The organism is Psychromonas ossibalaenae ATCC BAA-1528, from assembly GCF_000381745.1.
Taxonomy (GTDB): domain Bacteria; phylum Pseudomonadota; class Gammaproteobacteria; order Enterobacterales; family Psychromonadaceae; genus Psychromonas; species Psychromonas ossibalaenae.
The window spans coordinates 56,617-114,287 of record NZ_KB906973.1 but is presented as its reverse complement, the minus strand read 5'-3'; the positions used below and the strand labels follow the sequence as shown (position 1 = coordinate 114,287).

42 protein-coding genes (1 of these 42 running past the window's edge) are annotated in these 57,671 nt (G+C 40.9%); 20 read left to right on the top strand and 22 right to left on the bottom strand.

Going from position 1 to position 57,671, the window contains the following annotated elements:
• Window positions 1-8: 8 nt before the first annotated feature.
• Window positions 9-323 carry a ComEA family DNA-binding protein gene (locus G327_RS0105500; RefSeq protein ID WP_019613760.1) on the bottom strand — a complete coding sequence of 105 codons (315 nt, stop codon included), beginning with the start codon at window positions 321-323 and terminating at the stop codon, window positions 9-11.
• Window positions 324-557: 234 nt separating this feature from the next.
• A complete protein-coding gene (locus G327_RS0105495; RefSeq protein WP_019613759.1) occupies window positions 558-971 on the bottom strand; it encodes a flagellar basal body-associated protein FliL in 414 nt (137 codons plus the stop codon).
• A gap of 114 nt (window positions 972-1,085) precedes the next feature.
• On the opposite strand from G327_RS0105495, the gene G327_RS0105490 reads away from it, so the two are divergent.
• Both G327_RS0105490 and ubiA read left to right on the top strand, forming a co-directional pair.
• On the top strand, window positions 1,086-1,646 hold the full coding sequence (locus G327_RS0105490) for a chorismate--pyruvate lyase family protein (RefSeq protein WP_019613758.1): 561 nt from the start codon (window positions 1,086-1,088) through the stop codon (window positions 1,644-1,646).
• A complete protein-coding gene (gene ubiA, locus G327_RS0105485) occupies window positions 1,643-2,506 on the top strand; it encodes a 4-hydroxybenzoate octaprenyltransferase (RefSeq protein WP_019613757.1) in 864 nt (287 codons plus the stop codon). Before G327_RS0105490 ends, ubiA begins: the two co-directional genes overlap by 4 nt.
• Window positions 2,507-2,527: 21 nt before the next feature.
• Here ubiA and G327_RS0105480 read toward each other — a convergent pair whose 3' ends face one another.
• From G327_RS0105480 to rep, 3 genes are all read right to left on the bottom strand, one after another.
• A complete protein-coding gene (locus G327_RS0105480; protein WP_019613756.1) occupies window positions 2,528-3,979 on the bottom strand; it encodes a dihydrolipoyl dehydrogenase in 1,452 nt (483 codons plus the stop codon).
• A gap of 119 nt (window positions 3,980-4,098) precedes the next feature.
• Complete coding sequence (locus tag G327_RS0105475; RefSeq protein ID WP_019613755.1) at window positions 4,099-4,830, bottom strand: glutathione peroxidase; 732 nt, start codon at window positions 4,828-4,830, stop codon at window positions 4,099-4,101.
• Window positions 4,831-5,102: 272 nt separating this feature from the next.
• A complete protein-coding gene (gene rep / locus G327_RS0105470) occupies window positions 5,103-7,112 on the bottom strand; it encodes a DNA helicase Rep (protein WP_019613754.1) in 2,010 nt (669 codons plus the stop codon).
• Window positions 7,113-7,296: 184 nt separating this feature from the next.
• Here rep and G327_RS0105465 point away from each other — a divergent pair, with 184 nt between their 5' ends.
• The 4 genes from G327_RS0105465 to G327_RS0105450 all read left to right on the top strand — a co-directional run bounded on the left by G327_RS0105465 (window position 7,297) and on the right by G327_RS0105450 (window position 12,750).
• Window positions 7,297-7,872: a TetR/AcrR family transcriptional regulator gene (locus tag G327_RS0105465; protein ID WP_019613753.1), complete on the top strand. Its 576-nt coding sequence runs from the start codon at window positions 7,297-7,299 to the stop codon at window positions 7,870-7,872.
• A 23-nt stretch (window positions 7,873-7,895) separates the two neighbouring features.
• Window positions 7,896-9,017: an efflux RND transporter periplasmic adaptor subunit gene (locus G327_RS0105460; RefSeq protein WP_019613752.1), complete on the top strand. Its 1,122-nt coding sequence runs from the start codon at window positions 7,896-7,898 to the stop codon at window positions 9,015-9,017.
• A gap of 8 nt (window positions 9,018-9,025) precedes the next feature.
• A complete protein-coding gene (locus tag G327_RS0105455) occupies window positions 9,026-12,112 on the top strand; it encodes a multidrug efflux RND transporter permease subunit (protein ID WP_019613751.1) in 3,087 nt (1,028 codons plus the stop codon).
• A gap of 200 nt (window positions 12,113-12,312) precedes the next feature.
• Window positions 12,313-12,750 (top strand): hypothetical protein, encoded by a 438-nt coding sequence (locus tag G327_RS0105450; protein ID WP_019613750.1) that lies wholly within the window; start codon window positions 12,313-12,315, stop codon window positions 12,748-12,750.
• A 197-nt stretch (window positions 12,751-12,947) separates the two neighbouring features.
• Here G327_RS0105450 and G327_RS0105445 read toward each other — a convergent pair whose 3' ends face one another.
• The 6 genes from G327_RS0105445 to G327_RS0105420 all read right to left on the bottom strand — a co-directional run bounded on the left by G327_RS0105445 (window position 12,948) and on the right by G327_RS0105420 (window position 21,740).
• Entirely contained in the window at window positions 12,948-14,348 is a 1,401-nt protein-coding gene (locus G327_RS0105445; protein WP_026339195.1) for an undecaprenyl-phosphate glucose phosphotransferase, read from the bottom strand.
• A 168-nt stretch (window positions 14,349-14,516) separates the two neighbouring features.
• Window positions 14,517-16,076 (bottom strand): hypothetical protein, encoded by a 1,560-nt coding sequence (locus G327_RS0105440; protein WP_019613748.1) that lies wholly within the window; start codon window positions 16,074-16,076, stop codon window positions 14,517-14,519.
• Between the two features lie 688 nt (window positions 16,077-16,764).
• Complete coding sequence (locus G327_RS0105435; protein WP_019613747.1) at window positions 16,765-17,901, bottom strand: glycosyltransferase family 4 protein; 1,137 nt, start codon at window positions 17,899-17,901, stop codon at window positions 16,765-16,767.
• Window positions 17,901-19,040 (bottom strand): glycosyltransferase family 4 protein, encoded by a 1,140-nt coding sequence (locus tag G327_RS0105430; RefSeq protein WP_019613746.1) that lies wholly within the window; start codon window positions 19,038-19,040, stop codon window positions 17,901-17,903. The genes G327_RS0105435 and G327_RS0105430 overlap by 1 nt, the downstream gene beginning before the upstream one ends.
• 82 nt (window positions 19,041-19,122) lie before the next feature.
• Window positions 19,123-20,028, bottom strand: a complete 906-nt coding sequence (locus G327_RS0105425; RefSeq protein WP_245542676.1) for a polysaccharide deacetylase family protein — start codon at window positions 20,026-20,028, stop codon at window positions 19,123-19,125.
• A 299-nt stretch (window positions 20,029-20,327) separates the two neighbouring features.
• Window positions 20,328-21,740 (bottom strand): O-antigen ligase family protein, encoded by a 1,413-nt coding sequence (locus G327_RS0105420; RefSeq protein ID WP_019613744.1) that lies wholly within the window; start codon window positions 21,738-21,740, stop codon window positions 20,328-20,330.
• 370 nt (window positions 21,741-22,110) lie between these two features.
• Here G327_RS0105420 and G327_RS0105415 point away from each other — a divergent pair, with 370 nt between their 5' ends.
• Window positions 22,111-23,859, top strand: coding sequence for a right-handed parallel beta-helix repeat-containing protein (locus G327_RS0105415; protein WP_157601002.1), 1,749 nt, complete (start codon window positions 22,111-22,113; stop codon window positions 23,857-23,859).
• A 194-nt stretch (window positions 23,860-24,053) separates the two neighbouring features.
• Here G327_RS0105415 and G327_RS0105405 read toward each other — a convergent pair whose 3' ends face one another.
• The 6 genes from G327_RS0105405 to G327_RS0105380 all read right to left on the bottom strand — a co-directional run bounded on the left by G327_RS0105405 (window position 24,054) and on the right by G327_RS0105380 (window position 31,471).
• Window positions 24,054-25,454, bottom strand: a complete 1,401-nt coding sequence (locus tag G327_RS0105405) for a phenylacetate--CoA ligase family protein (protein ID WP_019613741.1) — start codon at window positions 25,452-25,454, stop codon at window positions 24,054-24,056.
• A gap of 1 nt (window position 25,455) precedes the next feature.
• Entirely contained in the window at window positions 25,456-26,667 is a 1,212-nt protein-coding gene (locus tag G327_RS0105400) for a glycosyltransferase family 4 protein (RefSeq protein ID WP_019613740.1), read from the bottom strand.
• Window positions 26,668-26,681: 14 nt separating this feature from the next.
• A complete protein-coding gene (locus G327_RS0105395) occupies window positions 26,682-27,902 on the bottom strand; it encodes a hypothetical protein (RefSeq protein ID WP_019613739.1) in 1,221 nt (406 codons plus the stop codon).
• A gap of 21 nt (window positions 27,903-27,923) precedes the next feature.
• Entirely contained in the window at window positions 27,924-29,465 is a 1,542-nt protein-coding gene (locus G327_RS0105390; RefSeq protein WP_019613738.1) for an oligosaccharide flippase family protein, read from the bottom strand.
• Complete coding sequence (locus G327_RS0105385) at window positions 29,462-30,460, bottom strand: sulfotransferase (RefSeq protein WP_019613737.1); 999 nt, start codon at window positions 30,458-30,460, stop codon at window positions 29,462-29,464. The genes G327_RS0105390 and G327_RS0105385 overlap by 4 nt, the downstream gene beginning before the upstream one ends.
• 204 nt (window positions 30,461-30,664) lie before the next feature.
• The gene (locus G327_RS0105380) at window positions 30,665-31,471 is read right to left on the bottom strand and encodes a WecB/TagA/CpsF family glycosyltransferase (protein ID WP_019613736.1); all 807 of its coding nucleotides are present in this window, start codon (window positions 31,469-31,471) and stop codon (window positions 30,665-30,667) included.
• Between the two features lie 558 nt (window positions 31,472-32,029).
• On the opposite strand from G327_RS0105380, the gene G327_RS0105375 reads away from it, so the two are divergent.
• On the top strand, window positions 32,030-33,520 hold the full coding sequence (locus G327_RS0105375; protein WP_019613735.1) for an exosortase C-terminal domain/associated protein EpsI: 1,491 nt from the start codon (window positions 32,030-32,032) through the stop codon (window positions 33,518-33,520).
• Window positions 33,521-33,529: 9 nt separating this feature from the next.
• Entirely contained in the window at window positions 33,530-35,533 is a 2,004-nt protein-coding gene (locus tag G327_RS0105370; protein WP_019613734.1) for an alginate lyase family protein, read from the top strand.
• On the opposite strand, the gene G327_RS0105365 is transcribed toward G327_RS0105370, so the two are convergent.
• Window positions 35,534-36,670 (bottom strand): GNAT family N-acetyltransferase, encoded by a 1,137-nt coding sequence (locus G327_RS0105365; RefSeq protein ID WP_019613733.1) that lies wholly within the window; start codon window positions 36,668-36,670, stop codon window positions 35,534-35,536.
• 121 nt (window positions 36,671-36,791) lie between these two features.
• Between G327_RS0105365 and G327_RS0105360 the strand changes: the two genes are divergently transcribed.
• From G327_RS0105360 to G327_RS0105310, 11 genes are all read left to right on the top strand, one after another.
• Window positions 36,792-37,211 carry a fibronectin type III domain-containing protein gene (locus tag G327_RS0105360; protein ID WP_019613732.1) on the top strand — a complete coding sequence of 140 codons (420 nt, stop codon included), beginning with the start codon at window positions 36,792-36,794 and terminating at the stop codon, window positions 37,209-37,211.
• 335 nt (window positions 37,212-37,546) lie between these two features.
• A complete protein-coding gene (gene wecC, locus G327_RS0105355) occupies window positions 37,547-38,800 on the top strand; it encodes a UDP-N-acetyl-D-mannosamine dehydrogenase (protein ID WP_019613731.1) in 1,254 nt (417 codons plus the stop codon).
• 90 nt (window positions 38,801-38,890) lie between these two features.
• Window positions 38,891-40,966, top strand: a complete 2,076-nt coding sequence (gene prsK / locus G327_RS0105350) for an XrtA/PEP-CTERM system histidine kinase PrsK (RefSeq protein ID WP_019613730.1) — start codon at window positions 38,891-38,893, stop codon at window positions 40,964-40,966.
• Between the two features lie 138 nt (window positions 40,967-41,104).
• Window positions 41,105-41,701 (top strand): XrtA/PEP-CTERM system exopolysaccharide export protein, encoded by a 597-nt coding sequence (locus tag G327_RS0105345; protein WP_019613729.1) that lies wholly within the window; start codon window positions 41,105-41,107, stop codon window positions 41,699-41,701.
• Window positions 41,702-41,703: 2 nt separating this feature from the next.
• Window positions 41,704-43,245, top strand: coding sequence for an XrtA system polysaccharide chain length determinant (locus G327_RS0105340; RefSeq protein WP_019613728.1), 1,542 nt, complete (start codon window positions 41,704-41,706; stop codon window positions 43,243-43,245).
• Window positions 43,246-43,248: 3 nt separating this feature from the next.
• Window positions 43,249-44,010: a CpsD/CapB family tyrosine-protein kinase gene (locus G327_RS0105335; protein ID WP_019613727.1), complete on the top strand. Its 762-nt coding sequence runs from the start codon at window positions 43,249-43,251 to the stop codon at window positions 44,008-44,010.
• Between the two features lie 10 nt (window positions 44,011-44,020).
• Window positions 44,021-45,310: a TonB-dependent receptor gene (locus tag G327_RS0105330; protein WP_019613726.1), complete on the top strand. Its 1,290-nt coding sequence runs from the start codon at window positions 44,021-44,023 to the stop codon at window positions 45,308-45,310.
• A 26-nt stretch (window positions 45,311-45,336) separates the two neighbouring features.
• Window positions 45,337-46,689: a PEP-CTERM-box response regulator transcription factor gene (gene prsR / locus G327_RS0105325; protein ID WP_019613725.1), complete on the top strand. Its 1,353-nt coding sequence runs from the start codon at window positions 45,337-45,339 to the stop codon at window positions 46,687-46,689.
• A 58-nt stretch (window positions 46,690-46,747) separates the two neighbouring features.
• Window positions 46,748-49,396, top strand: coding sequence for a tetratricopeptide repeat protein (locus G327_RS0105320; RefSeq protein WP_019613724.1), 2,649 nt, complete (start codon window positions 46,748-46,750; stop codon window positions 49,394-49,396).
• 500 nt (window positions 49,397-49,896) lie between these two features.
• Window positions 49,897-50,418, top strand: a complete 522-nt coding sequence (locus tag G327_RS0105315; protein ID WP_019613723.1) for a PEP-CTERM sorting domain-containing protein — start codon at window positions 49,897-49,899, stop codon at window positions 50,416-50,418.
• Window positions 50,419-50,611: 193 nt separating this feature from the next.
• Window positions 50,612-51,649, top strand: a complete 1,038-nt coding sequence (locus G327_RS0105310; protein WP_019613722.1) for a polysaccharide deacetylase family protein — start codon at window positions 50,612-50,614, stop codon at window positions 51,647-51,649.
• Between the two features lie 54 nt (window positions 51,650-51,703).
• Here G327_RS0105310 and pyrE read toward each other — a convergent pair whose 3' ends face one another.
• The 4 genes from pyrE to G327_RS0105290 form a co-directional block, all read right to left on the bottom strand.
• Complete coding sequence (pyrE, locus tag G327_RS0105305) at window positions 51,704-52,345, bottom strand: orotate phosphoribosyltransferase (RefSeq protein ID WP_019613721.1); 642 nt, start codon at window positions 52,343-52,345, stop codon at window positions 51,704-51,706.
• A 5-nt stretch (window positions 52,346-52,350) separates the two neighbouring features.
• Window positions 52,351-53,070 (bottom strand): ribonuclease PH, encoded by a 720-nt coding sequence (gene rph, locus G327_RS0105300; RefSeq protein WP_019613720.1) that lies wholly within the window; start codon window positions 53,068-53,070, stop codon window positions 52,351-52,353.
• A gap of 129 nt (window positions 53,071-53,199) precedes the next feature.
• Window positions 53,200-55,410: a transporter substrate-binding domain-containing diguanylate cyclase gene (locus G327_RS0105295; RefSeq protein ID WP_019613719.1), complete on the bottom strand. Its 2,211-nt coding sequence runs from the start codon at window positions 55,408-55,410 to the stop codon at window positions 53,200-53,202.
• A gap of 114 nt (window positions 55,411-55,524) precedes the next feature.
• On the bottom strand, window positions 55,525-57,671 hold the 3' portion of the coding sequence (locus G327_RS0105290) for an insulinase family protein (RefSeq protein WP_245542675.1). Its footprint extends 640 nt past the window's final position; only the last 2,147 of its 2,787 coding nucleotides appear in the window; the start codon falls outside the window, past its right edge; its stop codon occupies window positions 55,525-55,527.

Sequence of the window (57,671 nt, the reverse complement as noted above, 5' to 3'; positions counted from 1 at the left end):
TTTTGAGACTACAAAGTTACAAAAGGTGTGATTTTTTTCAGGGTACTTTGACCAATACCTTTAACGTTAATTAACTCATCAATATTCAAAAAATTGCCGTTATTTTCGCGATAATCCACAATAGCCTGAGCTTTTTTATTTCCAATACCGTTGACTACTGAAAGCTGTTCAGCATTCGCACTGTTAATATTTATTTTTTCCGACAGTTCAACAGATGAAATAAGCGCTTCTGCGCTCTTATCAACAGCATAAACCAGCTGACCGGCGGATAAAACAAACAATGATGCAACAAGTAACAAACGGCAGGTTAATTTTTTAAGCATCGGGTATTCCTCCATAAATGACCAAACGCACCATTCAAATTAGACCATATTTTGACTTTATCAACAAAACTTAAGTGATATAGATAAAAACTACCCGGGCGGGTAGGTTAGCATTAAAGTCTGGGGACAATTCTATTCCTAAAAAGGAAAGCTAAATCCCCCTGTTGACAATTCAGGCAGGTAAAATACAGAAGTGCATAGACCCATTTACAAATGGGTCGACTAAGCAGTCACTTACTGATACAAATATTTAGTAAACAGAAGGTCTTCAACTGGCTTCTTACCAGTTTCAGTATGCAATAGCGCATTAACTTCATCTAAGCAGCGTGCGCGAATATTTTCCCGCTCCGCAATTGATTTAACTTTAACTTCAGTCTGTTCTCCAAAGATAGTAATTATTTTATCTCGGATAAGCGGTTCATGATTTTCCAACAGAGCATAGCTGCTCTTTGAGTTCACCATTAATTCAATAGTCATACGCACAAAACCAACACGTTTACCTGGTTTTATATAATTGGTGATGATATCCGGCTCAATTAAAAAATACTGATAATCATTTTTCACTTCTTCAACTGCCCCCTCTTCTGCAAATGCAATAGAAGAGAACAGTGAAAAACAAAGCACGCAGACTAGCGCTCTTTTAAACATGGTAATTTCCTTTAACAAAGATGAACCTTATATATTTGAATGATACAATAGCAAACTATTTCCCGTTTTACCTCTTTTGAGAGTTAAACAAAGGCACAACAGTCAAAGGCTTATATGCACAATCACTTACTTCCTATCGGGCCGACAGCATACTGGTCAGCACAACAAAAACCACTGCACTGCCCCGATAAAGTGCTTGCCTGGCTTTATGATCACAGCTCATTAACACAAAAACTGGAAGGTTTATGCAAAACATTCCGTGTGCAGATAAAACAGCAGATAACCACAAACTCAAGAAACAGCACTCTTTCTGATTATTTTAGCAGCGAATCGCAAGTATTAGTACGTGAAGTTTACTTATATTGTGATGATATTGCAGTGATATTTGCGCAAACTGAAATTCCTTTTTCAACATTAAGTGAAGAACAGGGAAAATTAGCCCAAATAGGCGAGCAGTCACTCGGTAAGTTTCTTTTCCAAGATCCTACCATGGTGCGCGGGAGTATTGAAACTGCCGAGTTTTGCAAAAATTCCGCGGTGCATCAGTTATCTGACTCACTAGAGCAAAGCTGCGGACACTCTCTATGGGCAAGGCGCTCTTTATTTTATGTAAAAAACAAGCCGTTATTAGTGAGTGAAGTGTTTTTACCCGCTTCTGGAATATATTCAACATGAGTTCTTTTTCTAAACAAAAATTCCAGGCATATACGCAGCTGATGCGTGTTGATAAACCGATCGGTACCCTTTTATTACTTTGGCCTACACTTTGGGCACTGTGGATTGCAGCACAGGGCTTTCCTGATTTCAGTGTACTGATTGTTTTCTCACTTGGCGTATTTTTAATGCGTAGTGCAGGTTGTGTTATCAACGACTTTGCAGATCGTAAAATCGATGGGTTTGTTGAACGCACCAAAAATCGCCCTCTGCCGTCCGGACGCGCAACCAGCGCAGAAGCTGTCTTGCTGTTTTTAATACTTGCTATTATTTCTTTCTTCTTAGTATTAACACAGAATAACTTAACTATTCAGCTGTCAGTTGTCGGGGCATTGTTAGCCTTCACTTACCCTTTTATGAAACGTTTCACACACCTGCCTCAGCTTGTTTTAGGCCTGGCCTTCAGCTGGGCAATCCCAATGGCGTACGCGGCACAGGCTGATGCTCTTCCAACGGTAGTATGGATTTTATTTACGGTTAACATTTTATGGACCATAGCTTACGATACTTTATATGCCATGGTAGACCGTGATGATGATTTAAAGATCGGCGTAAAATCAACAGCTATTTTATTTGCCGATAATGACAAACTAATTGTCGGACTACTGCAGCTGAGCAGTCTGATTTTATTAGTTATTGTCGGCTGGATAGAAGCTTTAAACTGGATCTATTATGCGGGTTTATTAATAGTATCGGCTTTATTTATTAAGCAGCAGATAGAGATAAAAACACGTGATAAAAAGGCCTGCTTTAAAGCCTTTTTAGATAATAACTATGTAGGGCTGGTTATCTTTCTCGCGCTATTTTTAAATTACCTATGATTAATAAGTGGAGCCGTATTATTAACAACCCGGCCCACATTCCATACACTGATTGATCATCGCGGAGCCGAGTTTCAACTTAGCATTCAGGTCTCGTAATGCAGTACGTACACCTTCTTCTATTACCGGGTGATAAAAAGGCATATCCAGCATCTGTGAAATCGTCATTCGATTCTGATGCGCCCATGCTAACAGGTGCGCTAAGTGCTCAGCCTGTGGACCAATCATTTCAGCACCTAAAAATCGTCCCGTACCATGCTCTCCATAAAGGTTTAACAAACCTTTATTTTTTAACATCACACGGCTTCGGCCTTGATCTTCAAAGGAAACACTGCCGGTTTCAAAACAGTTACAGCCGGTATACTTTTCACTGACCTGTTTATAAGTCAGCCCTACCATTGCCAGCTGCGGATCCGTAAATACCGCGGCAATTGCAGAACGCCGCAGCCCGGCACGAATATTCGGATAAACTCCGGCATTACTGCCGGCTATTTTTCCTTGATCGGCAGCTTCATGAAGTAACGGGATCTGGTTACTGGCATCACCGGCAATAAAAATTGAGGGAATTGAAGTCTGCATAGTAAAGGGATCGGCAATTGGCACACCACGAGTATCATTTTCAATACTGATATTTTCTAAGCCTAAGTTATCCACATTAGGTCGACGTCCCGTAGCTGCTAATACATACTCAACCTCAGCTACCTGCTCAATACCCTCTTTGTCCGTATAGGTAATTTCAACATGATCTCCTTTGCGCACCATATTTTTTACGTTTGCATCTGCATCTAAATAAAATTCATTTGAAAATGTTTTCTGCGCATAATCCATCACCTGAGGATCAGTAAAGGGACCGACTTGTCCACCCATACCAAACATCAGCACCTCAACACCTAAACGATGCAGGGACTGGCCAAGCTCTAAACCAATAACACCGGGGCCGAATACAGCAATTGATTTTGGTAAATCGGTCCAGTTAAACAAATCATCATTGATAATAAGCTTATCGCCTAACTCATTCCAAACTCCCGGATAGCTTGGACGAGAACCGGTAGCAATAACAACTCTCTCTGCATCTACAAGTGTGTGCTCATCAATCTGCAGCTGTGTTGCGGACACAAAAGCCGCTTTTCCAATTAATTTATCCTGCTCTGTAATGCTGTCAACGGCTTCCACTACAAAGCCGACAAATCGGTCTCTTTCATCACGAATACGCTGCATCACTTTTTGCCCGTCAACACGTATATCACCATCAACAAACACACCAAACGGACTGGTATGCGCAGTACTATGGGCAGCTTCAGCGGCTGCAATTAATAATTTGCTCGGCATGCAGCCAACACGCGCACAAGTTGTGCCAAATTCAGCGCCTTCAATCAGAACGACTGAATCCGTTTTTTCTTTAGCAGCTCGGTATGCCGCTAGCCCTGCAGTACCGCCACCAATAACTGCAACTTCGACTTTAATATGTCTCATAAATACTCCAGGAAACTAATATATTAATGATTTAATGAAATTTTGGGTAAAAAAAAGCGCCCCCTTCAATACTGAAAGTGCGCTTTTGCAATACTTAGTAAAAAGTTTTTTTAGCCCTATTAACCTTTCACGTAAGCAATCACCGCATCACTGTCGCCGATGTGTTTTCCATCAACAAATAACTGCGGTACTGTCGTTTCACCAGTAACAGCTTTTAGGCTTACGCTTGTTGCATCTGTGCCTAAAACAATCTCTTCAAAGGCGATGTTATTATCTTTTAACGATGTTTTCGCTTTTGCACAGAAAGGACAACCAGGTTTAGTAAACAATGTTACTGCTGATGGTGCTTTAGCTCTCGGGTTGATGTAATTAAGCATAGTATCTGCATCAGACACTTCAAACGGGTCGCCCGGCTGGTTCGGCTCGATAAACATTTTTTCGATAACGCCGTCTTTAACCAGCATGCTGTAACGCCAGCTGCGCTTGCCGAAACCAATATCGCTTTTATCAACTAACATGCCCATACCGTCAGTGAATGTGCCGCTACCGTCCGGTACAACGGTAATATTTTCAGCTTCCTGATCTGCCAGCCATGCGTTCATTACAAAAGTATCATTAACACTTAAACATACTATTTCATCAACACCGTTTTCTTTTAATACACCCGCTAATTCATTGTAACGAGGCAGATGCGTTGAAGAACAAGTTGGAGTGAAAGCACCCGGTAATGCAAATACAACCACTGTCTTTCCAGCAAATAACTGTTCAGTTGTTACGTTTACCCATTCGTCACCCTGGCGAGTTGGAAAAGTAACGCTTGGAATTTTTTGACCTTCGATATTATCTAACATGTGTAACTCCTAAATATGATAAAAATGAGATAAGTAAAAATTTTAGTTTCATTTTGAACAAGTGCTTAACTTGTTTCGATGGAGTAATTATGGACAAAACAAATAAATAGGTAAAATCGTTTGTTTTTATACAATTAATAGAAAATTGCTATCAAAATACAGATTGACCTATTAAGGCTCTAAAATAACAGACTTTTTACTTTTATACCCGTTACACTTCACGATGCAAAATCAGAGTTTTGAGGCCTAACGGGTATAATTACCAAAAATATTTAGTCAAACAATGAGCGTAAATTAGCAATACCTTTATCAGCCAGCTGCTTTTTCTGTTGATCGGTCTTTTTACGAGGACCGCTCTCCCAGTCAAGATCATCTTGAGGCAGTTCAGATAAAAAACGGCTTGGCGTGGGTTTAATCAACTCACCATACTGATTACGTTCTTTGGCTAAAGTAAAGGTTAACTCTTTCTGTGCACGGGTAATGCCCACATAAGCAAGACGGCGCTCCTCTTCCACATTATCTTCATCAATACTCACCTGGTGCGGTAGAATTCCCTCTTCCATACCAATCATATATACAAAGGGAAACTCCAGGCCTTTTGATGCATGCAGAGTCATCAGCTGTACCTGATCTAGTTCTTCCTCTTCCTCATTACGGGAAAGCATATCGCGCAGTGTTAAACGCGCAACCACCTGCTCAAGTGTCATCTCTTCATCAAGATCATCACCTTTAAGCATCTCGGTAACCCATTTAAATAGCATAGATACGTTTTTCATCTGCATTTCTGCGGCTTTCGGACTTGGGCTGCTTTCATATAACCAGTCTTCGTAACCGATATCACGAATAAGATCCCGCACCACATCAATCGCATCTTCGCGTTTCAAACGATCATTCAATTCAACTAGCCAGCGGCTGAAAGCCTGCAGTGACTGCAGACCTTTACCCGTTAATGTCTGCTCTAAACCCATTTCAAAACTGGCTGCAAACATACTAATCTGCCGTAAATTAGCATAATTCCCCAGTTTCTCACGGGTTGTCGCCCCTATGCCGCGCGCGGGTTTATTAACAACCCGTATAAACGCATTCTCATCATCGTGATTTACCAGAAGCTTTAAATACGCCATGATATCTTTGACTTCACTGCGGGCAAAAAAGGAGGTACCGCCGCTAATACGATAGGGAATACGATTTTCCATCATCACTTTTTCTAATAATCGACTCTGATGATTACCACGATAAAGTACTGCATAATCACTAAATGAAGCGCCATTCATAAATTTATGTCCAGATAACTCCATCACGACACGCTCAGCTTCATGCTGCTCATTTTTTGCAAACAGCACTTTAATGGACTCGCCGTAAGCCAGCTCACTAAACAGGCGCTTATCAAACTCATGCGGATTATTAGCAATCAATATATTAGCGGCTTTTAATACACGCTGACTGGAGCGGTAATTCTGCTCAAGTTTGACAACTTTTAACTGCGGAAAATCGTTCTGCAGCAGCACGAGGTTTTCAGGACGAGCTCCGCGCCATGAGTAGATAGACTGATCATCATCCCCCACCACGGTAAACCTTGCACGCTCGCCAACTAAAGCCTTAATTAATTCATACTGACTAGTATTAGTATCCTGGTACTCATCCACCAGCAGGTAGCGGATCTTCTTCTGCCAGCGTAAACGCACTTCTTCTTTTAAAGTCAGCAGCAACGTAGGCATAACGATTAAATCATCAAAATCCAGCGCGTTATAGGCTTTTAACTGACGTTGATAGAGATCATAACAATGCGCAAAGATAACTTCACGCTCACCTTTGGCATGCTTGACTGCCTGCGGAGGTAAAATTAGCGCATTTTTCCAGTTGGAGATCTGCGTAACTAATGCTTTAAGCAGGTCCATATCTTCCTGCAGCTGTTTTTCAGTAAGCTCTTTTAATAAAGCCAGGGTATCTTGATCATCAAACAGGGTAAAACCAGCTTTCATGCCTAACGTTTTATATTCACGTTTAATAATGTCTAAACCTAAAGAGTGAAAAGTTGAAACCATCAAACCGCGTGCTTCTTTTCGCCCCAATGTCTGACTGACACGCTCCTTCATTTCCCGCGCGGCTTTATTAGTGAAGGTTACCGCAGCAATGTTTTTGGCTAAATAATCACAATTCTGCACTAAATGCGCAATTTTGTTGGTGATCACACGGGTTTTTCCACTGCCTGCCCCCGCTAAAACAAGACAAGGTCCAGAGATCATTTTTACTGCGGCATCTTGTCCAGGGTTAAGCTTCATGGTCTATCCTAAATACTTAAAAATACGAAACAGCAGATTTTACGTTAGTTTAACTTTAATAGAAAACATTCTATAAGTCGGAAAACAGCCAAATAATCAAAAAGACTCAACAAATGTCCATTCTAACATTGCATATTCAAATAATTTGACGATAATGAACGTTCATTCACTTGGTCGTATGATTATGGACAAAAAAGAAAAAATATTTCTCGTAGCAGAGAAACTACTTGCAGAACATGGGGTCTATGGTCTGTCAATGAAACTATTAGCCGATACAGCAGGTATAGCTGCTGGTACAATTTATCGATATTTTGAAAACAAAGAAGCGCTGCTTCATGAGTTACATCAACATATTTGTAAACAGTCCTCTTTAATTATTTTTAAAGGGTGGTCAGATGTTCAGGAACCAAAATTGAAATATGACCGCTTATGGAGCAACGCTTTTCATGCGGTTTTAAATAACCCGAAGCGGGTGGCTGTTATAGAAATGCTGAATTTTGTTGTACCGCCTTGTCAGGCGGAAAGTGCGGCAATTGAGGAAAATACCTTTTTCCCATTAATCGATTTTTATCAGCAGGGCATAAACGAAGGTCGTTTTCACGACTGGCATATATGCGCATTAATCACGCTAAGTTTTGATACATCGATAAATCTCGCTAAAAAAATATCACGTAGACACATAGAAATAGATGAAATGCTGCTTAATCAAGTTAGAGATGCTTCATGGTTGAGTATTCAGAAAGTTAACTCAGCAAACTAAATTTTAATTATTAAGGTAATACAATGAAAAAATGGATCGCTTCGGCAATATTATTAGCAATATTGGTATTCGGTAGTGTCATTGGTTTTAACATGTTTAAGGCTTCAAAAATTAAAGAGTTCCTTGCTAACCGTCCTGTTCCTGAATTTTCGGTGACCAGTGCGACGATTCAGCTTGAAGACTGGACGCCTCACCTGCGCGCAATTGGTTTTATCGAACCAATTCAAGGGGTAACCGTTGCCAATGAAGTTGCCGGTAAAGTAGTAAAAATAAATTTTGAATCAGGTCAGAAGCTGAAAGCTGGCGATGCACTGATTTATCTTGATTCTGAAGTTGAAAAAGCTAATCTGAAAGCATCTCAAGGGCGTATGCCGGCTGTTGAACGCAACCTTAAGCGCATGAATTCATTATTTAAAAACGGTTCAGTATCACAGGGAAAAGTTGATGAAGCTGAAGCTGAATTTTTAGCCTTACAAGGTCAGATAGAAAGTTATCAGGCAACAATCAGCCGCCGCATTATTCGCGCACCATTTGACGGCATTGCCGGCCTGCGTAATGTATTTATGGGCGAATACTTAAAAGACGGCAGCGATATTGTGCGTTTAGAAGATGTCAGCCGCATGCGCATGCGCTTCACTGTGCCGCAGAATGATCTTAATCAAATTCACATCGGCCAGAAGATGGATATATTTGTTGATGCAGAGCCGGAAATCCCATTCACAGGAACAATTTCAGCCATTGAACCCGCAGTAAACTACCAGAGCGGTGTTATTCAGGTGCAGGCTGATATCCCGAATGAAGCACAAAAATTACGTTCAGGCATGTTCGCTAAGGCAAATATTATTTTACCGACGGAAAGCTCTCAGATCATCATTTCTGAAACAGCGATTAACTACACGCTTTACGGCGAAACAGTTTATCTATTAACAGAAAAAACCAATGAAGACGGCAGCACCTATATTCAGGCCGATCAGCAGATCGTTAAATTAGGCAAGAGTAAAGACGGATCAGTACATGTTCTTGACGGCCTGAAAAAAGGTGATGTTATTGCGACCAGCGGCCAGGTTCGTTTAAGTAACGGTGCTCGAGTTAAAATTGTTGAATCTGATATTTTAAACAAACCCGCTGAAATTCCAGCGCTGTAGGGGCTCCGATGAAATTTACAGATACCTTTATACGCCGACCGATACTGGCGATATCCATCAGTCTGCTGATCGTTTTATTAGGTCTGCAGGCGTTAGGAAAAATGCAGGTACGAGAGTACCCGACCATGACCAATACGGTTGTGAGCGTTTCAACTAGCTATTACGGTGCAAATGCCGACCTTATTCAAGGCTTTATCACCCAGCCGCTTGAGCAGGCCATTGCACAGGCAGATAATATTGACTTTATCACCTCGCAAAGCTTTATGGGCAGTTCCAGCATTTCGGTATATATGAAGTTAAATACCGATCCTAATGGGGCTGTAGCGGATATTCTTGCCAAGGTGAACAGTGTCAGTTCGCAGCTGCCAAGCGAAGCTGAAGATCCTACTATTGATATGAGTACTGGTTCAAGTACATCAGTTATCTACCTGTCATTTTCAAGTGACGAACTTAATTCAAGTCAGATCACCGATTACCTTGAACGAGTAATTAAACCGCAGCTGTTTAGTATTAACGGTGTTGCTAAAGTAAACTTATACGGCGGAACCAATTTCGCCCTGCGTATCTGGTTAGATCCTGAGCGTATGGCTGGTTTTGGTTTAACAACAACAGATGTAGTACAGATTTTACAAGCAAATAATATTCAGTCGGCTACAGGCCAGGCTAACAGTTACTTCACTCTTATTAACGGTAATACCGAAACACAGATTAAAAATGCAGATGAACTGGAAAATCTGGTCATTGCCACCCGTGAAAACAGTAAAGTCATTCGTCTGCAGGATATCGCCCGCGTTTCATTAGAAAAAAGCCATGATGTTTATCGTGCAATGGCTAATGGCGATGAAGCTGTTGTAGTCGCAATCGATGCAGCACCAACAGCAAACCCGCTGGATATTACTGCAGGTGTGCGCGAAATGCTGCCGGATCTTGAGAAAAACAATCCAAGTTCGATTGATATGAAGGTGTTATATGACTCAACGATTGCAATTGAAGAGTCTATTTCAGAAGTAATTAAAACCATTGCTGAAGCAGGTATTATTGTACTAGTTGTGATGCTTCTGTTTTTAGGTTCATGGCGTGCAACATTGATCCCTATCATCACCATTCCATTGTCACTGGTCGGTGTACTCGTGGTGATGCAGATGTTTGGCTTTACCATTAACTTAATGACGCTGCTGGCAATGGTACTCGCTATCGGTCTGGTAGTTGATGATGCGATTGTTGTCGTAGAGAATATTGACCGGCATATTAAAGCTGGTGAAGATCCGTTCCGCGCCGCCATTATTGGTACACGAGAAATAGCCGTACCGGTTATTTCAATGACCATAACCCTGGCAGCCGTTTATGCACCGATTGCATTAATGGGCGGTATCACCGGGTCACTGTTTACTGAATTTGCTTTAACACTTGCAGGCTCTGTTTTTGTATCAGGTATTGTCGCATTAACATTATCACCAATGATGTGTAGTGTGATGCTTAAAAGCAATCACCAGCCAAACCGCTTTGAACAGGGTGTCGAAAACGTTTTATCTGGTATTACAGACAGTTACGCACGCATGCTGGATAAGGTAATGACACGCCGCCCTGCTGTTATTGTTTTTGCTGTACTGGTATTCATCTCTTTACCTTTATTGTTTACAGGCATACCGTCAGAGCTGGCCCCCAAAGAAGATAAAGGTGCCTTAATGATGATGTCTAAAGCACCGTCAAATGCCAACCTTGATTACATCGAAAACAGCATGCGGACAGTAACAGGCATGCTGTCAGAGCAGCCGGAAGTAGAAAGTAGTCTAGCGATGTCCGGCATACCGAATGCAAATCAGGCATTCGGTATTGCAATTATGAAGCCTTGGAGCCAGCGCGAGAAAACCCCTAAAGAACTTGCAACCACGTTAGCTCCGGACTTTAACAGTGTCGCTTCTGTTGCTACAACTGCATTCCAGATGCCGGAATTACCGGGTTCATCAGGTGGTTTACCTGTGCAGTTTGTTATCAGCACAGCTAATCCGTTCCAAAGCCTGGGAAGTATCGCATCGGATGTATTAGCAGCTACGCAGGCTAACCCAAATTTTGTTTATTCAGAGCTGGATTTAGCATTTGATTCTGCAACGATGAACATCAAAATTGACCGGGACAAAGCCGGCGCTTACGGTGTTACAATGCAGGACATAGGCATGACTTTAGGCACGTTATTAAGTGATGGTATTTTAAACCGTATCGATCTTAACGGCCGTAGTTATGAAGTTATTGCTCAGGTTGAACGACAATATCGTTTATCTCCTGACAAACTAGGCAGTTTTTTTGTACGAGCAAAAAATGAAGATATGATACCGCTAAGTGAGCTGATCGATATTAAGGTAGTCGCAGAGCCGCGTTCTCTACCGCATTTTAATCAGCTTAACAGCGCAACAATCGGTGCTGTATTAGCCCCGGGTTTTGCAATGGGGGATGCGATTAATTTCTTTGAAGATCTGTCAACAACAAAACTGCCGCAAGGTTATACCCATGATTACCTCGGAGAAGCACGTCAGTTTGTATCCGAAGGTAATGCACTGTACATGACCTTTGTATTAGCCGTTTTAATTATATTCTTAGTATTAGCCAGTCAGTTCGAAAGTATTCGTGACCCGCTGGTTATTATGATGACAGTTCCTCTTGCTATCAGCGGTGCCTTAATTGCACTTGCCTGGGGTGCCGCCAGCATGAATATTTATACTCAGGTTGGATTAATAACCTTAGTCGGCTTAATCACTAAGCACGGTATCTTAATTGCGGAAGTGGCTAAAGAAGAACAGCTCCATCACGGAATGAGCCGTACAGATGCAGTTAAAAAAGCGGCAACAATACGTCTGCGTCCGATTTTAATGACTACAGGCTCTATGGTAGCGGGTTTAACGCCGCTGCTATTTGCTACTGGCGCAGGTGCGGTAAGCCGTTTCGGTATTGGTATTGTAATCGTAGCCGGTCTGTCGATTGGAACACTGTTTACCTTATTTATTTTACCGGTGATTTATTCTCTTATAGCAAGTAAACATACTCCGATTCAAGAGTTTGATGAAAGCATAGAGCATAAAGTAAAAGAACAAGTAAACTAAAATAATTAGTTATAACACTTGAACAAAAGGCGCTGCAGTTAAACTGCAGCGCCTTTTTTTATGACCTGTCTTGCAGATCTGAAAATAAAAACAAAATGATGCTAGTGTTAAGTAACCTATGAAAGCAAGAAGTAAAAACAATTATCTAAACGACAATGAACTTCACTAACAAAATAAATCAATCGTCACAGGATAAAATCATGCTGCCCGATAAAAGTGAAAATTCTGAAAGTAATGAGCAGCTCAAAAGAGATGCCGAGCTCAGCCTGTTTTTAAAGCGTATGCCTGAAACGGTTAGAGACAGCTTTAGCCATAAACAGCTAAGCAGTATGAAAAGCGCCATAAATTCTCAAAACCGCGGAAATCATACTATTGATATTCGCCATACGATTAAATTTTTCCATTACCATTATTATTATGTATTTATTGCAGGAAGAGATCTACGCGAGCTCACTCGGCGGGAAAAACATATCAGCTTACTAATGAAAACAGCATTCACAACTATCTTTTTAAGCTTATGCGCCCTGCTGGGGATATTGGTGCTGTACCTGATAAAATCTGCAATGGGCATTAACATTTTTCCAAACTATTCATTTGGCGTCTGGGACTGGTTTAAAGGCGTTTTCTTACACTCTTAATTTTCGTTTAACTGCACAATAGAATTGCTATACTGAAAAAGCGGATTTAAGACAACAGTAATGAGCAGACACGCAGCCTGCACAATTTCATTACGTCTATGCTGTTCAGGTAATGGTGTCAGCTCACCTTCATAAAGGTACGCAGAAAGCAGGTAAATTATCGTATTATCTGCTTTCTATATTTATAACCCTATTAGTTAATAAGCATTTGGGTTAGTGAACCCTTTAATAATGGTTAGGAATATAATTTTTATATCCAGCCATACCGACCAGTTTTTTATATAATGCAGATCAAATTCAACCCGATTTTTCATTTTATCAAGAGTATCAGTTTCCCCTCGCCAGCCGTTGATCTGCGCCCAGCCGGTCACTCCCGGTTTAACCTTATGGCGGAGCATATAATAACGCACCTGTCCGCGATACTGCTCATTGTGAGCAACTGCATGCGGCCTTGGCCCGACTATCGACATACTGCCGGCCAGTACATTAAAAAACTGTGGAAATTCATCTAGTGAAGTGCGCCGCAGAAAACTACCAAATCGGGTGACACGAGGATCTCCCTTTGTTGCTTGAGTCACAATATCACTGTTTTCCATTACACTCATGGATCTGAATTTCCATACCACAATTTCTTCGCCGCGCAGTCCATAACGGCGCTGCTTAAACAAGATAGGGCCTGGAGATGTCAGCTTGATTCCAACTGCAATCATGATTAACGGGATAGAGATCAGACACAATATAATACTGCTGATAATGATATCTTCTGTACGTTTAACCCACTCTTTTGTGCCAAGATAAGGAGACTCAAAAACACTTAAAGTATCAATATCACCGACGTTGGCAAAACGTGAGCGGATCAGGGTTGAGACTAAAAAATCAGGAATGTAATGTACATCAACGGTCGTATCTCCCAAACGCAGTAATATATCTGCAATACGTTTTTCAGCTTTTAACGGCAGGGCAATAAATAACATTTCAACCTGCCCATTACGTGCAAGTTTAATTACTTGCTCTATTTTACCCTCCACATCCATATTTAAATCATCAGTAACCCGACGAGGATGACGATCTTCATAAACACCAACAACTTTGTAGCCTAATTCATCACGTTTTCGTATTTCGGTCAACAGCTCACGCCCCGAATTTGTTGCACCAATAATCGCAACACGCTTAATATTGAACCCAGCTCTATGACGGGCCCGGATATATTGCCGCTGTATAACCCGCCACAAAAAACTAAAAATAAAACTAAGAGCAAACCAAAGAACAACTGTTACTCGAGAAAACTCTTCTGACTGTTTGAGTAAAAAGGCAATCATAACCGCAATAAAAAAAGCAACGCTGAGACAGGCCCAGACACTCAAAAGCATTTCTGAAAAATGGCCAACCCGCCATGAACGATACAAAGCAAATGATTCTGCTATATATAAAAAAGCAACGGACACAATCAAAGAAGCGATGATATATTCCAGCTCTATTGTTAAGCCGTATAACCAGGCTGCAATTGGTAACGAGCCAAGCAGTACACATAAATCAAGCAGACGATATATAAACGAATAGGTATTAGAGCCAAAAGTAAAAACTTTACGTGATGCCACAATCTGAACCCCCCTGTTATGCTGACCATAAAAAGCAATGCACTGAGTTAACGTATTATCGCTTTTCAAAACAACATTAGATCAAACCGGTATACGACGACTGCAGAAAAAAGAGTATTTTTCTACAGTCGTTTTGTTATTTATTACGGAGAACTATTAATACAGTCATTATTCCAGCGTCAGACCCGCAAAAGAAATATAACTATACCCACCTAATTTACCAACGGGCCTGAGCTCAACGTGAACACTTCCTTCAAACTCAATATCCGCTTTAAGGTAAAACCACCTATATCCCTTGATTAGCTCAACAGGTGAAACTTCCCCGTTTACTGTTAATTCGAGCATTGCAGGATCATTAGTCCAGGCGCCAGCTTTGAAGTACAAGGAAGCTAAGTTAGCCTGATCATCCGCACTTTTTAAATCAATCAGCACTGCATTAGTTTCCTTCCAGGACATACCGGTATAACCGCTCGCAACCACTGTTCCATTATTTACAAACTCATAAGTGCTGTCCCTGTATTTAGGCGAACCGGAATAATCAATTGAAGTAACTTCTGCTCCGCTAAAATCAACATTTCCAGACTGCCCGTCAGATGCGACATATTTGACATTACTTACGTCGATTTCGCCTCCAGTTTCAACACTAACCCCATGCACCAACCCATAACTAGGTTTACTTTCTTCATCAGGTATTATTTCGTCATTAGCGATATTTAGTAAAAGACCTGCAACTTTAATTCCGCTATAACCGCCGTGTGTGCCTGCAGGGGTCACGGTAACCACTGTAGACTGCTCAAATTCAATATCGATTTTCACATAATGCCATGTATATGACGTCGGCAGCGTAATAAGCTCCGTTGTATCACCCGCATTAATTATCAATCCGGCAAGGTCCGAACTCCAGGCGCCAAGTGATAGATACAAGGTCGCGACCTGCGTATTTCCGCTGCCTAATAAAGAGAAATTAAAACTGTTAAGCTCATTATAATTCATCACTACATAGCCGTTTTCCAACTCTTCGCCCTGTTCCTGAAAGATGAAAATAGATGAATCGTGTGATGATAGACTTCCGTTACCAATCGAGAAATCAACATCTGTGATTTCATCTACGCTGAACTCATCGTTGTAATTATAATCACTTTTAAAACCATAAAACTCCCGACCGTTAAGCTCAATCACCCCTGGTTTTTCAATGAATGTAGAAACAATAGAAACATTTCCCGGTATAACCGGCTCATCAGGGTCCGGCAACGGCTCTACCGGGTCATCTGGATCCGGCAATGGTAGTGGTTCCGGAAGCGGCTCCGTTGTATCTTCCAATGGAATATCGATACAATAATCTTCTGAATAAGCGGTACCGGCTTGATTATAAGATCCAATTCGATAACAGGAGGTGCTGCCGGGAATGCTTGCATAATCAACGTAAGAAGTTGAGTCGGCATTTAGAGTAGCAATGATGACATACTCACCATCGGTTTTACGCTCGACGACATAACCATCTTCGTCCGTGGCATTATCCATCCATGAGATAACCGTTTGGGTACCTGTTCCGCCAGCAGTAGGAAAAGTCTGAACCATCTTATTAATTTGATAGATCCGATATTCCTGCCAGCTTTTATAGCCGATCAGAACGATCAGTGAAATAACGATTGCAGAAAATAGAATTGTCCCTGGAGTCATCACCTTAGTGGTAAAGTTTGCTGTGGAAATTCCTCGTAGTTTAAACATAATCAATCCCCTTGCTACACTCTTTAAGGTGACAATTGATAACTTTGCAATCTCTACGGGACCTCACTTAAATATTCAGCAGTCCTTTGCGAGAGAAGTGTGATAAAAGTCACTTAATAGTCAAAAATATTAATTGCGTAAAAAGCAATTATATTATTAACAGTATGCCAGTATCCTGGCAAACACAAATCACCAGAGAGGACAAAACGGCCCGATATTGCCAGGTAATTCATTAGGAAAAAATTCTTTTTATCGTGTAATTAAATTTAGTGAATTGAAACAATAAAATAGATTAGAGGCTGGCGACTTTCTAAATTTAAATAAAAAGAATTCAGCTTGAAATTTTTTTTAAATAAATACAAATTTTTCTCTAGAGACTAAGAAATATCTGTCAATATAAGCTCTGAAAACATTCTTGAGTGACCGTAATAACATGCCTGAACAGCGGAAAATAACGCCAATAAAGCAAAAAAAAATCACTACAACTAAATCTGACGTGTTCTTTTCAACAGCCAGAAACTCAACAGCGTTTAACAGTATTAAGTTTCACAAATGAGGTTACTACATCAGTAGAAACCCGACTTTAATATGCTGAAAATCAGCCTTTTTAAGCGTAATACACTCGTTTAAAGTCCTGCCACAATGGTTTTTTAACTAGTATTTTTAAGCAGAGACTTTGGAGGCAGATCTAATTATCAAGCAGATCCTGATAAACGGCATATGTCCGTCGAGCGACATTCTCTGAATGATACAAATCTAAAGCTAACTCTTTCGCTTTTTTCCCCATAGCCAGGCTTAAATTATCATCATCTAAAATTCGTCGGAATTTATCAGCAATGTTATTTTCATCAAACGGATTTATTAAATACCCTGTTTCATTGTTTCTAACCATATACGGCATACCGCAGCGGTTAGAGGTCACAACAGGGATCCCCGCGGCCATTGCTTCTTCAATGCCCATAGGTGAATTTTCTTCAAATGAAGCTAAGGCATAAACAGCGGCAGACTGCAGCTCCTCCATAACTCTCTGTGTTGATATTCTGCCGAGTAATTTGATATGTTTGACCAGATCATGCTCAACAATCCACTCATTCATTTCCTGCGCATAATGCTGATCGCTCACACTGCCGGCCACCCTAAGTTCAACATCGTAACCAGCCTTAACCAGCAGTGCGACCGCTTTAACTAAAATTAACGTATTCTTACGCGGACAAATAACTGCTGAAGTAAAAATTGTTCCTTTTTTCTCTTTACGCTCCAAGGTGAAAAAGTGATCAGAGATAGGATTATCAATATCATAAACAGCAGCCGGCGAAAACAAAGAAACCCTCTCCCTCACATACGGGCTAATTGAAATAATATTCGGCTGCTTAGCCCAGCTGCTTTTTTCAACATGTTCCCATAGTTTTGATCTTAACCATTTGAAACGGCCGTTGGAAAATAAAGTATCGCCATAAATAAAACCGTGTACAGTAAAAACTTTAGGTATAGATAAGCTGTTTACCATAATTCCATAGGTATCATGAGCATGAATAATGTCTGGTTTTAACTTATGCAGATAATCACAAATAAGCACTTTACTCTTACTTAACGCATTAAGTAATTCGCTGCCCTTAGGTTTCGGCAGGCGATGAATCGTTGTATTATTCCAGCTTTCCAGAGTGGTTTCTGCTGTGCCCGCACACAAGGTAATTACTTGTATATCCAGTTCCGGATAAGCAGCTAAAGAACGAACTAAATTAAGACTGACAGCTTCTACACCACCTAATGGAAGATTTGTATCGGCAGGAAACTGGGTAACAAATGCTAATTTAATCTTTTTCATCAACGCCTTCCTTTTTTATCTGCAAGCAAATGAATAAAAATCGTTTCAAACTGTTCCATAGCCTGATCCACTGCATGATTTCTTTGATAATAGCCTCTTGCATTCGCTGAATATTCTTCCCACTGCTCACGGTTCGAACATAAGCAGCGCAAAGCAGAAACCAGATCGTCTTTATCTGTTACGCTGACACCTAATTTTTTATCTTTTATCAAATCATCCGGATCGAAAGTAGAAATTACCGGCAGCCCCTGGCTCCAGGCCTCTAAAAATGTATTAGGGAAACCTTCATATTCTGAAGAACAACAAAAGATCGTGCTGGATCTATACAGCGCCGGCATATCACTACGAGCAACCATCCCCAGAGAGGATACGTTATCTAAGCTATCCATTTGGGCCTGCAGTTCTTGTGAATAAGTATCATCATTGCTAGGACTTCCTGCAACTAAGAAATTGTATTCAGGTATATCAGCAGCGGCTTCGAGAAATAACTCAAGACGTTTACACTTATGAAAACGAGCAGCCCAGAGAACGGTTGGTTTATCAGCGGGAAAATTTAAAGGGGCATACTCGCTCTGCTTGGGTCCGTAACAGGGCATAGGTAAAACAATAGACTCCAGATTAAAAGCATTTTCCAATAAAGCCATCTGAGTTTTTGTCTGCGTAATAACTTTATCGGCATGCAGCAGCCCGTACTTATACAGAACCCGTTCTCTAAGGGTATGCATCACCGGAAAACTCGGATCGGCATCGGCATCGCTAGCCAGAGAGTAAATAAATTTTTTCTTATTAAATTTACACCAGAGCGCAACCTGTCCAGTAACATATTCACCACAGTTTTGGTAATACAGGTCAGCATCGGCTCTTTTCATTGCAGCGTTCAATCCCGACCAGCGGGGATGAAAAAAACGTATTCCCGCTACCCCCGAGTCCTGACGACAAATCTTAATAACATTAATACCGGCAATAACCTCATCTTTATCCTGCCCTTCAGCCCAGGTTAATAATGAGACTTTATGGCCTTTTGCGGCTAACCATTTAGCCATAAGAGTCGTTTGTCTTTCAACACCACCAAAGGATCCCTGATTACCACCAGTAACCGCACCATAAGCGAAATGTGCAACAAGACATATACTCAGCATAATTATTTTCGACCTTGAGTTTCTGCTGGATTAATAAAAATTTCTTTGCTCTACTTTTTAGTAGACCGTTTGCCATAACGGCTCAGCTTGTAAGCAGATAAACTATTTCGAATTTTTCTCTGCCGACAGGAAAACTAAAACGTTTTAAAGTCATTAAATCATCGCCAGAGCGACACAGTCCAACATCTGTAGAAAAAGCAGCCCTGTAACCTGTTTGTTTTATCAGACTAATAGCCAGCTCATTATAACTACCGTTCGGGTAACAGAAATAACGGCATTGCGTTTCAATTTCCTGTTCAATACGATTTTTTGAATCGACTAACTGGGAAGTAATTAGCTCTTCTGAGAGACGGTCTAAACGCCAGTGGTTTACAGTATGACTGGCAATATCCAGCCTGCCGTTTTTTACACAATCACGCAACTGCGGCCATGTCGCAATAGCTGACCAGTCATCATCTTTACAAATATCACTGAGCGCTTTATTAGAACGTTTCTCCAACTCTTCACAGAGTGCACTGAATAATTTATTAATCTGATTATCATCATCAAATGTCTGCTTACAGCGGTTGCGGAAACGCTGATAACTCAGGGTTAATTTTTCACGTGAACTCCCGTCAAATTTATACACCCGTCCGTCATGCTCAAGTGATATCTGCCCGCCCATATTCTGCTGCAGCGCATAATCTAAGCGATCAAACCAAAAGGGCTGTGCTGAATCTATATGACAGGTTGAAACAAACAGAACAGGTTTAATATTAAAACGCTCACAAACGGGCAAAGCGTAGTCAATATTATTCCGGTAACCATCGTCAAAGGTTATCAGTAAACTATGCTCCTGCATCGGGATTTTTCCATCAAGCATATCAATGCACTGTTCAATGCTGATAAAATGATAATAATCAGATAGTACCCTAAGTATGCGATCTAACTCAGCAGGACAAAGCTGTGATCTTAAGGGCTCCCATATCACATTCTCATGTTTCGCCATCACACCGTGCAGCATTAATACTGTGATCTGATTTCGCTTCCTGAAATGTAAATACCGCAAAACTCCCAACATAGATAAGCTTTTAAGTATTATTTTCTTTATCAAATGCTTCATTATTTAAGACTAGTTACCTTCAATTGTTGAGCTTACAAGCAGCTTCTGCCGGCCATTTTATTCAAACATATAAAGAAACAATCTACTGCTATGGAATTAGGATCATCAAAATGTTCGCCCTGCAGTTGAGGTGCCGATACTGGGAAATGGTTCCCGAAACGGCTGTGGCTGTTAACTACAGCAGCTCAGCCTATCAACTCACTTTTGAAACCTTTTCTAAGTTTCTCTCTTTCGATATAAACACGTAACATCAAAGCAATCGCTACCCACATACCTACAGCGCCTTCTCGAGGATAAAAAGTCTGGCTTCCGGTCGATGCAAATAGAAATGCAAAAACCAGCGCAAAACAAAGCCCTCCAGTTACCACATATATATCAAACTGCTTTTCTTTAAACAGGGACCAGGAATACTTTAAAATTAAAAAATAAAATAAAAACACCGGGAGTGCACCAATAAAACCATTATCAAGAGTCCATTCCAGGTAAGCATTATGCGGGTGCGAAAATACCTCGCCTTCACCATATTCAACCATTATCTTCATTGTAATACCGGTATTCTGCATAGCCTCACGTCCGTACCCTAAAAAAGGGGACTCTGTAATATAGTGCCAGACTATGGGCCAGCCGATAACTCTTCCCGATGTTATAGTGTAGGTATCAATTCCCTCTTTTTCAAAATTTGCAGGGGCCAGCTCTTCAGTTTGCGGCGCCACTCCCTGCATTAAGCGATCGATGGTAGAAGGCGCAAAAACAAGTACCGCAGCAATTAAAAGCGGTGCTAGAAGAAGAAACTTACGCCACCTAAAAGCGCAAAGTATAAATCCTAAAACGAGCCAGGTTATATATCCCATCCGGCCTCCTGTCATCGCCATCGCCAGGAAAATTGAGACACAAGCAGGAATAATTATAAAAAGAAATTTTTTAACGCTTACCAGCTCTTTTAAACAAAATACAGCCCAGAAAGCGCCGCTCATGATCATAGATATATTGACACGATGAAAACCGACATTACCTGAAATAACCTTAATAGCCTTTCTTTGTAAAGCGTCACCAGTAATAACTAAAGAACCAAACGTCATCGCCTTTATTACCTGCAGAGCAAGAAAAACAAACATTAGACTCAGCATAATAACAGCATAATTATACTGCTGACGATTTCTACAACCGTCAAATATAATCATAGCGGGGACCACCCACTTAACGCAGTTAATTAAATATTCATTTACCGCAGTCAGCCCCTCCATACTTTTCCAGCCGTATACAGCGTGCAGATCACTGATCCCGGTCATATCATCGAAATAACGCAGCACACCGATAAAAATAAAAAAGTAATAAAAAATCAGGATGGTATTAATATGCAGAGGCATTTCCCAAGTAAGGTTCTGTTTATTTCTATTGATTAACCAGGAGAAAACCACATTTAGAAATAAAAAGTTCCAATGATTTAAACCTGGAATATCAGCAACTGATTTAGGCATATCCGGGTGCTGAAATACAGCCATTAACAGCACCAGCCAGCAGGCAGTCCGAAACCAGTCTTTCCAGGCATAAACACTTAAATATGCAATTAGAAGTGTTAATAAAGTTATCCGGATCAAAGGCTCCCCCCAATAAATACACGGGATACTTCTGCGCTTCCACAGCAGAAACCAGCAGCCCGTTGATTTAAAACGTAAATTATTTATTAATTTATCTTAGTATAAAATCTGGCTTAATATTATCAGTTAGTTATATTTGAATTAGAAACATCTGACTTATTCTAGTCTCAACATCTAAATTTTAACAACTACAACTTTACTCGACCTTTTGTTAGCCGCGAAGTAGATCGTTAACTATACTGCTAGCAAGTACGGAACAACTTTCTCGCCTAGGAGAAAGGACCTAAATGTAAAATCAATTACTTATAGTGTGTTAATGCATTTAAGCATTTAATGCATCTAATGCATTTAATGCATTTAAGGATAAATAATGAATTTATACCCAAGGAAAGCCACATACTCAATAGTCCTATTTTTTCTGCTCTTTTCGTCCCAAATCATAAGCGCATACCAGGTTCCAATAGGCATACCCGAATCCCCACTCAACTTTGAACAAACTCCTCCACCAAGACCAGAAAGCTGGACTGCTAACCCAGTATCTGAAACTAATGGTTACTACTATATAAATTTCACCACCGGCAGCGACAGCCACCAGTATGGCACACCACTCAGTCCGAGAAGAACGATCCCATTCCCTATTCCAGCCGGGAGCTATATTGAAATTGACGGCAGATACGCTAATTCACTCGGCGGCGTTATTAAGATGAATTCAGCGGGGACAGCAGATGCATGGGCAGCAGGCAGCAAAGGGCCGGTATGGATAACCAGCGCACCAGGAAAAGAGGGTTCGTTCGAGAAATATAAAGCCCTCGCTTACGGCTCAAACTTATTCATCTCCAATATGCTAGTGCAGAATAAATCATCTATACAGATCGGATCAATGTCAGAAGGTTATGGTGCGACCAATATAGTAGTAAGAGACAGCGAGTTTATCGGCGATCCGCTAACCGGTAATATTGCCCTGTTATCCGCAGTGGGCCATCAGAACAGCTCAACCTCTAATATTGCTTTGTATAATAATGTGATTAGAGATTTAGGCGATATATATAACCCCAATGATGTTGATGCTACCTGTATTGGTGTTTCAGGATATACCTCGTATGTCTGGATATTAAAGAATAAAGGTTTCAATGCATCGGGTCCCGGTCTGCAGATAAATGCAATGCCTCCACGTACAGCTTCCCATAATATATATGTAGGGGATAACGAGTTTTATAATGTCAGGCAGTCTGGAATGTGGGTGAAATACGCATCTAATGTAGTCTTTTCTAGTAACTATGTGCATAACATTATCAGCACTCCCTGGTCACCGGCCAAAGCGATGGGCGGTCAGTATGAACCAAACGGCTTATGGATGATTAACAACAAAATCCATGATACTGAATACGGCATCAGAATACCGAGCACAAATGCAATAGAAGATACTGATATCAAAGTATATATAATAGGAAATGTAATCTATAACATCCATACAGAAAGCCCGGTAGGTACTTCCTCGGCCTGGGAAAGTGCCGGAATTCATATCCAGGGAGCCCAGGAAAGATACATCTATAATAACTTAATATTTAATACGCCTAATGGAATTAATATATCCTCAACATTCGGCATGACAGATATCAAAAACAATATTATTTTAAAAGTGGATGCCAACCATACGACAGGTCAGGGCTATCAGATATGGTCAGAGCACCATCAAAGAGCGCCGGAGCTTTTAATTTCCAATAACTTTTTCGGCACTGATGAAATGAGCCTGCAGCTCAATAAAACCAACTTTACCACGACTCTGAATTTAGATGCGCACCTAAATGCAGGGACAACAAGTGAAGTCAGTACAAACTTTTCCGGCCCAGTTGATGTCACTCAAATAGATTTAGAGCAGATATCAGTTGAGGGATATGATAACAGCCTGCTATGGGATTTCGGGAAAGACATGTATCCAGAACTGTCAACCACACTCTCAGAGCTGCTAAACAATAATGTACCAATAGATCGTGATTTTCTAAGGCAAGAAAGAGTACTCGGCTCCTCGGTTGATATTGGTCCTTTTGAACAACAGGGCACTAACTCTAATATTATTATTCCAGAAAAACCCGGCAACGTGCAGATTATACTGCAGTAATATACAGTAGCTCAGAACTAACGGAGCAGATACAATTTTAACATTGTATCTGCTCCATTTTTATTTTCCTCGGGCCCCACACCAATACCAGCTAACTTATTCATAAACTTAACTACGAACATAATAAGAAAATTTCTCCCTGCACATTTCCGTTATAAATGGTTTACAGCCAGATGCTCGCAATTTAGAAGTATTTAAAGGGGGATCTTTTGGTCAACAAAAATAGATTTGCCTCTGCCGGTCAAAGGAATTGTCTCAACAACTTCGACTTTTACCTTTACTCTCCCCTTTAGTTTGACGGCAATATTTTCTTCAATACGCAGCTTCTGCTGCTCTGAGAACAAATGGTCAGCAACCACTTTGATCACAGAGTATCCGGGAGTATCCTGATAAAACTGATACTGCATAACATGGTCAAAAGTATCATCGTGCATGTTTACCGCTGTCCATGAGATTAAACTATTATCTGATGCAACCAGATATTCCTGCACTCTATGTCCGCGTATATTTTTAACAATCAAATGATTGCGCTTACATTGCTCACAAAAATCACCGACATACTCGGCAAAATCTCCAGTTTTATAACGAATAAACGGCATAACGGTATTCATAAAACCACTGCCGACTATCTGCCCGGTTTTACCCTTTTCAGTGATAACTTCTCCCTGCTCATCAATTAACTCAAAATATCCATAGGTCGGCCAAACGTGATAATCACAACAAAACTCACACTCACCGGCGGCCACTAATTTTTCAGTGTGTCCATAAGATGAGAAGTAACGACAGTGAAATACAGACTCAACAAAAACTCTCTGCTCCGGATAAACATTTTCAGACTCCGCTAAAATGCCTTTTACATTATCAATGGTAATTTTTTCTCTTTTTATAAAGCGGGCTAACTGATAAACGGATGACGGGTAGACGTGTAAATAACAGGATTTTAATGACTTGATATGTTCAATATAAGCTCTCATATCACTATCACTCATATGAAAATTACTATAATAGTGCTCATTAAAAACAGGGTCAAAACTGTAATTTAAGCTGTTTTTAGTCCCGGTTACCCGCCCGCGGAACACCGCTTTACTATCTCCTAATTTAAAGCCGGCTTTTTTCCAGGCGTCCACTAAATATGCATATTCAATCTGAGAGCGTCCAGCATTGATATAAAAAGTTAAAGGAATACCGCTTGTGCCACCGGTAGTCACATAATCAACATCAGAATTATTTTTATCAACTAGAAGAAGATCATCAATATTTTCATTAATAAAAGCCTTATCAATTAAGGGCAGTTTTTTAAAATCATCGAGCTTGTGCAGAGAGGAAATATCTATTCCGGCGTCATCATATAATTTACGATACGCTGGGCATTTATTATAAGCATTAGACACCTGCTCCTGCAGTTTTTTTAAATGGTAGGTATCAACCTCAGCTCTTGTCCACTTTTCAGCACAGTGAATCAGCCTGGTCGTTTCTCTAAATTTCCGGCCGATTAAATACTCTAAAGGGATCCGAGACAACACTATCGAGGCAAGTTTCTTAACAGGAGAAGGCATAACTTCCCATAGATTTTTTCTTGAAAAGGCTTTTTTCATTTCAGCTCCCCGGTTCTTGAAAAACATTAAGCCATTGCGTCTGAACACACTCAATATCGAAACGCTTAGTCGATGCAAGCGCATTATGAGAATACTCATTTAGGAGTTTTTCATCATTAAGCAGATACAAGATCTGTCGCGCAAAATCCTCAACGGAATGATTTTCAATTAAAAAACCGTTGTAACCGCTAATCAGCACATCAGATAAATCCCCGACATTCGGTACAACCGCAGGCAGCCCTGTTTTTAAACCTTCCAGCATGGACAGTGCCAGCCCTTCAGATCTGGAAGTTAATACATATATTTTCGACTGATGCAGCCAGCTCAGCACATCATCCTGATGTCCGGCAAAATCGACCATAGCGGAGACATTCAAAGAATCTGCGTAAGACTTTAAATCATTTAATAACGGTCCGTCACCAATCACCAATGCTTTACAATCCGGCTTTTGGTATTGGATTTTATTAATAACATCCAGAAACAGATTAACCTGCTTCACCTTAGACAACCGTGCCGTTAAAACCAGATCATATTTTTTACCATTTTGAACCACGCAGGGGTAAAATTTATTATGATCAATTGCCCCCGAGATAACATGTATGTTCGCAGCATGCACACCGGCTTCCTGTAAAAATAATTTAGCTCCGTTACCCATTGTTATTATACGGTCTGCAGCGGCCGCAATACGGCAGATATACAAGGTTAAAAACTTGTCTTTACCGTCCAGAAATTTAAAAAATCGATTTTCTGTTTTTCCAGCGGCCAGCGTTTCGGTAATACCGCCGACACAGAAATAGATTGAACGGCATCTCAGTATTTTGGCAAACAAAACTGCTAAAGATGCATTAAAAAGAATATGAAATCCGCCGATATAATCTGGTTTCATGCGCACCGAACAGATAAAAAAAGAGATTAAACGAGCAAGGGTATCACCGCAGTATTTTGTCAGCAGCTCAGGGGATTTAACAACCGTCAGCCCCTCTACACTGTAATTAACATTATTTGCAACAATATACACATGGTGGACGCTTGAGCAGGTTACGATCGGGATAAGATGAGCATCAATCCAGTTTTTTGAATAAAAAGTGCCCGTTAGAACAATTATATGCCCGTGTTTTTTGGCTTTCTTTTTCGGCAGCAGTGCAAATAAGAAAATCAGGCAGTACAAAATAAAAATAGTTAAACGAGCGAATAGAATTTTAACTTTATACATAAAGTACCTCAGACTTAAAGCTGGCTTTTAATATCAGGAAACACTAAAGGCAGCCATGCAATAGAAACACTTTTTCTACCGCTATTGTCGGCCGGGTTAGTTTGTAAATTTGCGTAGTACTCTCCATTTATGTACAAACTTACTTTTTCAGGGTCATCGGCATACCAGGTCAGCCCGTAAAGATCCTGCCCGTTATAAGCACTGGACAAATGTATCTGAACCTCATCCCCGACAGACTTAACTATAAAGCTTAATTCTTCAAAGCTGCGACAATACCCTAATAATCTTCGGGTTGTAGCAGTTAAAATCAACCTGTTTTCCTGGTAAGCCGCTAATAACTCAAATGCATCTTGAGTTTTTTTCTGAAAAGCCTGTTCGACGCTGAATACTTTTCCCAAATGACTATACAGAACACTGCAGCCTTCATTTTCCACCAGCGTGTTTAACACTAATTCGGTTAATACGTTATGGATACCACGGGCAGAATCAAACACAGAAACACCGCCCCATGACGGATTACAACGCATAAACTCCTGTACAGGGGTACCATCCACAAGCTGAGTTTTTCTTAATACTCTATTGTCTTTATGCATCGCATATTTAACACTGCCTAAACGTGCAAACCAGCCTTTGACAAACTCGATTAAAATCGTTTTCCCCGATTTATAAGGTTCTCGAACATTAAACAGACTACGGTAGCTTCGCTTTACATTCTGTGAAGCTATACTCGTGACCCGTCCTTTCCAGATAAAATGCAGCCCCCCTGGTTTTATCGTAAGATCAGTATGAAATGCATTTCCCCCGACAACCGCACCCTTTCCCTGCATAATACCGTCATCTAAATTCGTGGGAGCCTGAGCATGGTCAATCCAAACTTCAATCTTACGCGGGCCTTTCTGCAGATCCGCCCAGCACTGCTTAATACGCTCCCTGGAGTTAACAAAATCGCCAAAAGAGTGCAGACAGTCAATATGACCAGAATCAATCAAATGATGTATTTTTTCCCGGCCGTCTTGATCCGTATTAGTATAAGAAAATTGATTTTCAGGCATATCAAAGTAGATAGTATTACCAACTTCCAGGCCGACACCTTTCCCTAATAGAGTCTGCTCAGTGGTATTCAAATAGCGCGCTGTTTCAAAGTAAATATCTTTATTCGGCGTTTCATCCAAATCACTGCAGAGTGCCAGCATAGCCTGGTAGGGATAGGGGTATTTTCGCAAAGATATATTCATTCTCAATTCCTTTCCAGTGAATCAACGAATCTTATTCCACAAATGATTTTTTTCAGATTTATTGAGCAGTAAAACACTATATAAGAAAGCCAGAGACAAACAGGCAAAAACAAGAAACAGCACTGAATACAAATATGCATACTGTAAGTAGAAATATTTCGCCAGACACAGCAGAGCGGCATAGGGAAGAACAGCAATAACGGGTTTTAACACTGCTTTACTTAAATAGCTTCGTACGGGGATGGACAGTTTTTTACAGGCATACAAAGGTAATGCAAAACCATAAGCCAAATTTGACGGAATAATTAATAAACACGCAGCAGTAATAAGATTAAAATTATTTTCAATAAATAACAGATAAAGAATAAAAAAAGTCAGCAGCACAATCAGGCTCATATAAACAGATATTTTTCCATGAATATTTTTAGCAATCATAATACGCAGGGAGCTGTCTTGTGCCGTCGGTAATAAAGCTCCCAGGGATAAAACCGCTATCAGAAGCCAGTTTGCATAATCTTCCCCCATCCAGAATGCGACAACGATGTCGCCGAAAATAGCCAGAGCGATCACCAGCGGCAGAGTAAAAGCAAAACTGAATTTAGTCGTCGTTAGAAAAAATGACTTCAATTCTTCCGCTTTATCTTCACTTAACATAGCGCCGGCCGTCGGCGTTAATATCATAGTAAATTTAACCATAAAAGTTGATATATGCCGGGTTAATGCAAGCGGCCTGGCAAACACCGCCAAAACCGCCGGGCCGAATGCATTTACAATGAGAATATTAACCGACTGTAGTAAAACCACTGGAGGCAGTACAGCCAGCTTTCCTTTAGCGCTAAAACCTAAAAGCTCCCAGCATAGTGCTTTGGATATATTAGAAGGTGATATGTGAATTTGTTTAGTATATTGAGAGGCAAATAGAATGCGGATCACTTCAATAATAACCGTTGAAGCTAAATATCCCTGCGCCATCCCAACAAGGCCAAAACCAGACATTAACATGGTCATCATAATGACCAGTGACAACACGCTGAAACCTGCCGTTAAGGCATTATGTAAATCCCATCTGTGATGACCGGTTAATAATCCGCGGCTGATAGAAAACAGCGTGGTGATCGCCAGACTAAGGCCTAAATAAAACATAACCGATTGAGTTTTAAGTACGTTTTCACCTAATTCTTCAGCAAAAAATAGCGGCATGGTATAAACAACCGTTAAAGTCCCCAGAAAAATGGTAAGAGAAATAAAAATTTCGATGGCTATAGTAGAGCTGATAAGTTTACTAAGCTCTTCGGTTTTATGTTCTGCGTTATATTTTGCAACATATCTATTTGAACTTGCTCCGATCCCTAAACCAATTAAAGACAGGTATGAAATTAATGCCCAGCAGAAATCCCAGATTCCCAGCTGCACCTGACCTATATACTCATGCATTAAGCGAGGCATAATAAAACCAGAAACGACCAGAACCAGATGACTCGCCCAGCTGATTAAGGTATTTCTAACGATTCTATTTTTGCCGCTTAAATCGACATCCGTTACAGGAGAACTTCTTTTTTTCATAACCTTCTTTCGTCAGAAGAGTAACCGACAGATTTATTATAATCGCCGGCAGCCTGATCAAATTCATTTATTTCAACCCGCGTAAGTTCTGTTTTCCAGCGATCATCAAGTGTTATTAGACTGCTCGAGTCAAAGCGCATACCGTTGCCCAGAACATGATGTTCTACCGCTTTAAAGTCCATTCGTTTTTTGCCGGGGTTAACCCCGATAAATTCAAATATTCGATTGAGTTCAACCTCAGTATTGCCACAAAGATCCTCATAAAACACTTTAATCCATTTATCCTCAGCCATCGTCGCTAATACAGCCTCGGTTTCCTGATTGCAGCGCAGCCATTCATGAGCTCCTGCAGCGATATTTCTTCCTTGCTCCTGTGTTTTCTTTGCACCGCCTCCGCGAAATTCAGGTTCTTTCGCATCAGCATATTCAGAAGGGTTTTTATATGCTAACGAGACCCCTCTTCCATCGCGCACAATCCACACAACTTTAATATCCAGATTTTTATTCTTAAGCAGATATTTAAGGCGGATACCTGTCTTAGATGAGTCAACAACAGCTTCAACTCCGGCTTGTTGTGCAATAGCACAAACATAATCAGCATTACGCTGCTGAAGCTTGACTAACTGTTTTCGCCAGACCGGCGACATATTTAATAAAGCATCGCGGATCCATTCTGCAAAATGGTGACGCACCAGAGGTTTTAATAAAAAACGAACATAAGGACTCGCGTTAGAACGAATATCTGTACCTGCATCGAATATGCAAAACGGCTGCCCTCTGGATGCCATTTTTTCACTGACTCCCCGCCAGAATTCACATTCTGCCAGCAGGCTTTTACAGGAACATAAATAACTGTCTTTATCCCCTAAATGAGCTGCTTTTAATTCACCTACACTGCATAAATCAGGATGAGCACCAAGCAGCATTGCCAGCATAGTTGAACCGGAATGACTGGCGGCAGCTAAATAAATCAAGGTTTGTTTTTTATTATCCATAATAATACGACTTAATTTTTCCTGTTTGCCTATCAACCATAACTAAATAGGTAAATTAAAAGAAAACACGCTTAATATTTACATAAAAAAATTCCCCATCGTTTATAAACAATCGAAGAATAAAAATACAAAATTCACTACTTTCTATAACTTACAGAACAATAAAGCAGATAATTTTATTAAGCTTAGTTCGATACTATAAAACTAACGAGATTTACTGGGAAAAATCATTTCTTTGGCTAATAGAACAATAAATAACGTATTCGTAACTAAATAGCGTTTCCATAAACGTCTCGGTTCCTGCTTCACCCGATATAACCACTCCATTCCATACTTCTGCCACAGCAGCGGCGCACGAGTTACTTTTCCAGCTAATACATCAAATGAACCACCTACACCATGTACAACAGGCACCCGCATAGTTTCATTCCAGCGGGCCATAAACTGCTCTTTTTTTGGCGAAGTAATTGCAACAAATAACACATCAGCCTGGGAATCAGCAATCTGCCGTGCAACACTTTCCTCCTGATCATCAGAAAAATATCCATGCTGACAACCAGCGATAATAATTCCCGGATACTGCCTGCGAATTTCAATTTCTGTTTTAGCGGAAATATCGGGAGTGGCACCGAGACAGAAGACTTTATACCCCCTGTCACTGCCCCGCCTCAAGATAGCGTGCATTAAATCAATACCTGCGATCCGCTCAGGTAATTTATGCTTGAGCAGCTTACTCGCCGCCACTAATGAACTGCCGTCAGCAAGAATCATATTCGATGATTGAACATCAAGGTTAAGATCCGGGCTGCGTTTCATATTGACTATTTTTGCTGCGTTCAGCATGCCGATATGCAGTGATTTTTTTTCTCTGACAGCCGCATCAATATTATCCAGTGCATCAGATTCACTGAGCGCGTGAACCTTAATACCAAATAACGTGACATATTTCTGGGTAACATTAAACACTGGCAAGGGAGAGAGCGGAGCAGACGGTTTGTTCAATACGGGCATAAACTTTTCTCCGTAAGCAAAATACGATCGACAGTAAAGAAATAAAAAAAGATATTAAGAACATAATCATAGATAAGATTTGTCACTTTAACTAATCACTTGCTTATTTATAGAAGCCAGTGAGCAATTATCTGCCTGTACCTGCAAAAAATTAAGCAGATAGCAAACACAGTAAGTTTTTTTGTTTGCTTAAAGGAGCTATGCCCATGCTGCCTCAAGATGCTTTGCCAGGCGCTAGCTCGGACACCAGAGCAAGGCACAACATGAGGTAATTGTTATTCACTTTTCGATTGTTGCAACGCAGAGCTGGTTTTCGAGCTAGTGCCCCGTAGGGCAAGGCAACTTGCACCAATCTGCGTTGTTATAAAACCTCTATGTAGAGTAACTATAAAAGAATTAAAGTATTTATTTTAATTCTACCGAAAGAGGATTAACGAAGTTAATCGCTCGAAAGGTTCAATTTTATGCCTAGCATCTCGGCACAATTTGCCTTGCTGACTTTGCATCTTGAAGTAACATGGGTATACACTCATTTAAGTTATTTTAAGGATACTTAATATGGTTTTTAGTGACCGGAAAAAATTAACTTCATTTTTTGCATTCAATATTGTGTTGGTTCTAGCGGCTAATCCATCGGTGGTTTCTGAACTGACAGCTGAATGGTGGAGCGTAGGTCCCTATAACCACGGACTGTTAGGTTTCGGCCTAAGCATGTACTGCTTCTGGTTAAAACGGGATATTTTCAGGCGTTATAGCTTCAACCCGGTTACACTTCTGTTCGTTATCTGCAGCTGCCTGTTACTTTTTGCTGCAAACCTTGCCAGCATAGGTCAGTTACAACAACTGAGCGTATTTCTTATCATAACCGCTTTGTTAACATCGGTTTACGGTTATAAAATTATTAAGACTTTATTTTTGCCGCTGCTGATATTAGCTTTAACGTTACCAATATGGAATGTCCTGCAGCTGCCGTTACGGGATATTTCAACTACGGTAAGTTTTCATAGCGTTAATCTGCTCGGGTTCGAAATAATTAGAGAAGGTTACCGCCTTATTACACCGGGCGGTATATTTAGCGTCGAAGAAGCGTGCTCAGGCCTTGGTTTCTTTTTAGTCTCGGCTTTATATGCAGCTTTTGTTACTCAATTTAATAATTTAACTTATAAAGCAGGGTTAGGCTTTCTGATACTTGCAGTAAGTATCGCCATCATTGCTAACTGGATCCGCATAACAGTTATTATTATTGTCGGCAGCCAGACCCATATGCAGCACTTTATCGTACAAGATCATTTAACCTTCGGCTGGTTTGTTTTTGCCGCCGGTATTTTTCCTCTTATCCTTATCGGGCAAGCCAATTTTAATGAACCCGCAGTGGATAACTCAACTCAGTCCGTAGAGCAGAATGCACAGCCAGTTCTCAATACACGTTACTTATTATTGGTATCCGCCATTGTCCTGTTCTTCACGAGTGCTTTTTTATATATTTCCTCCCGCTTTGATTCTGACTATCAATTTACATTACCGGCGATAAGCAGCTATAAACAACTCGGTCAGGTTAATGCGGCCAGTCCTAACTGGTCACCCACCTCAACTGGAGCAAGTTCAGAACAGTTTTTCTACTTTTCCCAAGGGGAGATGCTAATTCAAGTTTATCTGGCTAATTATGTGCGCCAGCATCAAGGAAAAGAGATGATCTTTGTAGAAAACAGTCTATTTAATGAAAATCGCTGGGTATCTGCGGGGCAGGAGATATTAACGATCAAGCAGAACCCGGTACTCAACAAAGTCAACTTAATCAGACTTCGCCGAGATACAAAACGTTCACGGCTAATTGCCTACTGGTATGTAAACGACGGACACTTTAGCGCAGATAAAAGACGCTCGAAATGGAATGAAACCATTGCCACAATAAAAGGCAGCCCGGGCGCAACGCTCGTAGCAATCGCATTTGACTACCATAACCAGGAGCAAAGTCATGCACTGCAGATAATAAGTGACTTTTCTTCTGAGTTTATCAGTCACTCAACAGTCCCTTCCCCAAAAATATAGGAAGCCCTTATGCAAAGCGCCTTTTGGTATATAAAGCGTCTTAATACCATGTCATATAAAGAAATAATCTGGCGTTTAAGATTATTAGCTAAAGCGCTTCTTGAACGACTACGTGTACAGTTCAAACAAATTCCTGAGGCTCAATTCCAGGCTGACTATAATCCTGATGCAGAGTTTAAACCGGCTTTTAAAGTCTTTGTTGGAGATATCAAAGAATTTAATGCTATATGGCGAGCTCCCCTGCTTTATAAAGCCGATTATATTATTGACCATCGGCTCAGTTTTTTCGATCTGCAGGAACATCACCTGGAATCACCTGTCAACTGGCATAAAGATCATGCAGCAGGCCGGCCAACCAGCCGTAAACATATTATGGCAGTAAATTACCGCGACATCGCGGTTAACGGCGACTGCAAACTGGTGTGGGAACCAAACCGCCATCATCAGTTTGTTGTTCTCGCTCGTGCTTACAAAATAAGCGGACAGTTAAAATATGCGCAAGCGGTTAGAGATCAGTTAAGCAGCTGGTTAGATAACAACCCGTATGGGTACGGTATGAACTGGTGTAATCCTCTTGAGCTGGGAATCAGACTTATTAACTGGGTATGGGCGATTGATTTAATTCAAGACTCTGGGTTATTTAGCGGTCAGTTTAAGAGACGAGTATTAAATAATGTTTTTCTGCACTGTCGTGATATAAGTGCAAAGTTTTCTCAAGGCTCTTCTGCAAATAATCACCTAGTAGGCGAAGCGGCCGGTGTTTACATCGCTTCAAGTTATTTTTCGATGCTCAAAGATGCACCAGCCTGGCGCATTAAAAGTAAAGCGGTATTAGAAGCTGAAATACAGGCGCAGACTTTTGCAGACGGCTGCTCCAGAGAGCACGGATTCGGTTATCAGTTTTTTGTTTTTCAGCTGTACTTAATATCCTCGCTGGCTGGACAATGGCGGCAGGAGAACTTTTCAAGCGCTTATCACAACACCCTAAACAAAATTGCCGAGTTTATTGCCAGAGTTGCTCAGGGTGGTGAAAATTACCCGATGCTGGGTGATCAGGATGACGGTTACGCTCTGGATCTTGGTGATCATGTCCATAATATTAACACTCTCTGCGATATTGCATCTCACCTTTATGATAAACAGATATTCACTACAGGCTGTCAGCAGCCCAGCGAAACAGCCTTCTGGTTATTTAACCAGAGAAATGCTCATCGTCAGAAAATGCTGCCCGAGCAGACTAAAAACTTAATATCACATCAGTTCAATGAGTCCGGTTATTCTCTTTTACAGGCTGGTAAACAGACTGAACAAGACCAGGTCAGTATTTTGTTCGACTGTTCAGAACTGGGGTATACATCCATTGCAGCTCACGGCCATGCCGATGCATTGAGCTTTGTTATGCGCATTAACGGCAAAGATCTGCTGATCGACAGCGGTACTTATGATTATTACAGCTTTCCGCAGTGGCGGTCACATTTTAGAAAAACCAGGGCGCATAATACCCTTGAAATTGACGGCCAGGATCAGTCAGTTATGACCGGCCCGTTTATGTGGGAGCAGCATGCTCAAGCCAGCTGTTTACTTTGGAAGCCTAACAGCTGTGGTGGAAAAGTCACCGGTCAGCATAACGGTTATCAGCGCCTGCCCTCCCCCGCTATTCACCAGCGTAGTCTCGAACTGAATTCACAGAAAAAACAGTTACAGATTACTGATAAAATCTATACCCAAGGGCAGCACGATATAGCAATCTACTTTCATCTTTCAGAGTACTGTAACGATATAACAATTAACGGCCATATCTGCACCCTAACCCTGGCTGAAGAAAACATAACCATTTGTCTACCCGAAAATTTACAACTGTCAGCGGTGACGGGAAAAAACGAAGAAGATGTCCATAAGCCCTCATTAGGCTGGATAAGCCGCGGTTATCATCAAAAAGAGCCTATAACAACTTTAATCGTCAAAGGCAGCACGACAGGCGAGCAGCAGTTTAAAACCATTATAAACTGGTGATTATTTGCAGCTGCAGGGTTTTAGATAACGGCCGGTCGGCCATATTTTTTTAATATAAAACGGCAGATTCAAAGCTTTACTCTGCCAGATAAAAAGATTAACGCCGAGCTTTTTTTCGGCAAGCCAGCGGCGTTTATGATCGCTATATTCACCGAGAAAATCATAACAGCTTAACTTTTCCTGCCGACAGTATGAAAATGCAGAGTAACGTAAAACCTGCCCGCTTCCCGGCAGAAATTTAGGGTTATACCCCTCCTGAAGCGCCAGAAAGTCATTGTTATAAACATAACCCAGCTGCATGGCCTGTATCTCATTATTACTTTCTAAGCTAAATAAACGCAGCCAGCCTTTATTTAATGCCAGCGGCACAAATAAGCGGTAAAAGGCGACTAACTCAGGACGGCGCTGAAAGGAACCGCTTGACCCTGCATGCGACCAATGTTGATTATGTAAGCTAAACAGCTTATCGAGCTGCTGAGGTATACCACTGTCCGGATCATTGATAGTAGTCTGCCACGTCCCGAGTTTATCAAGACGCCTGCTGGTTTGACGGATATTAGTGCGCAGGCTTTTCGACAGCTTAGGTAAAATACCAGTTCTAAACTGCTCTAACGGTACCTGAGAAAACTCAACAAGCCGTTGATTATAATGAAGTGATTTTACTTCCGTTAACGACTGCAGAAGCGTTTTTCCTCCCTCACTCCAGGCCGCAATATTAGTAAACCATATAAAGTCCCAAAGAGTCTTAACTTCAGGAGAAAGCAGGTGACGCCATAACCTGGCTTTAATCACTGTACTGTTATCCCGATCAACAATAAAATTGGAATATTCAGAGCCGATTGCCTGATCTCCGGCAAACCTCAAGGCGTTATAGGAGAGCAGATGAGCAAGTTGATACTGCTGAATATAAAAGGGAGCAATGCCGACAATCTCACCTGCTTGTTCAATCACGATAATTAGCGGTTTAATAAGTGACTTACGGCTGTTACGCCAGCAGTTTATCCACTCCCAGGTCAGGAATATATTGTCAGCATCAGACTGTTTAAGCAGTCTATTCCACTCTATTTTGATATTTTCAAAATCATGCCATTCACTGATAACACGAATATGAGATAATTGGTCTGCATTTATCTGCATGCGTCTCCCTGCATTCCATTCAAAGCTTTTTTGCTGCTGCTGAAAAATTTGACTTGTGAATATTATTATCTATCATGTTCAACTGTTCAATTTTCAACCACCACTAAGCGTAAGCCAGTAAATGAATTATTCAAAATCGTCACAAACTTCAAGCAAATTTTATATCCTAACTTTTTTCGGCTTATCGGCTCTACTGCTGAGCGCCTGCGGCGGCAGTTCGTCAGAACTATCCGCTTCAGATGCAAATGCGGATAATATAACAGCTCAGACAGGGCAAAGCGGTTCCACTGTCAAGATTAGCTGGGAAGCACCTGTTTTCAATGAAAACGGCTCAGAGCTGACTAATTTATCCGGTTTTAAAATCTACTACGGACAATCTGCACAGCAGTTAGATAATATGATCATTATTAATGATCCACAGCAGACCTTTATCGAAATAGATACACTGTCGGCAGACAGACTTTATTATTTTTCTATAACTGCATTTAATGATTTAGGCTTTGAAAGTCAGCACACAAATCCTCTACAGTTCCAACCATAATATTCACAATTAACAGTGTCAGTATGAGAGGTAAATCACTTAATTAAGTCTTACTAAAAAAACAGACCAGCAAAAAAATTCATTCCTGGACTAAGCTTCTTATAGATAAATTCAGCGCTTATCTTGTGCTAACAGCAGTTCAATAACCACATCCTATACTGCTCTCAAGTTTATTAATAAGCGCTCTAATATCTACTCTTACAGATACAACTCAAGCAATTGAAAACTTGTCGGATAATTGTAAATAAGCACAATCATTACTATGCTGATTACACTTTAACTGTTTGATATTACTGAATTGACCTAATGAAAACCAACAATACACGGGGTGCCTTATGAGTTTTGAAAAAGTGTCGGTAATCGGGCTTGGATACATAGGACTACCAACAGCGGCGATTCTTGCATCCCGAGGTATGAGTGTGATCGGCGTAGAAGTTAATCAAAAAGCGGTCGATACCATCAATGCCGGAAAAATTCATATTGTCGAACCTGACCTGGATATTGTTGTGCGCAGCGTTGTGTCTACCGGTAACTTACGTGCGGTAACCACTGCAGAGCCGGCAGATGTTTTTATACTTGCAGTACCCACCCCTTTTATCCACAGTAATGATGACAGTCATCATCCGGATCTTCATTATATTGAAGAAGCGGCTAAGACCATCGCACCGGTCCTGGAAAAGGAGAATCTGATTATTTTAGAATCAACATCTCCAGTAGGAACCACTGAAAAACTGGCAGACTGGTTAGCCGAAGCACGTCCAGATTTATCCTTTCCTCAGAACAGCGGGGATGCGGCCGATATTAATATTGCACACTGCCCGGAACGGGTTTTACCAGGTCATGTGCTGCAGGAATTAGTTTCCAATGACCGGGTTATCGGCGGCATGAGTAAATCATGCAGTGATAAAGCGGTTACATTTTACGGCACCTTTGTCCGCGGCGAGTGCATTATCACAAATGCCCGAACAGCAGAGATGGCAAAATTAACCGAGAACTCTTTTCGAGACGTTAATATTGCATTTGCCAATGAGTTATCCGTCATCTGTGACAAATTAAAAATAAACGTATGGGAACTGATTAAATTAGCTAACCGTCACCCTAGAGTAAATATTTTAAATCCCGGGCCCGGCGTCGGCGGTCACTGTATTGCCGTGGATCCCTGGTTTATTGTTGACAGCTGCCCGGAAGAAGCCAACCTAATTAAACAAGCACGCTTAACTAATGATCATAAACATGTTTACGTAATCGAACAGATAACCCGCGCGGCAGATGAATTTAAGCGTCCGGTTATTGCCTGCTTAGGGCTGGCTTTTAAAGCGGACATTGATGATCTTAGAGAAAGCCCGGCCTTACAGATCGTTGAGCAGTTAGCCAAAAACAAAATTGGCCAGTTAATTGCGGTAGAACCTAATTTACGCTCATTACCTGAGCATCTGCTAAAAATGGGTGTTGAGTTTACTCATTTAGAGCATGCACTGGAAATCGCTAATGTTGTGGTTGTACTAGTGGACCATAAAGAATTTAAAATCGCGGCAGATAAAACTCACTTTGCAGCCACCATGGTGATTGATACCCGCGGGATCTTATAAATAATACAGCAGTAAAAAACGCTTACTTAAGTAATTAAACAAAAATCAGCAGCTGCCGTCAGTTACTATAATTTCGAGGTAAGGCGAATAATGATCGATTATTACTTAAAACTAACTATTTTTGATTTATTAACAGTCTGTGTTGAAATTGCATTAGCGGTTACCGCTTTAATTAATATCAAAAACATAAAATTAAAGCTTAGTTTTACTGCTATGGCGGTTTCTGCCGCTCTCTGGCACATTAGCTTAGCAAGCAGCCCTGTCACTCTTACTGCGCTGAGCTGGCAGTTTCAGAACCTTGAAATTCTGCGTTACAGCAGCTGGCTAGCTGTTCTTATTTATCTGTTAATACATTCACGAAAAACAAAAATTCCGCTGCAGTGGCCGTTGAGCATAAATATATGTACGACACTCTGTCTGATCATTTTTTGCTACGGATTAACCCGCAGTTTAGCTGAATTCCCCTATCCTATATTATGGCTTTACGTAAAAATACTGTTCTGTTTAGCCGCTATTGTCATGGCCGAACAACTGCTTAGAAACCCCGATTCCAGCCGTATAGCAAAGTTTGTCGGACTCGTTGTGATCACCCAGGTTGCTTATGATACTTTGGTTTACTGCAATTTACTGCTGCAGATCAGCAACAGCAACAGTCTCTGGTATGCGCGTGGATTTATCAGCAGCAGTACCTCGCTGCTGCTTACTCTCAGTATTATTATTTATCCGTTTAAACAGCGTCAAGAAAGTCAATTTAAGCTTTCAAATACAGTGATCCTGTTTAATACCAGCTTTATTTTAGCGGGTACTTTTTTAGTTTCCATGTCATTACTCGGCTTTGCCGTTAAATCACTTAGTATTCAATGGGCTGAAGTTCTGGAAATATTATTCTACGTGATGGCGGTATTTGCGATTGCAACTTTGTCATGCATGGAAAAATTTAGACGAAGAGTCAATGTCTGGACCAGCAAACATTTTTTCACTCACAAATATGACTATCATAAGCAGTGGATAAAACTGGATATTCTGCTTTCCAAAAAAAAACAGGAAAGCAATAGCTATGAGACAGCATTGCTGGCCATGACAACCTTATTTGACTGCAATAAGGGTGGAATATGGATAAAAGGACAGCAGTTTTTCTCTCTCGTAGCAGTAAAAAATCTAGACTTACAATCCACCCTGCCGATTGAATCTAACGACAGTGATTTTATTCAGATAATGGAACAGCAGGAGTGGGTTTTTCAGGCCCCCCGCTACTCCAGCGACACTGATAACTCCTATAACGGGCATCTGCCGGAATGGTTTGTTAATACAGAGAATGCCTGGACGATTGTCCCCCTTAATAACCGTAATGACCTGATTGGTTTCATCGTATTATGCAAAGAATCGGTTTTATCATGCTTAACATGGGAAGATTTAGACATCCTGAAACTTACCGGAAGACAAGTCGCCAGTTATATTGATCATCAGCAGGCATCGGAAAAATTAATTCAGAATAAAAAATTTGATCTGTTTAACAAGGTCACCGCTTTTGCAATTCACGATATAAAAAACCTGGTCGCACAGCAGCGCCTGATGATAAAAAATGCCGACAAATTCAAGCATGAACCCGAGTTTGTCAGCGACGTAATTTTAACCATCACTAATTCAGTAAAAAAAATGGATCAGTTGTTAATTAAACTACAGGGAAACCCGCAGGGAAACATGGAAAGGGTCAATGTTAATGATGCTCTGTTAAATGCGCTGGAAATGAATTCCAATGGTTTTCCCAAACCGGTCTTGTCCATTAACGGGCCGACAGCCTTTGTTATGGCGGACCCGGACAAATTATTAATGGTCATCAACCATCTTATAAAAAATGCTCAGGATGCCACGCCGGACAACGGTTCAATCGCGATTAAATTAAATACGCAAAAAGAAGCTTTATGGTTAGAAATCAAAGATTCAGGCTGTGGAATGGAGCAATTTTTTATAAATGAACTATTATTTAAACCGTTTTCTAGTACAAAAAAAAATGAAGGCATGGGACTAGGAGCCTATCAGATAAGAGAGCTAATACACTCGTTACAGGGAGAGCTTTTTGTTGAGAGTGTTAAAGAAAAAGGCACCACATTTTCCATCTATTTACCCTTAAATATCGCAGAAAAAGACTTAAACAAATCGGCTTAGCGTTTTCAGAATACAGGGACATTCAATAAGCAGATTAAGACATCTCCCTGATGCCGATAAACGATAAGTATTTTAGGAATTGTGAATATCAAATTAGTTTATAACTTTAAATTAAACGGATAAATGATAGAGGGCTATATGAAAAAAATACTACTAATTCTACTCAGTGTTACGATCCTGGCTTCTTGTGCCACCTCAATCGAAACGCCAGAGCAAGCTGTTGATGTTCCGGAATATACGATTGGCACAGGAGATCAGCTGTTTATTAATGTCTGGCAGAATCCAGACCTATCAATGACAGTGCCGGTGCGCCCCGATGGAAAAATCTCAGTGCCTTTAGTGGGTGATGCGACAGCGGTTGACCTTTCAGCAGAAGATTTAGCAGCTGTGCTTACCAAACAGCTGGAAAAATTTATCCGTCAGCCTAAGGTAACCGTTATTGTTATCTCCGCAGAAAGTGCCGAGTTTTTAAGTCGAGTCCGCATTACCGGTGCAGTGCAGCTCCCGCAGTCCATTCCCTACCGCCGCGGCATGACCATACTAGATCTTGTACTTCAAGCCGGGAGTTTAACTGCTTTTGCCGATGGAGATTCAGCTCTTCTGTACAGAAAAACTAAAGATGGTACTAAGCGCTATTCCATACAGATCGATAAAATCATTAAGAAAGGCGACATCTCAACTAATTACGAGCTTCAGCCGTCAGACATCCTAATCGTCCCAGAGAGTATATTTTAATTATGGAACATACCGATATATTAAAGTACTTTGTTACTGCATGGCGGGAAATATGCCAGCGTAAATTCAAAACGGCATTTATTATCACGCTGTTAAGCTTTGCTGTTATGGCAATAGGTATATTTAAACCGTCAGTATTCAAAAGTGAAGTAACTATTTACGCTGATACTCAAAATGTTATTAAACCTTTATTAGGTAAGCAGACGGAAGTTACCCGCGTAAAACAAAACCGCACGGATCAGGTTCGTGACATAATTTATTCACCACGCCAGTTAACTAAGGTGATGAACAAAATCTACGGTAAAAATGCATTTCCTGAAGGTACAGACAAAGAGAATAAATTAACTGAATTGCGCCAGAAATTAAGTATCGAAAGTATCTCCGGCAACTACATCAGAGTTTCATATGAAGATGATACCGCCGATAAAACCTTTCGCCTGCTTAATGAAGTTGTGCTGCTGTTTATTGAAGACAGTGCCAATACCAAACGAGAAGAGAGCCGCAGCGCATTTAACTTTATAGAGCAGCAGGTTGACAGCTATAAAAAGCAGCTGCTGTTAGCTGAACAAAGATTAAAAAACTTTAAATCAACGCACTTAGACGGCACAGAATCAGAAGTTGAAACACGTATATCAACAATACGTGCCGATATTGAAGATATGAAAATTCAAAAAATGGAAAGCTTAACGCGTATTGCATCATTCAAAAAACAGCTGTCGTCACAGGATAAGTTTTCCGCAAAAGATTATGAAGCGGCCCTTTATCATACACGACTTAAGGAACTGCAGCAGGAGCTCGCTAACCTGCTGTTAGTCTACAAGGACGACTACCCGTCCGTCATTGATCTGAGATACCAGATTACAGACCTCAGGGAAACCATCGAAGAACTAAACTCAGCAGAGAAAACGCAGTCGGACAACGGCGCTGAGTTTAACCCTTTATATAAGGAAATAAGCAGTAAATTATCCTCTGCTCAAGTTGAACATACCACCATTAATAATCGCTTAAACGCCTTCAAGGCATTACTCGCTGAAGCTTATGATCGCCGCAAACGTATTGCCAATAATCAAGCTGAGCTTGCTGAGTTAAACCGGGATAACAGCGTTACTAAGGTATTATATGAAGATATGCTGGCCAATAAAGAAAAAGCCCGCCTGTCAATGGTCTTAGATATTGAAGGACAGGGGGTAAACTACAAAATTCAGGAACCGGCTACTTACCCGACAACAGCATCCGGACCTAGATTCCTACACTTTGTTATCGCCGGTCCTATTCTGTCTTTCCTGCTTCTGATAATCATATTTATTATCAAGGGGTCGCTTGACGGCAAGGTGAGGTTTTCATCACAGCTGAGTTCATTCGAGGGAGTTCCACTGCTTGCCTCAATCAGTCACAGTATGAATCATTCAGAAATACAAAAACGGCGTATTCATAATATAACCCTGATGTTTTACATGTTATTCGCCATGGCTTTATATGCGGGTGCAGCCTTTATGTATAAATATGATATTCCGGCATCTCAACTGCTCACGCTTTGGAGCTAAGACATGACATTAAAAAGTGTAAATAATGACAGTACACAGTTAAGTGATAACAACCATATCGTTGCGGCTAATATAGAAAAAAAGAGCCGTATGCAGATCTGCAAGATGAAAGAGGAGTTTCTACTCACTCCGGAAGAGCTTGATGAGCGTAAAATTATTTATGCCAGCTGCAGCAACTATAAAACACTCAATGATTACCGCGAACTGCGCACTAAGTTGTTAAAAGTTTCCAATAACAATAATTTCATCTGCATGATTTCCAGTATTAATCCTGATGCTGGTACAACCTCAATCGCTATCAACCTGGCGGCCAGCATTGCACTTGACCGTAGTAAAACTGCCGTAATAATCGACTGTAATATCCATGCATCAGAACTCAATAACTATTTTAAAGTTACACCAAGGCTCGGCTTAACCAACTTTCTTGCTCAGGATACAGATGATATGGAAGAGATCATTTACCCGTCGGGTATTCCGCGTGTAAGAATGATCCCGGTAGGCATCAGAACAGAGCATGCGGCTGAATATTTTTCTTCTGAAAAAATGGAGCTGTTTATGGCGCGGATAAAACAGCGCTATCCAGACAGGTTTATTATACTCGATGCACCGCCGATAGGACTGTATGCAGAAGGACAGATTTTAGCTTCACTTTGCGACTTTGCGATTCTAGTTGTTCGCTACGGTCAGTCAAATACGGCACAGGTACAGGCCGGAATTGACATTATCAGTACCGACAAACTTGCCGGTCTTATTTTTAACAACTGATGGTATGTCTATGAAAACTCTATCCATGCAAATTTACAACGGACTGTTATCTCTCGCTTTATTTTCCCCCTCTTTATTAACAGCGGCAGAGCAGGAAAGCAGTCAGTTACCAGCACCAAAAAATTTCATCCAGTTCGGTGCTGAATATAACTATAGTGACAACATCTATAAAACAGCAGAAAATACGCAAAGCAGCGGTCGTAAACGAGCAGATGTTGAAGTTAGCTATGCAAAAATAAATGAAACAAATAACATTGCTCTTAACTATCGCGCAGAATATACCGACGAAAGTAACAGTTTGCTGGATGACAGCAAATTCTGGGCCGGTAAAGGGATTTTTTCTCAAGAAATATTTACTAAAAATCTGCTGCTTGGGCTCAGCCATGATAGAGAGCGTTTTGTTGTTGATGAAAATATAGCCTCTTTGTCTTCAAATGAAACTGAACGAGATATCTTTACTGTAGAGCCGCAGTGGTTCATCCCCTATACCGAGCGTTCAAAATTCATTTTAAGCGCTGCGCATAGTCAGGCAAGGTTTCATGAATTCAGCAGTAAAAATAATGACAGCAACTCGGGACAGGTCAGCTGGCAGCACCAGTTAAAAAAAGAGCTGCAGATCCAGTTTTCCTACAGTAACGGCAAGGTCGAGTTTGAGACAGACACCAACAGTTACAAGACACAAATATTCAGTTCGCAAATATCAGGAAAGCACCGCATGGGAAGTTACTCACTCAGTGTTGGTAAGAGCCTGGTTGATTATCAGAACGCAGAATACGATGGTTTAAATTACGGCTTAACAGCCGATGCACTGATCAAGCAGCATTTATTAATCTTAAGCGCCAAAAGAGAGCTGACTGATTCCTCACTGCGGGAAGGTAATAGTAATGAACTTGATTTTTTCCAAAATCAATTAGTGTGGACCACACAAGCCAGTCTGTCTCATCAATACACTATGTTTGACGACCATTTAACCAGCAAATCCTCTATATACTTTAACAAAGATGAGTCCATCAGCAGCATAAACGAAACTAGGGACTCTGACAGCCAGGGCATAAATACTCAGCTTGACTGGCCGATAACGGATAAATGGAGCGCCAATGTATTTGTCCATTATAAACTATCCGATCTGTACAGCGGGGAACAAAAACGCCAGATGGAAGCATCAGTTTCCAGTCGCTATAACTTCACAGACTCATTATATATTCAGTTCCGTATTGACTGGGAGGATCAGAAATTTGATCGAAGTGAAGCGGACAATACAGAGCAGAACTACGCAACACGCATCGTATTTATATACTAAATGTCAGTGTATTTAAGGAAAGTATTTTGAAAAAAGATGACGAGGCGAGTTTATTAATTGTCGAAGACGATATCGGCTTACTGACCCAGTTAAAATGGCACTTTTGTGATTATAATATCGTTACAGCCACCACATTAAGCGAGGCGGTCGTCGCGATCAGGTTACATGAGCCCAAAGTAATGGTGCAGGATCTTGGCCTGCCTCCGGACGAGGACGGGGTTACTCAAGGGTTTGACCTGCTGCAGCAGGCCCTGCATATGAACCCCTATATGAAAATTATTGTCATGACAGGTAATGACAGTAACGAACATGCACTTAAAGCAGTTAATCTTGGAGCCTATGACTTTTACAGTAAACCCGTTGATCCGCAGACACTGGATCTTATCGTGCAGCGGGCATTTCATATGCATCAGCTAGAAACAAAAAATAGAGAATTTAACCAGGCTAAAAGCAGTACACTTGAAGGTTTAATCACCACCGACGATAAAATGTTAAAAGTATGCCGATTGATAGAAAAAGTCGCACCAACTAATGCTGCATGTTTATTACTCGGCGAAAGCGGCACAGGAAAAGAGGTTTTAGCTAAATCACTGCATGCTCTTAGTCCCCGTAATGAGAAACGTTTTGTGGCAATTAACTGCGCGGCGCTGCCTGAAAATTTATTTGAAAGTGAGCTTTTCGGATATGAAAAAGGCGCATTCACGGGAGCAGTAAAAAGCACTCCTGGAAAATTTGAACTTGCCAACGGCGGTACGGTATTTCTAGATGAAATAGGTGAAATGCCACTGCAGCTGCAGTCTAAGCTGCTGCGCTTTCTACAGGAGAAAGTCATTGAGCGCGTCGGAGGACGAGAATTAATTCACCTTGATACACGAATTGTCTGTGCAACTAACAGAGACCTTGAAGCTATGATGGCAAACGGTGAGTTCCGTGAAGATCTCTATTACCGGATAGCTGAAATACAGATTGATATACCAGCCTTAAGAGAGCGTAGTGCCGATAAAATATTACTTGCACGTTATTTACTGAAAAAGTACACCCAGGAGCAGAATCTGAAAATTATCGGTTTTACTGAGGATGCCATTAACGCTATCGAAGAACACTTCTGGCCGGGTAATATTCGCGAGCTTAGCAATAAAGTTACACGGGCCGCAATTATGTGTGAACAGAAATATATCAGCGCTGAAGATCTTGGTTTGAAATTAGCAAACCAGACACCGCTGAACTTAAAAGTAGTTCGTCAGAATGCAGAGATACAGGCCTTAAAAAGAACATTAATCACCACAGAAAATAATGTCTCAGCAGCAGCAAAATTATTAGGAATTACCCGACCGACACTATATGACCTAATGAAAAAATATAATTTAAATCAGAACTAGCTAACAAACTATTAATCCGATTTTTCACTAAAACAGGGTTTTATTTAAGGAGCTCTTAATGAAGGCAACTTACTGCAGTGATAAAATAAGAATTGTTTTATCAATAATAATACTTATCTGCGCAGCTTTACTGTCAGGTTGTAATGAATCTCCCGATTCACAAAAAGGCAACCTGGCAATGTACGTCCAGCAGGGAAAGTCTTATCTTCAGCAGCACCAGTTTCAAGCAGCCTTTACCGCTGCCAATAAAGCAGTTAAAGCAAATCCGGACAAAGTTGACGGTTACCTTATTTTAGCAGCTACTTATCAAAAATCCGGTCAAGCTGAGCAGAGTATTAAAGTACTTGAAAGTTATTCCGGCGTTAAAGAAAGTGAGTATTATTTCTCCCTGCTCACAGCCTATCAAAAATCAGGTAAACTGACTTCGTCTAAGAAAATTATTAACGGACATCAACAGCTGTTAGCCGTAGAGCCTCAGCGTTTTGCATTTGCGCAGGCTCAGCAATGGCTGTATTCAAATAAACTACAGGAAGCACTGCAGGCTTTTAATCAGTTAGTAAAAGACCCAGATTATGAAATTGACAGTATGCTTGGCATCGCTCGTATCGAAGCTGTGTCGCAGAACCACGACGGCGCACTGAAGATCCTTGATGATATTATTGAACTAGCGCCGACAAACAGTGAAGCTTTAATTCTGAAAAGTCGTGTCTATATTGATAAGGGAGATTATATTAATGCTGAACAAACACTTTCTCTAGCATTAAGTGCATTACCGTCAGCAGATATATTCACCCCCGACAGGATCGAAATACTGCAGCGTTTAACCGATGTTTTAACCCTGCAGGGACGCAGCGCAGAGGCGATGATCTATTCACGAATATTAGCAGAAGAGTTTCCCGGAGCCGAGTCTGTAAGACAGCAGTATACCGTCGCGCTGGAGTTATTTAAAAAAAACCAGTTAACAGAAGCCAAAAAGGTTTTACAGGAGATTATTGAGACAGCCCCCTCCCATAAAAAATCGAATACGCTGCTGGGGCTGATACTCTACAGTGAGGGTGATATTAATAATGCAGAAAAGCATTTATCCGATGTGGTTGATCCAGAAACCTCCGCAACTAAGCTTACGGAACTCTATGCCGTTGCCCAGCTAAAGCTTAACAAATCCGATGACGTTTTAGCTTTATTAGAGAATATGCCGAAGGAACAGTACAATAATGATACCTGGGCACTTTATGTGACAGCAGCTATTAAAGAAAAACAGTTTGAAAAAGCTGAAACAGCCCTCAATCAAGCAAGAAAACTACATCCAGATGCAGCGCAGCTAATATTACTGCAGGCTCTTTACTACAATCGTTTAACCACACCGCAGCCTGAAAAAGCATTACAAACCTTGAGCGCAGCATTACAGGCATCACCGGCAGATCCGAAACTGCAGACGGCTTATATTAAACAACTGCTGATTTTAAAACGCACATCAGATACAGATAACTACGTTAAACAACTAGCACTTTCCTATAAAAACAGCACAGAAACTCAACTAATTGTTGCCAGTTATCGAATTCATCAGAAAAACTTCAGCGATGCCGAACAGATTTTAAACAAAATAAGAACAGCTGAAGCAGGTAATATTCAGGCGCTTTACAGCTTAAGTTACATCTATCAAATTCAGCAGAAATGGCAGCTTAACTTATTAAATTTCAAAGAAATAGTTCATCTTTATCCTCAGGAGATTCAAGCTTACCGAGGTTTGGTTTTAAGTTTAATCCAGCTGCGCTTAGATCCGTTCAAATCTGAAAACCATTTTCCGGGTAATCATGAGCCTTCAATACTCGCGCTGACATTAGCAAATTTAGCCCTGCAGCAGAATAAGCTGGACTTAACAACCCAGCTTAGCCAGTCAGCAGACAAAGGTTTACCGGAAAAATATCAACCGCTGTTAAATAAACTGATACAACAGCTTAATATGAAGAAAGCATCCGCAGCGCTCGCCAGGGAAGATTATAAAAATGCGCGGATAATACTTTTAGACGCGCTTAAAGAATCTCCTGAGGAACAGAGTCTGCTGGGTTTATTAGCAAATGTCGAGATTCGTTCCGGACAATACGAAGAAGCGCAGAAGATTACTGATCAGATCGCAGCTTTACTACCGGACAGTCCTCTATCTCATATACTGCAGGCAGACCTGCACCTAGCGCAGGACAGGCCGCAGCAGGCGGTAGATTCATTACAGAAAGAATGGCAGGAGAAAAAGAATGAATTCATCGCAGAAAAAATTTATCAAACCTTAAATAAAACAGATCCCGCAGCCGCGGTGAAATATCTTGCTGACTGGCGAAAAGAAATACCCGGCAGCCTTAGGGCCATACGCCATGATGCTATCTATCAGCAGAAACAAGGCAAGACAAAACAAGCTCTGCTGCTTTATGAAGAGATACTAAAAAAAGCACCAAACGAAGTAACAAGCCTTAACAATGCCGCCTGGATCTATTTTGAACAGGGTAATGATCGAGCCGTCAGCTTAGCCAAAAGAGCTTATAATATTAATCCAACTAACGGCGCTATTGTAGATACTTACGGCTGGATATTATTTAATAATGGCCAGCAAGCTGCTGGTAAAGCGTTAATCGAGAAGGCTGTGCAGCTCGCGCCAGATGAGCAGGCAATCAAAGAGCACTTAAGGCAAATCAATAATAAAACAGTAAACTAGTTTGCTGTTCAGAGAAACCTGAATTTGAAATGCTGCATACCCGGACTGCCTGGGTATATAGCATTTCATAATGACTTTCATTAATACTAACTGTTTGATCCTGCTAATGTCGAAAAATATTACACTGACTGCAAATAAAGAGGGAGTAATTATCTCAGGTAATCTCTTACGGAGCATATAACAACAAAACAACTTCTATTTATAATCAAATAGTTACAATTCCAAACATCAAATAACCAGCAAAAACATCTGTGGGTTACAGCACACATATGCCTAGCCCCCCTTTCGCAGCTGCTTTCCAGGCTGTATACAGTCATTAAGCCAAATCTCGACTTTAACTGACGAGAAACTTTACAATTAATTTTTCCGAGCGCCAAGAAAAACATATAAGCATATGATAAAAATAACATTTACTAATTTGGCACTATTTATGCTGTAGTTATGGAAAGTAGTACAAATTTATGTTCGTACCATAAGTGATTATTAGTGAGGGGAATGAAATGGAAAAATTTATTTCAACATTTTTTATATCAACAATGCTTTTACTTAGCAGCTTAACAGTATCGGCACTCCCACTACAGGAAATAGATGGTTCAATTGATTTTTTCGGTACTTCAAGCAATACGGTTGTTGCTGGGGTAGTGACTAAAATTGATTTTTCCACTGTTTTAGCAGCATTAACAACTGGTAATTTTATAGGCAGCGAGGGTATGGCAGTTACTTTTCTAGACATGCCGTCTATTGGACCTGTCAATGCGCTATGGGTCGTAAATGGTTTTACTTTTGATCTTGATGTAGTCGTTAAGAACGTCGTAGATGGAGAGGGCATAGTAGTTACCGGGAATGGGACTCTACACCATGCTAACTATCTTGATACTGCGGCTCAGTGGACATACACAAGTCAAGTGAGGGAAGGCAGAAAGACAACCTTCTCCGCAACCGTTCCCGCTCCGGCAGGTGCTGCTCTATTGGGCTTGGCATTAATTGGTTTTGGTTTTGCCCGCCGTAACAAAAAACAGTAAAGCTAGACTAAAGTAGCATCATCATTACAAAAGCCCTGGAACGATTTTTATTGCTCTAGGGCTTTTCTCTGCATACCAACATGCGACCAATACCCAAAGACAGAGATTGTCGAAACTTCACAGTTTCCGCCAATAACAACTCACTGAAAAAGAACTATTATTTATACGTGGAAAAATAATTGGAATAAACAAAATGGCAAAGAAAAAAGTTAAATTACTGATCAGCTTAGATTATGAACTTTTTTTTGGTAATAAAAGCGGCAGTGTCGAACACAGCCTGATCCGGCCTACCCAGTATTTACTTAATGTTGTAAATAAATATGACACCAAAATAAGCCTGTTTGTTGATGCCGGTTTTTTAATTAAGCTCAAACAATACAGCGCTGATTTTCCTATCCTGACAGATCAATACGCATCAGTAAAAAAGCAGCTGAAGTCACTTTCCGAACAGGGTCACGATATACAGCTGCATATCCATCCGCACTGGCAGGACAGCAGCTACAGCAGCGAAGGCTGGCTAATTAATACTAAACGCTACCGCCTACATGATTTTTGCCCTCAGGAGCAGGATGAAATAGTGACAAGCTATAAGCAGGAGCTTGAATCATGCACTGAACAGGAAATATTTGCTTTTCGTGCAGGGGGCTGGTGCCTTCAGCCTTTTGAAGAAATTAAACAGTCACTTGAAAATAATAATATTTGGTTAGACAGCACCCTGTTTACAGACGGTTGCTGTGATGATCCCAGTCGCAGTTTTAATTTTAAAGGAATGCCGGACAAGGCCTGGTGGCGCTTCACGGATGATCCGTTAACAGAGCAGCAGGACGGATATTTTACCGAACTGCCTATCAGTGCCATTAAAACATCTCCGCTGTTTTTTTGGAAACTTGCATTTCACAAGCAGCTTTCCAGCAGTAAATTTTCTCCATTTGGTGACGGTAAGGCTATCATTCACGACAAAAGTTATTATATACAGCGCTTAAGCAGAACAACCTGCGGTCCTGTATCACTTGACGGCTGTAAGGCCGGACAACTAGATAAAGCACTTAACGAGCATAAAAATAAAGCAGATCCGCACGCTGTTTTTAATGTTATGGGCCACCCTAAAAGCTTAACCCCCTACTCGCTGGAAAAACTGAATATCTTTTTAAAAGAGCACCATGAACTGCAGTCAATAACCTATCAGGATCTACATCATCTAAGAGATACTGCAGCTAAAAGTAAGATATAAAAAAACCACTATAAATAGTGGTTTTCCGGGGCTGTTTGAATTTACAAATAAACTCTAAACGCCGTATTTCTCACGATATGCCTGAACGGATTGAAGATATTCCTGCATTTCTGGTTTAGCCTGCAGATAAGTTACCAAATCTCCCAGCTGCACAATTGAAATAACTTTAGCACCGTAATCTCGTTCAACTTCCTGAATCGCAGAAAGCTCTGCTTTACCTTTTTCCTGGCGATCTAAGGCAATCAATACACCAGCGAGCTCTGCATTGTGCGCTTGAATGATATCCATTGATTCACGAATAGCGGTTCCAGCCGTGATAACATCATCAACCAGCATTATTTTCCCTTTAAGATCAGAGCCGACTAAGCTGCCGCCTTCACCGTGAGTTTTCGCTTCCTTACGGTTAAAGCAGTACGGCAGGTCTAAATCGTAATCATTTGCTAATGCAACTGCTGTGGTTGTCGCAATTGGAATACCTTTATAAGCAGGACCAAACAGAAGATCGTAATCAATACCAGAATCCATTAATGCGGCTGCGTAGAAACGTCCTAAGCGCGCCAAATCCAAACCACTGTTAAACAGCCCTGCATTAAAAAAGTAAGGACTGGTACGGCCTGATTTTAATGTGAATTCTCCAAATTTAAGCACTTCTTTTTCGATTGCAAATTCAATAAACTCTTTCTGATAATCTTTCATCCGAATTATTCTCCTGCTAATGCTTTATTCTGTTCAGCGATTAATGTCTCAATACCGTCTTTTGCAAGGCTTAACATAGCAAGAAGCTCTTCGTGGCTGAATGCGCCGTCTTCTGCAGTGCCCTGAATCTCAATCATACCACCGCTATCTGTCATCACTACATTCATATCTGTTTCGGCATTCGAATCTTCATCGTAATCTAAGTCACATACCGGCGTACCTTTGTAGATACCTACAGAAACAGCTGCAATCATCTGCTTAAGCGGACTTGTTTTCAATTTCCCTTCCTTAACCATCCAGTTAAGCGCATCAGCTAATGCGATACATGCACCGGTAATAGATGCCGTACGTGTACCGCCGTCTGCCTGAATAACATCGCAATCAACAGTGATCATATTTTCACCTAAAGCTTCAAGGTCAACCGCGGCACGTAATGAACGTGCTATCAGGCGCTGAATTTCTAAGGTGCGTCCGCCCTGCTTACCTTTAGCCGCTTCCCGCATATTACGAGTATGAGTTGCACGTGGTAACATTGCATATTCAGCCGTTACCCAACCTTTACCCTTACCTTTTAAAAAACGAGGCACTGAATCTGAAACAGATGCGTTACAAAGTACCTTAGTATTACCCACTTCAATTAATACTGATCCTTCAGCATATTCAGTGTAATTACGAGTGATTTTGATATCGCGGTTTTGCTCTGGAGTACGGTTGCTAGGGCGCATAAATTAAAAAGCCTTCTTAGAAAATGAGTGCTTATTATACCCATTCTAATTCAAGATGCTAATTCACAGCCCTGCTGAAAAACGGGCTGTAGATAAGATCAAAATGAATCAAGGCCAGTTGAAAAGAGACTAATTATTTCCATACTGCACCATCTGGTTATAACCTTTTTCCTGAGCTTTAAATAATGCGCTGTCTGCCCTGCGCAGCAGTTCATCCGCCTGATATTTGTCATCATAAACAAGTGTTGCGCAGCCCGCACTCATAGTTAAAACAGACGAGGAAGGTAAACCTTTATGCGGTAACGCCCATCGCTGCAGTACAGCAAACAGATCAACAGTCAGCGCCTGTGCCCCTTTGTCACTAGTTTCAGGCAGGATCACAATAAACTCCTCTCCACTGTAACGCGCTAATAGATCCGCCGGACGGTTAATGACCTCCTGCAGACGTCGGGCCAATTCAATTAAACAGCTGTCACCTGCAAGTCGTCCATATTGATCGTTAAAACTCTTAAAATGATCGATATCCAGCATCACCACAGAGAGCGGCAGCTTAGAACACCTTGCCCTCGCCCATTCCTTATTCAGCACCTCAGTAGAGTAATAATGATTAGGCAGCCCGGTCAGAGTATCGCGCATCGCCAACTGCTGCAGTTTTTCCTGCATATCAAGGAGCTGGCGGTTCGTCCGGGTTAATAACAGCGAACGCCAAACGAAGATAAAACAGATCACGGCGGCGGCGGCTAAAACAGACCACAACCAGGTTAAACTGTTTTTTTTGTCATAAACCAAAGGCTGCCAGCGGTTGATAATCTCCTCGTGCTGCCGCACTGAAATGCTTGCTATTACCTTATTAAAAACGCCAAGTAAAACACGATTAGATTCCTGAACAGCTAGAGATAAAGCATATTTATGTTCAAACTTATCAGCAATTTTAAGTTCCGGGTAATATTTTTGAATCTGTCTGACCATCACAGGAAGAGAATCAATAAAGCCGTAAATTTCTCCGCTCTCAACCGCGTTTAGCCCTGCCTGCTGCGATGAAAACTCGCGCAGATTGCCCTGCGGATAATTTTCTTCAAATACATCCTTATAGGAATAATCTTTAACAATGCCTAAGGGTTTATCTAATACCTGCTCAAGCTTGTGTATTGAACGTTCTTTTTTCGTCACCAGCACCTGTGGAAAACGCAAATAAGGGTATGAAAAGTCCAAATAACGTTCGCGTTTTTCACTTCGGCTGATCACCGGAATAAAATCACACTTTCCCTCTTTAAATAACTGTAGAGTTTCCGTCCACGAGCTGCTTTTGATCAGATGTACCTCATTAGCAATGCGCTGCTTAAACAGCTGTAGAAAATCAGCACCCATACCGACATACTGTCCGTCCCGAATTCCTTCTATAGGCAGCCAGTTCGGATCAACGCACATATTCAGATCCCCCTTACGCTGCAGATAACGACGCTCAGTTTCACTGAATTCGGGCATTTTCTGCTGAAAGCTGGTATCTACAAACTGTTCATTCTGCTCTTCAGAAATAGACCATTTTTTCTGTAATTGAACTAATTCTTCATCCGTAACCGCTAATAAACCTTTATTTAAAATATCACGTAAACCAGGATTACTTCTATGAACGCCCATATATTGATGCAGATGATTAAAGACATAATGATCAAATAGCGGTACGTTTTTTACGCCGCTGATAAAGTAGCGCTGAATATAATAGTTAAGCACCGCATAGGAATCCAAAACCGCATCAACATGACCTAGTACCAGCTGCTCAACGGACTCTTCTGTACTGTTGGTTAAAAGCAGATTAATCTCAGGATAGTGAGTGCGCATTAACTCCTCATATGAGAAACCGCGAACCACTGCTATATTTTTATCCTTCAAATATTTAAAGTCTGCATAGTGAGATTTCTCATTAGAAGTGAGCAGACCGTCAATTGCTTTTAACGGATTATACTGGGTAAAAAGAGCATATTGTTCACGTTCTGGAGTGATCTTAATATTGGTGATTAAGTCGATTTCACCATTTTCCAGCATGCCTAGATAATCATTCCAATGATAACCCGGCACAAACTGTATTTTTAAGCCGGCTTTTCGTGCAACCAGGCGAATCAAATCATTAGAATAACCTTTGGCCTGGTTATGTTCGGTAAAGTTAAAAGGGTGCCATGATTTTTCTGCATGTACCTTAATGACTGGAGCATTTTGTAAATATAACCTCTCCTGTTCAGTGAAAGATATATCAGCAGCGGCGGCAGAAAATGTTAAACAGGTTACAAGAATACCAAAAACTGATATTAATGATTTACGAAAGAGTAAAATAAAAGGGATCATGAAAAATACACTCTGAAACTTAAGCCACCTGTTTGATCAATATTTTATCAAACAAGTAACTTAAACAACTGAGTCTTTAGATGGTTTTGTGAGCAGAGACTCTATATATACCCGTTACTTGGGTAATTTATCTATATCAGTAATCTTCACTTCACCAGAGACAGTTAAACGAGGCTCTTTTATGAACTTCTCCCCCTGTACCTGAATGAAAACAGACTGGGTCTTACCCTTGTGCACAAAAACATCCTGATAAAACTTGGTGATATCAGCTAATGAAGTTTCCTGCAGACACTGAATATAAACCTGTTTATTATTTATCTCTTTTTTAACACTTAACCACTCATTAATCAGGTAAGCAAATTCTCCTGACATTGCTGTAGGTTTCGCTAAGTAATTAGCAATATGCGCTTTTTTAATGGCGGCGAATTTGTCTTCACCGGTTGCTTCAATAACCTTTTTAAAATTATCCAGAAAAGCATTAAAACGAAGATGCAGCTGTGCATTGCTGGCTGCTGGACTTTGCGTAAACAGGCCGAAGGCAACATGATCATTTACAGGAAAAGTAGCAGTAAACGGAGAGTAAGTCAGCTGTTCCTGCGTACGGATCTGATCGTAAAAAGCCGGGCGCAGTATCTTATTCAACAGTTCAGCGGAAGCCAGGGGCTTATCGCCTTTCTGTGTTGTAAGATAAATACTTGCTAACGCGTCATCCTGCATTTCGGAGCTTAACTGATAGTTTAATGCCCCCTGATTAAGGTCTGCATTTAAACGTTTAATAACATAAAAATCGTCAGCTTGAACATTTACCATTTTTTCTACGGATGCACTTAATTCAAGCACCTGACTGCTTGTTAAATTACCTAACGCAATCAGACGTAAAGCCGAACTGTCAAACAACTGTTTGATAAACAAATCAACATCATTTAAGGTCAGAGTTTCTACCTCTGCAAGCAGAGTTTGATCAGACCATGCCGGCTGACGCACAACCTGCCTGAAACCATCAAGCGCCAGATCCATCGCTTTAATTTTCGCTTTATTATTCAGCCGCCTATGCATATCCTGCTTTGCAAGAGTGAGTGACTGTTCACTAAATTCAGCATTTTTCAGCTGTTTTAATACCGTCAGCAGCAGTTTATCCTGTTTATCGCTGTATCCTGAGGTACTGATCACCAGGCCGTTTGAACTGCTCAGAGCAAAACCTAATCCCGCTTCCTGCGTGACAAAATTCAGCTCTGCAAACTGCTTTCTAAGCATATTCAGGAGCAGGTTCATGGTCACACGAGATTTAGCACTCTGATCAGCTATATTACTGTTAAGCTGTAATTTAATAATCGCTTTCGGCTCATCAATATATTCACTTTGTTGAAACCACACTGAGTGACCTGGTTTATTAACCAGCTGCAGCGCTTTTTCAGTCTGCTGTTTTTTTACCAAAGTTAAATTTTCCGGCTGCCATTCATTACTTTTCGGCAGTACCAGTTCAATTGTTTCAGCCTGCTTTAACCAGGCCTGCTGAGTCTCGACTGTAACAGCACTTTTAGCATACTCCCCTTGATAATATGGAATTTGTGTACCGCCTTTCGCCTGCGGACTTAATTCAAATAGTCGGCTGTTTTCAGGCGTTAAATAAGATAAGAGTTGAGCGATAAATTTTTCATTAAAGCTGTCCAGACGATATGGAAAAAACAGCAGATCACGGCTCGGATATACCTGCATATTCGCCGATAATGCCATTACATAATTAAAACCAGAATTTTTAGTTAAAAATTCAAAACGTTGATCTAAACTTTTTTTCTGCTCCTGATACTGTTGTTCATTAATGCCCTGTTCTTTAATTAAGTCTATGAAAGCAAACAGACTGGCGATAATAGTATCCTGCTCTTTTAAACCTTTAGTTGTTAACTTGAACTGCATAGAAAATTTAGAGTACTGTTCGCTATGTGGCGCATAAAAACTGGACATGACAGAATCAGCTAAACCTGCTTTCTGCAGATAATCAGACAAACCGCCTTTATGATCCGAACCGAGAAGACGACTGAGATAACCACCTGGCTGATACATATATTCATCTTTTACGCTAGGCACTAAAAAGTTAACCTGCAGTATCTTCAAGTCTGCTGTGGGTTTCATTTCCACTTTTAGTGCCAACTCTTCTGCCGTTAACATGGGGGTCACGATAACCGGTTTCTGCGCATTTTTATTTGGGATCTGTGTTAAGTATTCACTAGCAGCTTTCTGCAGTTCTTCAATTGAACGCGGCC

What these genes read in the sequence shown, in the direction of transcription:
- G327_RS0105500 (WP_019613760.1), bottom strand. Translation starts at nt 323, where the DNA reads ATGCTTAAAAAATTAACCTGCCGTTTGTTACTTGTTGCATCATTGTTT.
- G327_RS0105495 (WP_019613759.1), bottom strand. Translation starts at nt 971, where the DNA reads ATGTTTAAAAGAGCGCTAGTCTGCGTGCTTTGTTTTTCACTGTTCTCT.
- G327_RS0105490 (WP_019613758.1), top strand. Translation starts at nt 1,086, where the DNA reads ATGCACAATCACTTACTTCCTATCGGGCCGACAGCATACTGGTCAGCA.
- ubiA (WP_019613757.1), top strand. Translation starts at nt 1,643, where the DNA reads ATGAGTTCTTTTTCTAAACAAAAATTCCAGGCATATACGCAGCTGATG.
- G327_RS0105480 (WP_019613756.1), bottom strand. Translation starts at nt 3,979, where the DNA reads ATGAGACATATTAAAGTCGAAGTTGCAGTTATTGGTGGCGGTACTGCA.
- G327_RS0105475 (WP_019613755.1), bottom strand. Translation starts at nt 4,830, where the DNA reads ATGTTAGATAATATCGAAGGTCAAAAAATTCCAAGCGTTACTTTTCCA.
- rep (WP_019613754.1), bottom strand. Translation starts at nt 7,112, where the DNA reads ATGAAGCTTAACCCTGGACAAGATGCCGCAGTAAAAATGATCTCTGGA.
- G327_RS0105465 (WP_019613753.1), top strand. Translation starts at nt 7,297, where the DNA reads ATGGACAAAAAAGAAAAAATATTTCTCGTAGCAGAGAAACTACTTGCA.
- G327_RS0105460 (WP_019613752.1), top strand. Translation starts at nt 7,896, where the DNA reads ATGAAAAAATGGATCGCTTCGGCAATATTATTAGCAATATTGGTATTC.
- G327_RS0105455 (WP_019613751.1), top strand. Translation starts at nt 9,026, where the DNA reads ATGAAATTTACAGATACCTTTATACGCCGACCGATACTGGCGATATCC.
- G327_RS0105450 (WP_019613750.1), top strand. Translation starts at nt 12,313, where the DNA reads ATGCTGCCCGATAAAAGTGAAAATTCTGAAAGTAATGAGCAGCTCAAA.
- G327_RS0105440 (WP_019613748.1), bottom strand. Translation starts at nt 16,076, where the DNA reads ATGTTTAAACTACGAGGAATTTCCACAGCAAACTTTACCACTAAGGTG.
- G327_RS0105435 (WP_019613747.1), bottom strand. Translation starts at nt 17,901, where the DNA reads ATGAAAAAGATTAAATTAGCATTTGTTACCCAGTTTCCTGCCGATACA.
- G327_RS0105430 (WP_019613746.1), bottom strand. Translation starts at nt 19,040, where the DNA reads ATGCTGAGTATATGTCTTGTTGCACATTTCGCTTATGGTGCGGTTACT.
- G327_RS0105425 (WP_245542676.1), bottom strand. Translation starts at nt 20,028, where the DNA reads ATGGCGAAACATGAGAATGTGATATGGGAGCCCTTAAGATCACAGCTT.
- G327_RS0105415 (WP_157601002.1), top strand. Translation starts at nt 22,111, where the DNA reads ATGAATTTATACCCAAGGAAAGCCACATACTCAATAGTCCTATTTTTT.
- G327_RS0105405 (WP_019613741.1), bottom strand. Translation starts at nt 25,454, where the DNA reads ATGAAAAAAGCCTTTTCAAGAAAAAATCTATGGGAAGTTATGCCTTCT.
- G327_RS0105400 (WP_019613740.1), bottom strand. Translation starts at nt 26,667, where the DNA reads ATGTATAAAGTTAAAATTCTATTCGCTCGTTTAACTATTTTTATTTTG.
- G327_RS0105395 (WP_019613739.1), bottom strand. Translation starts at nt 27,902, where the DNA reads ATGAATATATCTTTGCGAAAATACCCCTATCCCTACCAGGCTATGCTG.
- G327_RS0105390 (WP_019613738.1), bottom strand. Translation starts at nt 29,465, where the DNA reads ATGAAAAAAAGAAGTTCTCCTGTAACGGATGTCGATTTAAGCGGCAAA.
- G327_RS0105385 (WP_019613737.1), bottom strand. Translation starts at nt 30,460, where the DNA reads ATGGATAATAAAAAACAAACCTTGATTTATTTAGCTGCCGCCAGTCAT.
- G327_RS0105380 (WP_019613736.1), bottom strand. Translation starts at nt 31,471, where the DNA reads ATGCCCGTATTGAACAAACCGTCTGCTCCGCTCTCTCCCTTGCCAGTG.
- G327_RS0105375 (WP_019613735.1), top strand. Translation starts at nt 32,030, where the DNA reads ATGGTTTTTAGTGACCGGAAAAAATTAACTTCATTTTTTGCATTCAAT.
- G327_RS0105370 (WP_019613734.1), top strand. Translation starts at nt 33,530, where the DNA reads ATGCAAAGCGCCTTTTGGTATATAAAGCGTCTTAATACCATGTCATAT.
- G327_RS0105365 (WP_019613733.1), bottom strand. Translation starts at nt 36,670, where the DNA reads ATGCAGATAAATGCAGACCAATTATCTCATATTCGTGTTATCAGTGAA.
- G327_RS0105360 (WP_019613732.1), top strand. Translation starts at nt 36,792, where the DNA reads ATGAATTATTCAAAATCGTCACAAACTTCAAGCAAATTTTATATCCTA.
- wecC (WP_019613731.1), top strand. Translation starts at nt 37,547, where the DNA reads ATGAGTTTTGAAAAAGTGTCGGTAATCGGGCTTGGATACATAGGACTA.
- prsK (WP_019613730.1), top strand. Translation starts at nt 38,891, where the DNA reads ATGATCGATTATTACTTAAAACTAACTATTTTTGATTTATTAACAGTC.
- G327_RS0105345 (WP_019613729.1), top strand. Translation starts at nt 41,105, where the DNA reads ATGAAAAAAATACTACTAATTCTACTCAGTGTTACGATCCTGGCTTCT.
- G327_RS0105340 (WP_019613728.1), top strand. Translation starts at nt 41,704, where the DNA reads ATGGAACATACCGATATATTAAAGTACTTTGTTACTGCATGGCGGGAA.
- G327_RS0105335 (WP_019613727.1), top strand. Translation starts at nt 43,249, where the DNA reads ATGACATTAAAAAGTGTAAATAATGACAGTACACAGTTAAGTGATAAC.
- G327_RS0105330 (WP_019613726.1), top strand. Translation starts at nt 44,021, where the DNA reads ATGAAAACTCTATCCATGCAAATTTACAACGGACTGTTATCTCTCGCT.
- G327_RS0105320 (WP_019613724.1), top strand. Translation starts at nt 46,748, where the DNA reads ATGAAGGCAACTTACTGCAGTGATAAAATAAGAATTGTTTTATCAATA.
- G327_RS0105315 (WP_019613723.1), top strand. Translation starts at nt 49,897, where the DNA reads ATGGAAAAATTTATTTCAACATTTTTTATATCAACAATGCTTTTACTT.
- G327_RS0105310 (WP_019613722.1), top strand. Translation starts at nt 50,612, where the DNA reads ATGGCAAAGAAAAAAGTTAAATTACTGATCAGCTTAGATTATGAACTT.
- pyrE (WP_019613721.1), bottom strand. Translation starts at nt 52,345, where the DNA reads ATGAAAGATTATCAGAAAGAGTTTATTGAATTTGCAATCGAAAAAGAA.
- rph (WP_019613720.1), bottom strand. Translation starts at nt 53,070, where the DNA reads ATGCGCCCTAGCAACCGTACTCCAGAGCAAAACCGCGATATCAAAATC.
- G327_RS0105295 (WP_019613719.1), bottom strand. Translation starts at nt 55,410, where the DNA reads ATGATCCCTTTTATTTTACTCTTTCGTAAATCATTAATATCAGTTTTT.